The sequence below is a fragment of the Micromonospora sp. DT201 genome (assembly GCF_049841575.1).
GTDB lineage: Bacteria > Actinomycetota > Actinomycetes > Mycobacteriales > Micromonosporaceae > Micromonospora.
The window spans coordinates 1-57,523 of record NZ_JBNCKP010000024.1 but is presented as its reverse complement, the minus strand read 5'-3'; the positions used below and the strand labels follow the sequence as shown (position 1 = coordinate 57,523).

Annotated in this window: 52 protein-coding genes and 1 riboswitch (1 of these 53 cut by a window edge); of the genes, 28 read left to right on the top strand and 24 right to left on the bottom strand. The window is 70.9% G+C overall.

Going from position 1 to position 57,523, the window contains the following annotated elements; translation table 11 throughout:
• A protein-coding gene (locus ACLQ28_RS29450; RefSeq protein WP_425689514.1) for a TetR/AcrR family transcriptional regulator crosses the window boundary here: on the bottom strand, positions 1-105 show its start. The gene continues 501 nt to the left of window position 1, outside the view; the window shows 105 of its 606 coding nt (coding positions 1-105); it begins with the start codon at positions 103-105; its stop codon lies off the left edge, out of view.
• 97 nt (positions 106-202) lie between these two features.
• Here ACLQ28_RS29450 and ACLQ28_RS29445 point away from each other — a divergent pair, with 97 nt between their 5' ends.
• The gene (locus ACLQ28_RS29445) at positions 203-1,306 is read left to right on the top strand and encodes an FAD-dependent monooxygenase (RefSeq protein WP_425689513.1); all 1,104 of its coding nucleotides are present in this window, start codon (positions 203-205) and stop codon (positions 1,304-1,306) included.
• Between the two features lie 24 nt (positions 1,307-1,330).
• Here ACLQ28_RS29445 and ACLQ28_RS29440 read toward each other — a convergent pair whose 3' ends face one another.
• Positions 1,331-2,353, bottom strand: a complete 1,023-nt coding sequence (locus tag ACLQ28_RS29440; protein WP_425689512.1) for an inositol-3-phosphate synthase — start codon at positions 2,351-2,353, stop codon at positions 1,331-1,333.
• A gap of 18 nt (positions 2,354-2,371) precedes the next feature.
• Between ACLQ28_RS29440 and ACLQ28_RS29435 the strand changes: the two genes are divergently transcribed.
• The 3 genes from ACLQ28_RS29435 to ACLQ28_RS29425 all read left to right on the top strand — a co-directional run bounded on the left by ACLQ28_RS29435 (position 2,372) and on the right by ACLQ28_RS29425 (position 6,239).
• On the top strand, positions 2,372-3,622 hold the full coding sequence (locus ACLQ28_RS29435) for a DUF222 domain-containing protein (protein WP_425689511.1): 1,251 nt from the start codon (positions 2,372-2,374) through the stop codon (positions 3,620-3,622).
• Between the two features lie 112 nt (positions 3,623-3,734).
• Entirely contained in the window at positions 3,735-5,213 is a 1,479-nt protein-coding gene (locus ACLQ28_RS29430) for an NF041680 family putative transposase (RefSeq protein WP_425689510.1), read from the top strand.
• A 145-nt stretch (positions 5,214-5,358) separates the two neighbouring features.
• A protein-coding gene (locus tag ACLQ28_RS29425) for an IS5 family transposase (protein ID WP_425689509.1) occupies positions 5,359-6,239 on the top strand; the annotation gives its coding sequence in 2 pieces (ribosomal slippage) (positions 5,359-5,935 and positions 5,935-6,239; 882 coding nt in all).
• A gap of 32 nt (positions 6,240-6,271) precedes the next feature.
• Here ACLQ28_RS29425 and ACLQ28_RS29420 read toward each other — a convergent pair.
• Together ACLQ28_RS29420 and ACLQ28_RS29415 are read right to left on the bottom strand one after the other, a co-directional pair.
• A complete protein-coding gene (locus ACLQ28_RS29420) occupies positions 6,272-6,910 on the bottom strand; it encodes a hypothetical protein (protein ID WP_425689508.1) in 639 nt (212 codons plus the stop codon).
• A gap of 465 nt (positions 6,911-7,375) precedes the next feature.
• Positions 7,376-8,149 carry a hypothetical protein gene (locus ACLQ28_RS29415; RefSeq protein WP_425689507.1) on the bottom strand — a complete coding sequence of 258 codons (774 nt, stop codon included), beginning with the start codon at positions 8,147-8,149 and terminating at the stop codon, positions 7,376-7,378.
• 188 nt (positions 8,150-8,337) lie between these two features.
• Between ACLQ28_RS29415 and ACLQ28_RS29410 the strand changes: the two genes are divergently transcribed.
• From ACLQ28_RS29410 to ACLQ28_RS29395, 4 genes are read left to right on the top strand one after another with little or no spacing between them, the layout of a single operon-like run.
• Positions 8,338-9,165: an ABC transporter ATP-binding protein gene (locus ACLQ28_RS29410; RefSeq protein ID WP_425689506.1), complete on the top strand. Its 828-nt coding sequence runs from the start codon at positions 8,338-8,340 to the stop codon at positions 9,163-9,165.
• 2 nt (positions 9,166-9,167) lie between these two features.
• Entirely contained in the window at positions 9,168-9,959 is a 792-nt protein-coding gene (locus tag ACLQ28_RS29405) for an ABC transporter permease (protein ID WP_425689505.1), read from the top strand.
• Positions 9,956-11,077, top strand: coding sequence for a sensor histidine kinase (locus ACLQ28_RS29400; protein WP_425689504.1), 1,122 nt, complete (start codon positions 9,956-9,958; stop codon positions 11,075-11,077). Before ACLQ28_RS29405 ends, ACLQ28_RS29400 begins: the two co-directional genes overlap by 4 nt.
• A gap of 26 nt (positions 11,078-11,103) precedes the next feature.
• A complete protein-coding gene (locus ACLQ28_RS29395; protein ID WP_425689548.1) occupies positions 11,104-11,748 on the top strand; it encodes a response regulator in 645 nt (214 codons plus the stop codon).
• 399 nt (positions 11,749-12,147) lie between these two features.
• Here ACLQ28_RS29395 and ACLQ28_RS29390 read toward each other — a convergent pair whose 3' ends face one another.
• Positions 12,148-12,603 (bottom strand): type II toxin-antitoxin system VapC family toxin, encoded by a 456-nt coding sequence (locus ACLQ28_RS29390; RefSeq protein ID WP_425689503.1) that lies wholly within the window; start codon positions 12,601-12,603, stop codon positions 12,148-12,150.
• Entirely contained in the window at positions 12,593-12,832 is a 240-nt protein-coding gene (locus ACLQ28_RS29385) for an AbrB/MazE/SpoVT family DNA-binding domain-containing protein (RefSeq protein ID WP_425689502.1), read from the bottom strand. The genes ACLQ28_RS29390 and ACLQ28_RS29385 overlap by 11 nt, the downstream gene beginning before the upstream one ends.
• 246 nt (positions 12,833-13,078) lie before the next feature.
• On the opposite strand from ACLQ28_RS29385, the gene ACLQ28_RS29380 reads away from it, so the two are divergent.
• Positions 13,079-15,214: a maltotransferase domain-containing protein gene (locus ACLQ28_RS29380; RefSeq protein WP_425689501.1), complete on the top strand. Its 2,136-nt coding sequence runs from the start codon at positions 13,079-13,081 to the stop codon at positions 15,212-15,214.
• A complete protein-coding gene (glgB, locus tag ACLQ28_RS29375) occupies positions 15,202-17,304 on the top strand; it encodes a 1,4-alpha-glucan branching protein GlgB (protein WP_425689500.1) in 2,103 nt (700 codons plus the stop codon). Before ACLQ28_RS29380 ends, glgB begins: the two co-directional genes overlap by 13 nt.
• 13 nt (positions 17,305-17,317) lie before the next feature.
• On the opposite strand, the gene ACLQ28_RS29370 is transcribed toward glgB, so the two are convergent.
• Positions 17,318-18,358 (bottom strand): App1 family protein, encoded by a 1,041-nt coding sequence (locus tag ACLQ28_RS29370; protein ID WP_425689499.1) that lies wholly within the window; start codon positions 18,356-18,358, stop codon positions 17,318-17,320.
• 156 nt (positions 18,359-18,514) lie between these two features.
• Here ACLQ28_RS29370 and ACLQ28_RS29365 point away from each other — a divergent pair, with 156 nt between their 5' ends.
• From ACLQ28_RS29365 to ACLQ28_RS29350, 4 genes are all read left to right on the top strand, one after another.
• Entirely contained in the window at positions 18,515-20,134 is a 1,620-nt protein-coding gene (locus ACLQ28_RS29365; protein WP_425689498.1) for an ArnT family glycosyltransferase, read from the top strand.
• A 52-nt stretch (positions 20,135-20,186) separates the two neighbouring features.
• On the top strand, positions 20,187-20,984 hold the full coding sequence (yaaA, locus tag ACLQ28_RS29360; protein ID WP_425689497.1) for a peroxide stress protein YaaA: 798 nt from the start codon (positions 20,187-20,189) through the stop codon (positions 20,982-20,984).
• A gap of 106 nt (positions 20,985-21,090) precedes the next feature.
• The gene (locus ACLQ28_RS29355; RefSeq protein WP_425689496.1) at positions 21,091-21,804 is read left to right on the top strand and encodes a hypothetical protein; all 714 of its coding nucleotides are present in this window, start codon (positions 21,091-21,093) and stop codon (positions 21,802-21,804) included.
• Between the two features lie 73 nt (positions 21,805-21,877).
• On the top strand, positions 21,878-22,849 hold the full coding sequence (locus ACLQ28_RS29350; RefSeq protein WP_425689495.1) for a TAXI family TRAP transporter solute-binding subunit: 972 nt from the start codon (positions 21,878-21,880) through the stop codon (positions 22,847-22,849).
• A gap of 10 nt (positions 22,850-22,859) precedes the next feature.
• On the opposite strand, the gene ACLQ28_RS29345 is transcribed toward ACLQ28_RS29350, so the two are convergent.
• From ACLQ28_RS29345 to ACLQ28_RS29335, 3 genes are all read right to left on the bottom strand, one after another.
• Positions 22,860-24,296, bottom strand: a complete 1,437-nt coding sequence (locus ACLQ28_RS29345) for a sensor histidine kinase (protein WP_425689494.1) — start codon at positions 24,294-24,296, stop codon at positions 22,860-22,862.
• Between the two features lie 9 nt (positions 24,297-24,305).
• Positions 24,306-24,962, bottom strand: a complete 657-nt coding sequence (locus ACLQ28_RS29340) for a response regulator transcription factor (RefSeq protein WP_425689493.1) — start codon at positions 24,960-24,962, stop codon at positions 24,306-24,308.
• Positions 24,963-25,046: 84 nt separating this feature from the next.
• Positions 25,047-25,358, bottom strand: a complete 312-nt coding sequence (locus tag ACLQ28_RS29335) for a hypothetical protein (protein ID WP_425689492.1) — start codon at positions 25,356-25,358, stop codon at positions 25,047-25,049.
• A gap of 113 nt (positions 25,359-25,471) precedes the next feature.
• Here ACLQ28_RS29335 and ACLQ28_RS29330 point away from each other — a divergent pair, with 113 nt between their 5' ends.
• A complete protein-coding gene (locus ACLQ28_RS29330; protein ID WP_425689491.1) occupies positions 25,472-25,810 on the top strand; it encodes a DUF952 domain-containing protein in 339 nt (112 codons plus the stop codon).
• A 90-nt stretch (positions 25,811-25,900) separates the two neighbouring features.
• Here ACLQ28_RS29330 and ACLQ28_RS29325 read toward each other — a convergent pair whose 3' ends face one another.
• From ACLQ28_RS29325 to ACLQ28_RS29315, 3 genes are all read right to left on the bottom strand, one after another.
• Positions 25,901-27,658 (bottom strand): CDP-glycerol glycerophosphotransferase family protein, encoded by a 1,758-nt coding sequence (locus ACLQ28_RS29325; RefSeq protein ID WP_425689490.1) that lies wholly within the window; start codon positions 27,656-27,658, stop codon positions 25,901-25,903.
• A 225-nt stretch (positions 27,659-27,883) separates the two neighbouring features.
• Positions 27,884-30,004: a DUF6077 domain-containing protein gene (locus tag ACLQ28_RS29320; RefSeq protein ID WP_425689489.1), complete on the bottom strand. Its 2,121-nt coding sequence runs from the start codon at positions 30,002-30,004 to the stop codon at positions 27,884-27,886.
• Positions 30,005-30,128: 124 nt separating this feature from the next.
• Positions 30,129-30,728: a TetR/AcrR family transcriptional regulator gene (locus ACLQ28_RS29315; RefSeq protein ID WP_425689547.1), complete on the bottom strand. Its 600-nt coding sequence runs from the start codon at positions 30,726-30,728 to the stop codon at positions 30,129-30,131.
• A 217-nt stretch (positions 30,729-30,945) separates the two neighbouring features.
• Here ACLQ28_RS29315 and ACLQ28_RS29310 point away from each other — a divergent pair, with 217 nt between their 5' ends.
• The 4 genes from ACLQ28_RS29310 (at position 30,946) to ACLQ28_RS29295 (ending at position 36,036) form a co-directional block, all read left to right on the top strand.
• Positions 30,946-31,839 carry an ABC transporter permease gene (locus ACLQ28_RS29310; protein ID WP_425689488.1) on the top strand — a complete coding sequence of 298 codons (894 nt, stop codon included), beginning with the start codon at positions 30,946-30,948 and terminating at the stop codon, positions 31,837-31,839.
• A 34-nt stretch (positions 31,840-31,873) separates the two neighbouring features.
• Positions 31,874-32,650, top strand: a complete 777-nt coding sequence (locus ACLQ28_RS29305) for an ABC transporter ATP-binding protein (RefSeq protein WP_425689546.1) — start codon at positions 31,874-31,876, stop codon at positions 32,648-32,650.
• A 145-nt stretch (positions 32,651-32,795) separates the two neighbouring features.
• Positions 32,796-34,313 carry a D-ribitol-5-phosphate cytidylyltransferase gene (locus ACLQ28_RS29300; RefSeq protein WP_425689487.1) on the top strand — a complete coding sequence of 506 codons (1,518 nt, stop codon included), beginning with the start codon at positions 32,796-32,798 and terminating at the stop codon, positions 34,311-34,313.
• Positions 34,314-34,347: 34 nt separating this feature from the next.
• Positions 34,348-36,036 carry a CDP-glycerol glycerophosphotransferase family protein gene (locus ACLQ28_RS29295; protein ID WP_425689486.1) on the top strand — a complete coding sequence of 563 codons (1,689 nt, stop codon included), beginning with the start codon at positions 34,348-34,350 and terminating at the stop codon, positions 36,034-36,036.
• A gap of 32 nt (positions 36,037-36,068) precedes the next feature.
• Here ACLQ28_RS29295 and ACLQ28_RS29290 read toward each other — a convergent pair whose 3' ends face one another.
• The 6 genes from ACLQ28_RS29290 to ACLQ28_RS29265 form a co-directional block, all read right to left on the bottom strand.
• Positions 36,069-37,046: a hypothetical protein gene (locus tag ACLQ28_RS29290; RefSeq protein WP_425689485.1), complete on the bottom strand. Its 978-nt coding sequence runs from the start codon at positions 37,044-37,046 to the stop codon at positions 36,069-36,071.
• Positions 37,047-37,120: 74 nt separating this feature from the next.
• Positions 37,121-37,870, bottom strand: coding sequence for an alpha/beta fold hydrolase (locus tag ACLQ28_RS29285; RefSeq protein WP_425689484.1), 750 nt, complete (start codon positions 37,868-37,870; stop codon positions 37,121-37,123).
• Between the two features lie 134 nt (positions 37,871-38,004).
• On the bottom strand, positions 38,005-38,841 hold the full coding sequence (locus ACLQ28_RS29280) for a C39 family peptidase (RefSeq protein ID WP_425689483.1): 837 nt from the start codon (positions 38,839-38,841) through the stop codon (positions 38,005-38,007).
• A gap of 233 nt (positions 38,842-39,074) precedes the next feature.
• A riboswitch (cyclic di-AMP (ydaO/yuaA leader) is annotated at positions 39,075-39,216 on the bottom strand.
• A 284-nt stretch (positions 39,217-39,500) separates the two neighbouring features.
• Positions 39,501-40,271 (bottom strand): hypothetical protein, encoded by a 771-nt coding sequence (locus ACLQ28_RS29275; protein ID WP_425689482.1) that lies wholly within the window; start codon positions 40,269-40,271, stop codon positions 39,501-39,503.
• 133 nt (positions 40,272-40,404) lie between these two features.
• Positions 40,405-40,845, bottom strand: coding sequence for a hypothetical protein (locus tag ACLQ28_RS29270; RefSeq protein ID WP_425689481.1), 441 nt, complete (start codon positions 40,843-40,845; stop codon positions 40,405-40,407).
• Positions 40,846-40,937: 92 nt separating this feature from the next.
• The gene (locus ACLQ28_RS29265; protein WP_425689480.1) at positions 40,938-42,173 is read right to left on the bottom strand and encodes an acyltransferase family protein; all 1,236 of its coding nucleotides are present in this window, start codon (positions 42,171-42,173) and stop codon (positions 40,938-40,940) included.
• Positions 42,174-42,482: 309 nt separating this feature from the next.
• On the opposite strand from ACLQ28_RS29265, the gene ACLQ28_RS29260 reads away from it, so the two are divergent.
• Entirely contained in the window at positions 42,483-43,658 is a 1,176-nt protein-coding gene (locus ACLQ28_RS29260) for a glycosyltransferase family 2 protein (RefSeq protein WP_425689479.1), read from the top strand.
• 133 nt (positions 43,659-43,791) lie between these two features.
• On the top strand, positions 43,792-44,844 hold the full coding sequence (pseI, locus tag ACLQ28_RS29255; RefSeq protein WP_425689478.1) for a pseudaminic acid synthase: 1,053 nt from the start codon (positions 43,792-43,794) through the stop codon (positions 44,842-44,844).
• 132 nt (positions 44,845-44,976) lie between these two features.
• Here the strand turns inward: pseI and ACLQ28_RS29250 are convergent, their stop codons facing one another.
• From ACLQ28_RS29250 to ACLQ28_RS29235, 4 genes are read right to left on the bottom strand one after another with little or no spacing between them, the layout of a single operon-like run.
• A complete protein-coding gene (locus ACLQ28_RS29250) occupies positions 44,977-45,438 on the bottom strand; it encodes a hypothetical protein (RefSeq protein WP_425689477.1) in 462 nt (153 codons plus the stop codon).
• Positions 45,422-46,177 carry an SDR family NAD(P)-dependent oxidoreductase gene (locus ACLQ28_RS29245; protein ID WP_425689476.1) on the bottom strand — a complete coding sequence of 252 codons (756 nt, stop codon included), beginning with the start codon at positions 46,175-46,177 and terminating at the stop codon, positions 45,422-45,424. Before ACLQ28_RS29245 ends, ACLQ28_RS29250 begins: the two co-directional genes overlap by 17 nt.
• Positions 46,170-47,444, bottom strand: coding sequence for an AMP-binding protein (locus ACLQ28_RS29240; protein ID WP_425689475.1), 1,275 nt, complete (start codon positions 47,442-47,444; stop codon positions 46,170-46,172). Before ACLQ28_RS29240 ends, ACLQ28_RS29245 begins: the two co-directional genes overlap by 8 nt.
• A complete protein-coding gene (locus tag ACLQ28_RS29235; RefSeq protein WP_091401397.1) occupies positions 47,441-47,692 on the bottom strand; it encodes an acyl carrier protein in 252 nt (83 codons plus the stop codon). Before ACLQ28_RS29235 ends, ACLQ28_RS29240 begins: the two co-directional genes overlap by 4 nt.
• Positions 47,693-47,792: 100 nt before the next feature.
• On the opposite strand from ACLQ28_RS29235, the gene ACLQ28_RS29230 reads away from it, so the two are divergent.
• Positions 47,793-48,302: a GNAT family N-acetyltransferase gene (locus tag ACLQ28_RS29230; RefSeq protein WP_425689474.1), complete on the top strand. Its 510-nt coding sequence runs from the start codon at positions 47,793-47,795 to the stop codon at positions 48,300-48,302.
• Between the two features lie 103 nt (positions 48,303-48,405).
• Here ACLQ28_RS29230 and ACLQ28_RS29225 read toward each other — a convergent pair whose 3' ends face one another.
• Positions 48,406-50,142: a hypothetical protein gene (locus ACLQ28_RS29225; protein ID WP_425689473.1), complete on the bottom strand. Its 1,737-nt coding sequence runs from the start codon at positions 50,140-50,142 to the stop codon at positions 48,406-48,408.
• Between the two features lie 365 nt (positions 50,143-50,507).
• On the opposite strand from ACLQ28_RS29225, the gene pseB reads away from it, so the two are divergent.
• From pseB to ACLQ28_RS29195, 6 genes are all read left to right on the top strand, one after another.
• On the top strand, positions 50,508-51,491 hold the full coding sequence (gene pseB / locus ACLQ28_RS29220; protein WP_425689472.1) for a UDP-N-acetylglucosamine 4,6-dehydratase (inverting): 984 nt from the start codon (positions 50,508-50,510) through the stop codon (positions 51,489-51,491).
• Positions 51,488-52,645: a DegT/DnrJ/EryC1/StrS family aminotransferase gene (locus ACLQ28_RS29215; protein WP_425689471.1), complete on the top strand. Its 1,158-nt coding sequence runs from the start codon at positions 51,488-51,490 to the stop codon at positions 52,643-52,645. Before pseB ends, ACLQ28_RS29215 begins: the two co-directional genes overlap by 4 nt.
• Positions 52,646-52,655: 10 nt before the next feature.
• Positions 52,656-53,504: a hypothetical protein gene (locus ACLQ28_RS29210; protein ID WP_425689470.1), complete on the top strand. Its 849-nt coding sequence runs from the start codon at positions 52,656-52,658 to the stop codon at positions 53,502-53,504.
• A gap of 205 nt (positions 53,505-53,709) precedes the next feature.
• Positions 53,710-55,485, top strand: a complete 1,776-nt coding sequence (locus tag ACLQ28_RS29205) for a class I SAM-dependent methyltransferase (RefSeq protein ID WP_425689545.1) — start codon at positions 53,710-53,712, stop codon at positions 55,483-55,485.
• Positions 55,486-55,505: 20 nt separating this feature from the next.
• Positions 55,506-56,258 (top strand): cytidylyltransferase domain-containing protein, encoded by a 753-nt coding sequence (locus tag ACLQ28_RS29200; RefSeq protein ID WP_425689544.1) that lies wholly within the window; start codon positions 55,506-55,508, stop codon positions 56,256-56,258.
• The gene (locus ACLQ28_RS29195; RefSeq protein WP_425689543.1) at positions 56,255-57,394 is read left to right on the top strand and encodes a PseG/SpsG family protein; all 1,140 of its coding nucleotides are present in this window, start codon (positions 56,255-56,257) and stop codon (positions 57,392-57,394) included. Before ACLQ28_RS29200 ends, ACLQ28_RS29195 begins: the two co-directional genes overlap by 4 nt.
• Positions 57,395-57,523 lie beyond the last annotated feature (129 nt).

The following is a 57,523-nucleotide window of genomic DNA, read 5'->3' as shown; positions in this document are numbered from 1 at the left end:
GTCGGTGATCTTCGTGTTCAGGTAACCGCGCGCCGCGAACTGCTCCCGGGCCGCGTCCTTCAGGGCGGCTCGCGTCTCGGCCGCTCGTGTCTTGCGTACTCCCATAGGCGACATCATACTGAACCTGCATTCCATGAATTAGAATTCAGTGAACTGAGATTCAACATCAGTTCAATCGGTACGGCGACCAAGGAGACAGATCATGCGGGTGTCGATCATCGGGGCGGGCGTGGCCGGCAGTGCGAGCGCTATCGCGTTGCGGCGCATCGGTGCCGACGTCACGGTCCACGAGGCGTACCCGGACCCGGCCGGCCCGGTCGGGTCGTTCGTCAGCCTCGCGGTCAACGGGCTGCGCGCCCTCGAATCGCTGGGCTGCCTGCCGGCGGTGCGGGCGGCAGGCTTCCCGGTCGAGCGGCAGCGGATGTGGTCCGGTCGGGGCAAGCTCCTCGGGGACGTGGCGCGCGGCCGCCGACCCGAGGACCCGTGGCGCAGTGTCACGCTGCTGCGCGCGGACCTGGTCGGGGCCCTCCGTGACGCCGCGGCCGACGCCGGGGCGCGACTCGACATCGGCACCCGCGTGACACTCGCCGACGTGCTGGCCGACGAACGCCCCGACCTGGTCGTCGCGGCCGACGGCATCTGGTCGGCGACCCGGAGCGCGCTCGACCCGGACGCGCCGGCGCCGCGATACGCCGGAATCGTCACGATCTCCGGCGTCTCCCCGCGACCGGACGTCGCCGCCCGGGACGGCTTCAACTGGGTGTTCGGCCGCGACGGCGTGTTCATCTACCTGCCGACGCCGGACGGCCAGGTGTGGTGGTCGGCGCAGATTGCGAGCCGGCACGAGCCGGAGAAGCCGACCGTCGATGGGCACTTCCGCACCGAGCCGGTGCCGGCCGCGATCCTCGACGCCCGGACCGCTATCCGGTCCACCACGGTCACCCGCACGCTCAGGCCGGTGCGGCGCCGACACGACGGCCGCACAGTCCTGGTCGGCGACGCCGCCCATCCGGCCGGTGCCGGCCAGGGCGCGTCGATGGCGCTGGAGGACGCGGTGATCCTGGCGCGCTCGGTGGCCGCGCACGAGCGGGTCGACGCCGCGCTGGGCGAGTTCGACCGGCTCCGGCTCCCCCGCGCCGGCAAGCTTGCCAAGATGGAGGCGCGCAACCGCGACGCGAAGACGTCCGGCGCGCTCACCGCGCGCGTGCGCGAGATCGTGATGCCGATCGTGTTCGACCGGGTCTTCGAGAAGGCGACCGGCTGGCTCTACGCCACCCCGGACCTGACCTTGCCGGTACGCGCTTAGGCCCTGTCCCGGTTGACGGCGATCTCAGATCGCAGTTCCGGGTGGGGATTTGAGCATCGGCGTCGCCTCGGCAAGACTTCCGCCCTGCCCTTTTCGTAGCGCGCTGGCCGCCATGCGAATCAGGTCGATGTTGACCCCCGCGGCACCACTCGGGTCATGCACCTTCAGTTTTACGTCAAGACTCACGGCTGTCTCGCCCCAACCCTGCGCCTCAAGATTGAGGTGCGCCACCTTCTGCGATTTGAGCTGCGACAGGTAACCGAGCGGGGCCACCTGCACCTTGTCAGCCGCCGACAGAGCGTTGAGCTTCGACTGATGCTTGGAATTCGGGTTCTCGACCAGGTTACGGAAGTCTTCGGTGCCCCCGAGATTGACCTGATAGGAACTGACCAGGGTGAGGCCCCGATCCGCGAGCAACCGCAGCAGCGCGTCGTGCAGCACCGAGGTGCCAAACTGGCTCGCCAGGTCATCGCCGAGCAACGGCAGCCCGGCCGCTTCGAAATTTGCCATCAGCTCTGGATCGCGGGCTACCGGGTCGGAGGTGGTGTTGATGAAGGCGATACCTGCTCGATGGGCGGCCACGGCGTACGCCTTGGCGGTCTCCGGCCGGCCGCTCGGCGCCGAGTAGAGGAGCACCTCCGCCCCGGCCAGCGCCGCTGCCACCCGGTCGATTTCAGTCGCGTCGACAAGCCCCTTGATGACGGGGACACCTGCCTCGGGGAGTTCGCAGTTGAGCTTGGGGAAATTGTTGGGCGCCATGAAGATCGCCTCGGTGAGGTCCCTGCCGATCTTTTCGTCGGACCTGGCGAAAGCCGCAACGAAGTCGATGTCATCCACTGCGAGCCCGTCGATCACCGGCCGGCGGATGCCCACCAGGCTTCCGGTTTCGCGGTGGAGAGCAATTCCCTGCACCAGTGCTGAGGTGTTGTTACCGACACCGACAACCGCAACTCTCACCCGTTCGATCATGAACGAGAGGCTACCCACCTGAGGGTGAATGATCCACGAGGGCAAGATCATTGCTCCGGGAACGAAGGTGTCGTACATCTGTTCTAGTCTCTGGTGATGATCGATGCGTTGGAGCAGGCCGAAGCCGCGGTGGCGGGCTGCTTCGACACGGCCGCCTGGGCCGCGTCCGAGCCTGATCTCGTCGCGGCGTTGGATGCCACGCACCGCCTTGAGCAACGCCTGGCAGCGGTCAAGCTGACCCTCGTGCGGGAGTTGGACGGTCGAGGCACCGCCACCGCACAGGGCGCGTCCTGCACCGCGGTCTGGCTGCGCGACCGGTTGCGTCTCGGCGTCGGCGCGGCCCGCCGACTCGTCGAGCTCGCCGCGACACTCGACACCGCCCCACCCGAGGTGCGCGACGCCCTGACCAGCGGGTCGGTCGACGTGGAGCAGGTCCGGGTCATCGCCGAGACGGTCCAGACCGTCCACACCACCGCCGGGTCGGAGGCCGCCGACAAGGCCGTCAGCGTCCTCGTCAACTGGGCAGCGCAGTTTGACGCCACCGGGTTGCGCAAGCTCGGCACCCGCGTCCTCGACCACGTCGCACCGGAGATCGCCGATGCCGCCGCCGAGGCGGCGCTGCGGGCGCAGGAGTCGCGGGCTGCCCGAGACCGGCACGTCACCGTGAGCGAGCAGCCCGACGGTCGGCTGCGCCTCACCGGCATCCTCGACGTCGAGGCCGCCTGCCTGCTGCGCGCCGCCATCGACCCGCTGACCACGCCCACCGGCCCCGACGACACCCGCACAGCGGGCCAACGCCGCCACGATGCCGTCGCCGATGTCTGCCGACTCGCCCTGCGCCGCGGCGACCTGCCAGACAACGGTGGTGACCGCCCTCAACTCGTCGTCACCACCACCTACGACGGGTTGACGCGGCAGTTGGGCACCGGCGCTCTCGACATCGGTCTGCAGCTCACCCCCGAAGCCGTGCGTCGGCTCGCCTGCGACGCCGCCGTCCTGCCCGCCGTTCTCGGCAGTTCCGGCCAACCACTCGACATCGGCCGGCAACGCCGGCTCATCACCGGCCCGCTCCGACGCGCCCTGGTGCTGCGCGACCACGGCTGTGCCTTCCCCGGCTGCGACCGCCCACCCCGCTGGTGCGACGCCCACCACATTCGCCACTGGGCCGACGGCGGTGACACCAGCCTGGCCAACGCGGTGCTGCTCTGCGGCCACCACCACCGACACATCCACCACGGCGACTGGGTCGTGCAGCTCGACTCCGACGGCCACCCCGAATTCATCCCACCCGCCTGGCTCGACCCCGACCAGGTCCCCCGCCGCAACCACTACCACCGACGCATCTAACTTTATCTTTAACCTGGGGTTGGTTCGCATCGACCCCGGCTGATCATGGCCGCAGCCCTTGATTGATCATTCTTCTTGTCGAGGGAAGAAGATCGGGATCAAGGGCTGCGGGATGATCAGTGTGCATGACGCCACGCGTGAGAGCGCGGTTGGGGACCTCGCGACGTTCCGTACGGAACTGCATCGTTGTCTGAGCGCCCGAGCGGATGCGTTGTTCGAGTTGGCTGACGCGGTGTTGTGCGCGGACGGACCGGTGCGGTCGCTGCCGGCGTTGTCTCTGGTGGCGGAGCATCGCCGAGGTCACGGCGCGTTGTACGACGCTCTTGGCGCCGGTCGCATCGATGTGCAACGGTTGCGGACGGTGGTGGCCTCGACGCCGATCCCACGGGCCGCCGATGGGCGGATCGTCCTGGCCGTAGATGTCACCTGCTGGCTGCGGCCGGAGGCGCACACCGTGCCGGAACGGATCCTGTGCCATACCTACGGTCGTGGCAAAGACCAGCACATCGGAGTGCCGGGATGGCCGTACTCGTTCCTGGTCGCGCTGGAAACCGGGCGTAGTTCGTGGACCGCCCCGCTGGATGCCATCCGCCTCGTCCCGGGTGCGGACCTGGCCGCGGTCACCGCCGGGCAGGTGCGTGACGTCGTGGGTCGCCTCATCGCCGCCGGACACTGGCGGCCCGGTGACCTGGCGATCTGGGTGGTCATGGACGCCGGCTACGACGCGGCCCGTCTCGCCTGGCTGCTGCGAGACCTACCGGTGCGGATTCTGGCCCGGATGCGCTCGGACCGGGTCCTGCGTCGCGCCCCGCGACCGTGGGTGCCCGGGCCCAGGTGCGGCCGGCCACCACGACACGGCACCGAGTTCATCTTCGGTGACCCGGCCAGCTGGGACACCCCGGACGTCACCACCGTGACCGAGACCCGGCTCTACGGCACGGCGACCGCGCGCGCCTGGTACCGGTTGCACCCACGCCTCACCCGCCGCGCTGCCTGGGCCGACTGCCCCGAACTGCCCATCCTGGAAGGCACCGTCGTGCGTCTCGACGTGCAACGGCTCCCCTCCGGCGCAACCGCGAAACCTGTGTGGCTGTGGTGGTCCACCGGTGCCGACCCAGCCGCCGACCCGGACACCGCAATGGTGAACCTGTTGTGGCAGGCGTTCCTGCGTCGCTTCGACATCGAGCACACGTTCCGGCTGTTCAAGCAGACCCTCGGCTGGACCGTGCCGAAACTGCGCGACCCGCACGCCGCCGACAGATGGACCTGGCTGATCATCGCCGCCCACACCCAACTCCGGCTGGCCCGGCCCCTTGCCGCCGACCTACGCCACCCCTGGGAACGACCAGCCCAACCCGAACGACTCACCCCGGCCCGCATCCGCCGCGGATTTCGTCACCTCCGCCCGACGACTACCTGTCCCGCCGGTGCACCGAAACCCACCCGGCCAGGCCCTGGACGGCCACCCGGACGACCCAACCGCCAACCCACCCGCCGCCACGACGTCCACACCGTCACCAGCAGCGACACCACGAACCAGAAGCCCAACAACAAGAAGATGACGAATCCCCGACCACGCCGCACAGGTTAAAGATCAAGCTAAAGCGTGTTTTAGAAGTCGTGGTGGCCGGTGAAGGTCCCGGCGTGGCGGTGATCGACAACTGAAGAGGTCTCCGGCATCTGGTTCTGCGACCAAGCAAGAACTTCATACCGGAGACCTCGTGGCCACCTTAGCGGTGACGAGGCGGCACGACCTGACCGACGCTCAGTGGCAGCGGCTCGCCGCACTGCTGCCTGCCGCGTCGGTGAAGGGGCGTCCGCCGAAGTGGGAGAAACGGCAGCTCATCGACGGGATCAGGTGGCGGATCCGGATCGGGTCGCCCTGGCGTGACGTCCCGGCCGAGTACGGACCCTGGCAGACGCTCTACGGACTGTTCCGTCGCTGGCAGCGCGATGGAACCTGGGAGAAGATCTTGTCTGCGTCGCAGGCTGCCGGCGATGCGGAGGGCCGGATCATCTGGACAGTCAGCGTGGACTCGATGACCAGCCGCGCCCACCAACACGCCGCCGGCGCCCGCAGAGACGGCCACCTGCAGAAAGAGCCACCCGGCGGCGTGCACGAAGAACCCGCCGATCACGCCCTCGGACGATCTCGCGGCGGTCTGACCACGAAGACGCATCTGGCCTGCGAGCAGGGGCAGAAGGTCCTATCAATAATCGTGACCGCCGGACACCGTGGTGACAGCCCGCAGTTCATCCCGGTCCTGCGCCGTATCAGGGTGACCCGTCTCGGAGTAGGCCGGCCCCGCACCTGCCCGACCTCGTTCTGGCGGACAAGGCCTACGCCAGCCGCGGCAACCGCGCCTACCTGCGTAAGCGTGGCATCAAGGCGTGCATCCCGCGCAAGAAGGATCAGGACGCCCACCGCAGGCCAAGGGCAGCCGCGGCGGACGCCCGCCCGCCCACGTTCGAGCGAGACCTCTACCGGATGCGACATGCCGTCGACAACGGCATCAACAGGCTCAAGCGCCACCGCGGCGTAGCCACCCGCTACGACAAGTTGGCCGTCCGGTTCCAAGCCATCCTGACCATCACCATCATCTGCGAATGGCTCTGACCGGGCTTATGAAAAACGCCTTAGTTGCAGTATTAGGCGGCAGCTGGTTCGGACATGATTCGCAGCCAGCGAGACCGGTGGAAGATTGGGTCCTCGGCGAGGACCATACATTCCCAGCTACCGTCGCGTCGTCCGGAGCGGCGGTCCGGTCCGTTGAACTGGCTGAGCCCGGTGGGCCCCCCATATCGGTGAATGTCCTCGTTGGTGGCGACCTCGTTGCCGCACCACGTCAGCTCGTCACCGGCCTCGTGCAGGGCGGTGGAGGTGCCTGACATCACCAGCGTGTGGGCATGTTCGGCGACGAACAATGCCTGCAGCGCCGGGTTGTATGTCCGGCCGGCCGGCGCGCGCGGAGCCGGTGCCGACATTGTCGCGGGGGCTCCGGGGCCACGGCGTAGCGTCGCACGGATCGTCGGCCAGGCCGACGGTCGTAGCGGCACATCGCGGCGCACGATGAGGAGGTCGGCCAATCCCTGGCTGTCACGCCAGGACGCGGCGGTATCGCTGGGTTCGTTCATCCGCAACGGCAGAAACACCGCGCTGTGTGGGCTGACCGCCGCCAGCCGGAACAGCGCCCCGAGGCGAAGTAGATCCGCGCGGGAGCTGATAAGAGCGCCGGTGTGCTGCCACAGCACATTGGTGATGTGGGTGTTGCGAAGTGGAGCCGCCATCGTGATCACCCGCCGTAGCTGGGCGCTACGGGACACGTGGTGAACGCGTAAGCGGAGGCGCATGCGCGCCGCGTCCGGAGGGCTGGTCACCGAGGCACGGTAGACCGGCGCCTGTTCAGGCCAATCGTGAATTCCCACAACGTGGCCGGGGAATCCGCCTTCAGGTCCAGCGCGTCAATGCACCACGTGGCTCCGCCTCGGACACCACCACCATGACCACTCCGGATCACGGCCGGTTTGCTCTGGACCGTCAGCCAGGTCGTCGCTGATAGTTGCGGGCGTTATTCATCTCCAGGTAGGTGACAACCTTTGCCATCCCGGCAGGCTATCCATCCTTCCGCCGAATGGGCCCAACACGAGCACTTCTGAAGCACGGCCCAGTGCCGTGACCACCAACGTTCGCCGGGTTGTCTTTCCTGCTCACCCGACTGGCCGTGACACTGCCACCGACTCGTACCTGCCTGGCTAGTCCGGGTAGGAGTCGTCGATCACCATTTCCCGGATCTCGATGATGCCGGGCCAGCGCCGGGAGACCGGGTCGGTGCCGCGGCGCAGCCAGAGAGTCGTGCCGTCGGCGGCCGTCGCGGTCTCGATGACATGGTCGGCGTCCGCCTCGATGCGGCCGGTCTCGACCGGGCCCAGGCCGAGCCTCTCCGCCTCGGTCCGCAGGTCGGCGCGGGCGAGGAACAACAGGGCCGCGCGACCCGGGTCCACGCCGACCGCAGCGGGCTCGACGCGAGCCAGCCACGGCTCCAGCGACTCCACGGTCTCGGCGATCGTGGTCGCCGGAACGGTGACGAACAGCCGGGCGACGACGTCCCCGTCGGCCGGCTCGATCTCCATCGTCCGGTCGGGGGTGAGGCCGGTGCCGTGGGTCGCGCCCTCCCAGCCCAACTCCTGGTCGGCCCGGTCGATCACCAGGCGGGTGGCTGGCGGGCCGGACGGGGGTACATCGGTTTCGGCGTAGCGGACGTTCGGCGAGTAGCCGAAGTCCTGCTCGCGCCAGCCGAAACGGTGCAGCAGCCGGTGCGCCATGGCGTGCATGGCGCGTTCCTCGTTCACGGCGACGAGTGCGCCCGACAGCAGCAGGTCCGCGCGTTCAACGTCGACGTCCATGCCGTCGGCGTGGATCTCGTCGGCGAGCGGAGCGTATCGACGCAGAGTGTCGGTGGCGTTCGCGGTGCCGCGTTCCAGCCTGAGCATCGCCTTCATCGCAAACGGCGGCTTGTCCTTCGCCACAAGTGCTCCTCACCAATGGGGCCTGGCGAACCAGGCCCCATTGTCCACAACAGCGAACGTGTCAGCCTCGACGGCTCCGGTCACTCGCGATTGGGCTGCCGTCGGCTGGTGTCCGTCGTCCGGTTGACAGCCGGGGTCAGTCCTCCGGTCGTCCCGTGGTGGGTTGGGTGCGGGCTTTGATGATTCCCATGACACCGATTGAAGTTCACCGCCTCCGTAAGACGTACGGGGGTGCGGCCGCAATCGACGGAATCGACATGTCCGTCGACAGTGGCGAGGTATTTGCGCTACTGGGCCCCAACGGCGCCGGTAAGAGCACCGCCATCGAAATCCTCGAAGGGCACCGCCGCCGCGATGGGGGCGACGTGCGGGTCCTGGGGGAGGATCCCGGCACGGCCGGACGACGGTGGCGGTCCCGGATCGGCATCGTGCTGCAGACGGCTACCGATGCCGCCGACCTCACGGTCGCCGAGACCGTCCGGCATTTCGCCGGCTACTACCCCTCGCCCCGCGACCCGGATGAGGTCATCTCCGCCGTAGGGCTGACGGCTAAGGCTGACGCACGGATCAGGTCGTTGTCCGGCGGGCAGCGGCGCCGCGTCGACGTGGCGCTGGGCATCGTCGGCCGCCCGGAACTGGTGTTCCTCGACGAGCCGACCACTGGGTTCGACCCGGAGGCCCGCCGGCAGTTCTGGGCTCTGATCCGTTCCCTCGCCGCCGATGGAACCACGATCCTGCTCACCACCCACTATCTCGACGAAGCCGCCGCCCTGGCCGGACGGCTGGCCATCATGGTCGGCGGGCGGATCGTCGCCGCGGGTACACCGTCCACCGTCGGCGGCCTCGCCCATGCACAGGCGACCGTCACCTGGCGCGACGGCGCCGGCCTGCACGAGGTTCGCACCGACTCCCCCAACACCGTCATTGCGCAGCTCGGCCCGGATATGACCGACCTGCAAGTTCGCCGCCCCAACCTGGAAGACGTCTACCTCGACCTGATCGGAGCTCGGTCATGACCATGCCTTCCGTACTTTCGAACGGCCGCTCCCGGGGCTACATCGAGGTCCTCCAGCTGATCCGACAGAAGGACGCGGTCATTTTCACGTTCGCGTTCCCGGCGCTACTCACGATCCTGCTCGGCCTGATCTTCGACACGCCCGTCATGCCCGGCTCGCAGACCACCCACAGCCAGGTCTTCGCCGCCGGCATGATCGCCTACGGCATCCTGTCCACCGCTTTCATCAGCATGGGCATCGGCATCGCCGTCGACCGCGGGGACGGCACCCTCAAACGCCTGCGGGGTACGCCGGTCACCGCCGGCGCCTACTTCCTCGGCAAGATCGTCCTGGTCTTCTTCGCCGCCATCTTCGAAGTTGCGCTGCTGCTGCTCGTCGGCGTGCTGATGTTCGACCTGCCACTGCCCGTCGACGTCTCCCATTGGGTCACGTTCGCCTGGCTGATGATGTTGTCGGTGATTGCCTGTACCCTGCTGGGCATCGCCGCGAGTTCCCTGGCCAGTTCGGCCCGCAGCGCACCGGCGGTGCTCAACCTCCCCGTCCTCGTCCTGCAGTTCACGTCCGGCATCTTCGTGCACATCGCCGCGCTGCCCTCGGCGATGGTCAACGTCTCGGCGCTGTTCCCCGTCAAGTGGATGGGGCAGGGGTTCCGCTCGGTGTTCCTGCCCGACGCCCTCGCTTCGGAGGAGGTGGCAGGCTCATGGGAGCCCGGCAGGACCGCCCTGGTGCTGCTCGCGTGGTGCGCGATCGGCCTGGCACTGAGCCTGCTGACGTTCCGATGGTCGCGCCGGTGAAGCTCTCCCTCTGGGATCTGCTCTACGTCGTCGTGGTGGGCGCGGTCGTCGGCTTCATGCTCGTCGACCGGGCCCCCGGCGTCCTGAGCGCTCCGGCCGCCTCGATCCTGCTCGTGCTCTGCCTCGCCTGGTATGCGGCGCATCGCCGGTTGCTGCTCGCCGCATGGCTTTTCGCCACCGTCCTTGGCTTGCTGCACCTCACCGCCGTCTGGCTCGACCACACCGCATCGTTCGCCCTGTTCGCCTGGGGGGCGATGTTGTTCGCGGCGCTGCCGTTGCGGTCCGCGATCGCCGCCGTCGCGGCACTCGATCTGCTGCCGATACCGATCGCCCTGCTCCGCGACGGCAGTCTGGCCAAGGTCCACGGCTTGGTGCCCCTCACCGTGCTCGGCCTCGTGTTCGCCGTCGTAGCCGGCACCACCATCAGCCGCATCACCGCCCAGAACGACGAACGCGCAGTGATGATCGCCGAGTTGTCCGCCAGCCGCGCCGAGGTCGCCCGTCTCTCCCACGAGGCTGGCGTCGCCACCGAACGGGCCCGCCTCGCCGCTGAAATCCACGACACCCTTGCCCAGGGCTTCACCAGCATCATCACTCTCGCCCAAGCCGCCGAAACCACAACTGACCCGGCTGCCGTCCACCACCGCCTCACGCAGGTCGCCGACACCGCTCGCGAGAACCTCGCCGAGGCCCGTGCTCTCGTCGCCGCCCTCAGCCCCGCCGACCTGCACACGTCCGGCCTCGGCGACGCCGTGCGTCGGCAGCTCTCCCGGCTCGCGTCGCAGACCGGGATCCGCACCGCCTGTCACCTCGACCAGCGTCTTGCCGACCTGCCGACCGCGTCGCAGGTCGTGCTGCTGCGCTGTCTGCAGGAGGCACTCACCAACATCCGCAAACACGCGAACGCCACCACCGTCGACGTTCAGCTCACGACGACCGGCACCGGCGTCATGCTGAAGGTCGTCGACGACGGCGTCGGTTTCACCGCTCCTGCGCCGGACGCCGTCTCCGGATTTGGGCTCGCCGGCATGCGCCAACGGGTCGAACAAGCCGGCGGCGTCTGTAGCGTCGACAGCCGCCCCGGCACCGGCACCACCATCAAGGTCGAGCTCTCATGACCCACGCGACCCGCACCGGAGCTGCCATGATCCGCATTCTGCTGGTCGACGATCACCCCGTCGTCCGCGACGGCCTGCGCGGCATGCTCGTCGCCGAACCCGACCTGACCGTCGTCGGCGAGGCCGGCTCCGGCGACGAGGCCGTCACCGCCGCCCACACACACCACCCCGACGTCATCCTCATGGACCTGCGGATGCCCGGCCTCGATGGCCCCGGCGCCACCGACCGCATCCTTGCCGCGCTGCCACAGACCCGGGTCGTCGTCCTCACCACCTACGACACCGACGCCGACATCCTTCGCGCCGTCGAGGCGGGTGCCTGCGGGTACCTGCTCAAGGACGCCACTCGCACCGAGCTGACTGCCGCCATCCGCGCCGCCGCTCGCGGCGAAACCGTCCTCACCCCGTCCGTCGCCGGCCGCCTCGTCGAGCAGGTCCGCAACCCGGCCCGCCCCGCCACCACCCCGATCCTCTCGGCCCGCGAAGTGCAGGTCCTGTCTCTGGTCGCCACCGGCCGCACCAACGCCGACATCGGCCGCATCCTGCACATCACCGAGGCGACCGTGAAGACCCACCTGCTCCGCGCCTTCAACAAACTCGACGTCAGCGACCGCACCGCCGCGGTCACCACCGCAATGGCCCTCGGCGTCCTTCCCCCGGCACACCCCTGACCTGCTCCATCGCCCGTCTCATCTCGCTACCCAAGGCGGACGCATCAGGTCGCTTATCGATGAATCGCATTACAACGCGGTGACTGGGCGACCCGGCGACCCACCGGCAGTTCGTTCACCGCCGGCCCGTCGCGCTCATCGCAGGATCCCCACCACAAACAGCACGAGTACGACCACCGCGATCGCGATGCCGTAGGCGTACTGCCGCCGGGTGAGCGGTGCCCGCGTCGGCTGCGGCGGACCGGGCACCCGATCTCCGTCCGGTTGCGGAGGCCGCGCGTGCCAGCAATGGAGCACGCGGGCGGCAGCGGCCCATCCGGCAGACGCTCGTCCAACTGTGCCTTCTCGCGCGGCGGGACTGGCCTGGCAGCAGACCGGCCGACGACGGACCGGCGGCGGTCAGTTGTCTGGTGTGTTCAGCTTCAGGGTCGGGAAGTACGTGCGGTATCGCGACCCATCACGGGTCAGCAGGTGGTATCGACAAACGGCCGCATGCGCGCCGATGTAGAAGTCGGCCAGCGGCGACCGCTTCGCGCCACCCAGTTTCCGATACCGCGCATAGGCCTTACCCGCGAGGAATCCCGCCTGGTACGGAAGCTCCTCGCGCAGGAAGTCCCCCGCCGGCAACGCCTCGTCCAGCTCTTCGATGCGGTCGAAACGGACCGACACCTCGGCGTACACGATGGGGTTGATCACCAGGTTGCCCGCGTCGCGGGCCTCGGCCAGTGCGGTCCCGGACCAGTCCGCCCACTTGGGGTCATCGGTCAGGATGTCCAGCAGGACGTTGGTGTCGACCAGGGTCGTCGTCGCGTCCGGTGGGCGGGGAGGCAGGGCGCGGAGCCGGTCACTCGCCACGCAGCATCTCCATCAACTCCTCGGTGGACATGTGCTCGGTCTCCTTGGCACCGCCCCGGCCCCGCATGTGGCCGACGAGACGCTGGCCCCGGGTTTCGGCACCGTGGACTCGAACGATGCGGAGGGCGCCGCCCTCCTCAACCACATCAACCTCGTCGCCCTCATGCAGGTTGTATTGGGCCCGCAACGCCGCCGGAATGGTGACCTGGCCCTTGCTATTCAACCGCATACCCACCCCCCTGTCACGTGTCACATATGATACGCGACACTGATCCCGGCGCAGCACACATGGAGAGCCTGGCTCCGCACAACTTCGGGGAAGTTGCTGCGTCGACGACGTCTTGAAGCAGCAATTTCACCGAAAGTGCGCGGATCTTGACTCACTGCCCCGGTCTTGGCTCGCGGCGCCGGGGGCGAGGGACGGACCAGGGTGCTTGACCGCGCGCGAACGGATCTCGCGCAGTAGGTTGGCGGGGTGACTGGACGGTTCCCGATCGAAGACGTCTCCCCCGTCGTCTCGTGCGGGCGATACCCGGCAAAGGCGGTGGTCGACGAGCCGATTCCGGTGTCGGCGCGCGCCTACCGGGAGGGGCACGACGCACTGGGCTGCAACGTGGTGTGGGCCGGCCCGGATGGAGCGAAACGCCCCTTCACCCGGATGCGCCCCGGCGAACCCGGCCAGGACCGTTGGCACGCCACCATCCGGCCGGACGCCGTCGGCCCCTGGACCTTCTCCGTCGAGGCGTTCCAAGATCCATACTTGACCTGGCAGAACGCGGTGACCAAGAAGATCGCCGCCGGGCAGGGGCCGGCCGACCTGGCCAACGACATCGCCGAGGGCGCTCGGGTGCTCTCCGCCGCCCGGGACCTCGTCCCGACCGCCGACCGGCCCCGGGTCGCCGCGGCGCTCACCGCGCTGCTCGACACCGACCTGCCGCTGCCGCAGCGGGTCGAGGAGGCGCTGGCCCTGGCCGACCTGCTCTGGGAGCACCCGGTGCGGGAGATGATCACCGCGGCTGACACGTACTCCCTCTGGGTTGACCGCAAGCGGGCGCTCTACTCGGCCTGGTACGAGTTCTTCCCCCGCTCCGAAGGAGCGGTGGGGGACGTCTCCGGCACCTTCGCCACCGCCACCGAGCGGCTGCCCGGCGTGGCCGCGATGGGCTTCGACGTGCTCTACCTGCCGCCGATCCACCCGATCGGCCGGGTCAACCGCAAGGGCCGCAACAACGCGCTCACCGCCGGGCCGGACGACGTGGGCTCGCCGTGGGCGATCGGCGCCGCCGAGGGCGGCCACGACGCCATCCACCCCGATCTGGGTACGCCGGCAGACTTCAGGGCCTTCATCGGCGCGGCGGCGGCCCAGGGCCTGGAGGTGGCGATGGACCTGGCGTTGCAGTGCGCGCCGGACCACCCCTGGGTGACCGAGCACCCGGAGTGGTTCACCACCCGGGCCGACGGCAGCATCGCGTACGCGGAGAACCCGCCGAAGAAATACCAGGACATCTACCCGGTCAACTTCGACAACGACCCGGAGGGCATCCGGGCCGAGGTGCTGCGGGTGGTGCTGCACTGGATCGGCGAGGGCATCCGGATCTTCCGGGTGGACAACCCACACACCAAGCCGTTCGACTTCTGGCACTGGCTGATCGCCGAGGTGAAGAGTGTCGATCCGGACGTGTTGTTCCTGGCCGAGGCGTTCACCCGGCCGGCCATCATGCACGGGCTCGGCAAGATCGGCTTCACGCAGTCGTACACCTATTTCACCTGGCGCACGACGGCGGCCGAGATGCGGGCGTACTGCGAGGAGTTGATCGAGGCGGCCGACTACATGCGGCCGAACTTCTGGCCGAACACCCCGGACATCCTGCACGAGTCGTTGCAGCACGGCGGCCCGCCAATGTTCAAGATCCGGGCGGTGCTGGCCGCGCTGCTCTCCCCGTCCTGGGGCCTGTACGCCGGTTTCGAGCTGTTTGAGCACGTGGCCCGCCCGGGCGCCGAGGAATACCTGGACAACGAGAAGTACGAGCTGCGCCCGCGCGACTGGGCCGGCGCCGAGGCGCAGGGCCGCTCGCTGGCACCGTTCCTGGCCACCCTCAACCGGGTACGCCGCGACAACCCGGCCCTGCACCAGCTCCGCAACCTGCGCTTCCACGAGATCGACAACCCGGCACTGCTCTGCTGGTCGAAGCACGACGCGGAGACCGGCAACACCGTCATCGTGATCTGCTCGTTCGACCCGGGCGTGGTGCAGTGGGGCAACACCACCCTCGACATGCCGGCGCTCGGCTTCGACTGGCACGAGCGGTTCACCGTCCACGACGAGCTGACCGGCACCAGCTACGACTGGGGTCAACGCAACGCGGTCCGGCTCGACCCGTACCTGCAACCGGCGCACGTGCTGACGGTGCGCCGCCCGACCCCGCCCGCCGAGCCGCAGCCGGCGGGCTCCGAGCCGGCCGACCTCACCGTCGCCGAGGTGCCGGACGACCTCTCCGGCGGCACCGCGCCGACGACCCCGGCCACGGTGGCGTCCCGCCTGGCCGCTGCCCGCTCGTCCCGCTCCGCGCCGACCGCTCCCGCCCCGAAGGACGCCCGATGGACCAGCTGATCTCCGGCGCGACGCACGACCCGCACGCCCTGCTCGGCGCGCACCCCACCGGCTCCTCGACGACGATCCGCACGATGCGCAGGGGCGCCGGTGACGTGGTGCTGCTCGTCGGCGACGAGCGGCACCCGATGAAGCGCGTCCACGACGTCGGCGTCTTCGAGGCGCAGGTCGACGGCACCGTGCTCGACTACCGGGTGGAGGTCGACGGCACCGCCCACGACGACCCGTACCGCTACCCGCCGACCCTGGGCGAGCTGGACCTGCACCTGATCCGCGAGGGCCGCCACGAGCGTCTGTGGGAGGCCCTGGGGGCCCGCGTCTTCGACGAGGGCGTCGCGTTCAGCGTCTGGGCACCAAACGCCCGCGGAGTCCGGGTGATCGGCGACTTCACCGGCTGGGCGCCCGACGACGGCTGGCCGATGCGGTCGCTCGGCTCCAGCGGAGTGTGGGAGCTGTTCGTCCCCAACGCCCGGGTCGGGGCCCGCTACAAATACCGCGTCCTCGGTGCCGACGGGCAGTGGCGGGACAAGGCCGACCCCCTGGCCGCGTACGCCGAGGTGCCGCCGGCCACCGCGTCGGTGGTGCACCACTCGACCCACCGGTGGTCCGACGCGGACTGGCTGACCAGGCGGGCCGAACGGCAGCCGCACCAGGAGCCGATGAGCGTCTACGAGGTGCACCTCGGCTCGTGGCGGCCCGGCCTGGGCTACCGCGAGCTGGCCGAGCAGCTCACCGCGTACGTCACCGAGTTGGGCTTCACGCACGTGGAGTTCCTGCCCGTGATGGAGCACCCGTTCGGCGGTTCCTGGGGCTATCAGGTCACCGGCTATTTCGCGCCGACGTCCCGGTTCGGCAACCCGGACGACTTCCGCTACCTCGTCGACCAGCTGCACGCTGCCGGCGTCGGCGTGATCCTGGACTGGGTGCCCGCGCACTTCCCCAAGGACGAATGGGCTCTCGCCCGCTTCGACGGCACCCCGCTCTACGAGCACGCCGACCCGCGCCGCGGCGAACACCCCGACTGGGGCACCTACGTGTTCGACTTCGGTCGAAGCGAGGTGCGTAACTTCCTGGTCGCCAACGCGCTCTACTGGTGCGACCAGTTCCACGTCGACGGGCTGCGGGTCGACGCCGTCGCCTCGATGCTCTACCTGGACTACTCCCGCGAGCACGGGCAGTGGGCCCCCAACCAGTACGGGGGTCGGGAAAACCTGGAAGCCATCGCGTTCATGCAGGAGGTGAACGCGACCGTCTACAAGCACCACGCCGGCGTCGTGATGATCGCCGAGGAGTCCACCGCCTGGCCGGGCGTCACCCGCTCGACCGATGACGGTGGGCTGGGCTTCGGGTTCAAGTGGAACATGGGCTGGATGCACGACACCCTGCTCTACACCTCGAAGGACCCGATCTACCGCCAGCACCACCACCACCAGCTCACCTTCTCCCTGGCGTACGCCTGGAGCGAGAACTACGTGCTGCCGATCAGCCACGACGAGGTGGTGCACGGCAAGGGCTCACTGGCCGGCAAGATGCCCGGCGACACCTGGCAGCGGCTGGCGAACGTGCGGGCCCTGCTGGCGTACATGTGGGCGCACCCGGGCAAGCAGTTGCTCTTCATGGGCAGCGAAATGGCCGACGACCGGGAGTGGAGCGAGGAACGCGGCCTCGACTGGTACCTGCTGCACGACCCGGCCAGGGCCGGTGTGCAGCGACTCGTCGCTGACCTCAACCGGGTCTACCGGGACACTCCGGCGCTCTGGGCACAGGACACCGAACCAGCCGGCTTCCGCTGGATCGCCGGCGACGACGTCGCCAACAACACCGTGTCGTTCGTCCGGATCGCCCCGGACGGCTCCACGCTGGTCTGCGTGGCGAACTTCTCCGCCCAGCCGCTGCACGACTACCGGATCGGCCTACCGGCCGGAGGCACCTGGACCGAGGTGCTCAACACCGACGCGCAGCACTACGGCGGGTCCGGGGTGGGCAACATGGGCGCGGTGCACGCCGAGGACGTGCCCTGGCACGGCATGGTCGCCTCCGCCGCCCTCCAGGTCCCCCCGCTCGGCGCCGTCTGGCTCCGCCAGGGCTAGGTGCCGGGGAGCGTCAGACCAGGCCGGCGTCGCGCAGCAGTTGCCACAGGCCGGCGCCGTCCGGCGCGGAGAGCCACTTCTGCCCCACCGGCCCCGACGACGGCCGACCGGCCGGGGCGGGCAGGGTGCCGGCCAGCACCGACTGCGTCGGGGACAGCCGGCGGATCGCCACCCCGGCGACGTTCTCCGGGTGGGCGGCGGCGAACTCCCGGTAGATCTCCTGGTCGTGCTGGCCGTCGTCGCCGACCAGCAGCCAGCGCACCTCGGGGAACTCCCGGGCCAGCCGGGCCAGCGTGGACCGCTTGTGCTCCATCCCGCTGCGGAACCAACGGTCGGCGGTCGGGCCCCAGTCGGTGAGCAGCAGCGGCCCGGCCGGGTAGAGGTGTCGGGACAGGAACCGGGTCAGGGTGGGTGCCACGTTCCACGCGCCGGTGGAGAGGTAGAAGACCGGGGCGCCGGGGTGCGCGGTGACCAGCCGCTCGTAGAGCACCGCCATGCCGGGCACGGCGGCTCGGGCGTGCTCGTCGAGCACGAACGTGTTCCATGCGGCGAGCAGCGGCCGGGGCAGCGCGGTCACCATGACCGTGTCGTCGATGTCGGAGATGATGCCGAACTTGACCTCCGGGTCGAGGATGCGCACCGGCGCGTCGACCGGATCGGCGTCCGGGACGCTGAGCCGGACCGTGCCCCAACCGGGTGGCAGGTCGGCCTCGACCAGGGTGTCGACGAAGCCGCTGCGGTCGGCCTGCGTCTCGTGCCGCACCCCGCCGGCCTCGATGGTCACGGTGACGTGCTTGTTGGGCAGCGTGGTGAAGCTGCGCCAGCCGCGGACCTTGTCCAGCCGACCCCGCTGGCGGGTGTCCGGACGGCCCAGCAGCACCCGGCACATCACCCGCACCCAGCCCGGCGCGCCATAGCCGGTGTACGCGACGATGTTGACCCGCCAGCCGGTGCGCCGCAGCCGGCGCTGGACGAGTTGGTGGACGGCGTCCTCGATCCTTGCAGCTCGGTGCAGGTTCGGAACGGCCAACTGACCGGCGGGATTGGGTGGCACGCGCCAACCCTGCCACACGTCGACAGTCACGGCCACGCGAGCCGGCCCCGGCTGAGCCGGCCGGGGCCGGCCGGGCCGGGCCGGGCTGAGCCGATCGACCTCGGCGGCCCCGCCAGACGTGAAACACTCCGTCGGGACGACGACGGGGGCGTGGTCGTGTCACATCCTGAGCAGCACCGTGGGCGATGGCGTCCGCGACTCGACCGGCCGGCGCTCGTCGCGCTGCTGTTCGGGCTGGCCGGCATCGGGTACCGGCTGGTCCTGACGCTGTACACGGTGCCGGTGTCGAACAGCGACGAGGCGACCTTCGGCCTCGCCGCGCTGCACATCGGGCAGGGCCGGGAACGCCCGATCTTCCTGTACGGCCAGCACTACATGGGGATGTTGGAGTCGTACCTGGCCGCTCCCCTGGTGGCGGTGGCCGGGCCGAGCTGGCCGGTGCTGCGGCTGCCGATGCTCGCGTTGTACGCCGTCTTCCTCTATCTCATCTACCGGCTGACCCGCCGGCTCTGCACCTCCTGGTTCGCCGTCTTCGTCGTGGGCCTGCTCGCGCTCGGGGCAGAGCGAGTGGTGCGCGACCAACTCACCGTGGTCGGGGGCCGGCCCGAGGTGAAGCCGGCGGTGCTGCTGATGCTGCTGATCACCGTGGGGCTGGCCGCCGGCACGATCCGCCACCGACGGCTCGCGGTCGGCCTGTTCGGCCTGCTCGTCGGCTTTGCCGTCTGGTCGGACTGGCTGATCCTGCCGTACCTGGCGGTGGCCGGGCTCGCCCTGCTGTGGGCGGTGCGCAGGCAACTGCTCGGCTGGTCCGGCCTGCTGCTGGTGGCGGGCGCCGTCGTCGGGGTGGCGCCGATGATCGTCGACAACCTGCGAGCCGGGCCCGGTGCGGACTCGCTGTCGGTGTTCCGGGAGATCAGCACCAAGGCCGGGCCGCTCCCGCCCTGGTCCGAGCGGATCCGGGGCGGCCTGCTCGAAGGGGTGCCGCTGGCGCACGGGCTCTGCCAGGTGGACGGCTGCGGACGCTGGCAACAGTGGTTCGGCGTGCTGTACCCGGTGCTGCTGGTGGCCGGCGCAGTGCTCGCGGTGCTCGCGTACCGTCGCGCCGCCACGGGGCCGCGCGGGGAGCGGGCTGGGCCGGTGGTGCAACTCGCGCTGGTCGCCGGGGCGGCGTTGACCCTGCTGTCGTACGTGCGCAGCCCGCTCGCCGCGACCAGCCCACTGGACAACGCCCGCTACCTGTCGGTGCTGCAACTGTCCCTACCGGCAGTGCTCTGGCCGCTCTGGGTGGCAGCGATGGCCTGTTGGCGGGGCACGGTCGGCGCGCTCGGCCGGCTCACCGGCGCGCTGTCCGCCGTCGTGCTGGCCGCGCTGACCGCGACCACGCTGGTGATCACCGTGCTTTTCGCGACCACCGGCACCACTGCGTCGCGGATCGAGGAACGCCAGGCCCGGGAGTTGGCCACCGCGCTGCGCGCCGACGGTCCCCACGAGGTGTACGGGGACTACTGGACCTGCAATCGGTTGATCTTCAATACGGATGAGAAAGTGGTCTGCGGAGTGCTCGACGGCAACCTGTCCCCCGGGCAGAACCGCTACCGCCCGTACTGGCGGCAGGTCGGGCAGGCCCAACGGCCGGGCTACGTGGTGGAGGTCGACTCCCCGATGGATCGACGGCTGCGCAAACTACTCGCCGACCGGGCCGACTCCGCACCGGTACGAGAGGTCGGCGGCTATCGCGTGTACCACCCCGACACCCCGGTGCGGCCCTGGCGGTAACGGCGGGTCGTACGCTGGCCCGGCCGCCGTTCCGCCCGTCGAGGAGAACCAGATGCTCATCCTGCTGCCCCCCTCGGAGGGAAAAGCCGACGCCGGCACCGGGCGACGCTGGGCCCCGGACCGGCTCTCGCTGCCCGAGCTGAACCCGGCCCGCGAGCGGGTGTTGGACGCCCTGATTGCGCTGAGCGCCGAGCCCGACGAGGCGGCGGCACGGGCGGCGCTCGGCCTCAGCGAGGGGCAGCGGGGCGAGCTGCGCCGCAACGCCCGGCTGCGGGAGGCCGCCACCGCGCCAGCCGAGCGGCTCTACACCGGGGTGCTCTACGAGGCGCTGGAGTTGGCCTCGTTGCCCGCTGCGGCGCAACGGACGGCCCGCCGGTCGATCCTGATCAGCTCCGGGCTGTGGGGCGCGGTCCGACTGGCCGACCGGATCCCCCCGTACCGCTGCCCGATCGGCGCTCGCCTGCCGGGCGTCGGGGCGTTGTCGGCGTACTGGCGCAAGGAGCTGGTGCCGGCGTTGGACGCCGCTGCCGGCCGGGGCCCGGTGCTGGACCTGCGCTCCGGCGCGTACGCGGCCACCTGGACGCCGCGCGGGGAGCTGGCCGAGCGGACCGTCACGGTGCGGGTGCTGCACGAGCGGGAGGTCGACGGCGCCCCGGTCCGCTCGGTGGTCAGCCACTTCAACAAGGCGACCAAGGGGCGGCTGGTCCGTGACCTGCTCGTCGCCGGTGCTCGCCCGCGCACCGCCGCGGAGTTGGTCGGCACGCTGCGGGAGCTGAAGCACACCGTCGAGGAGCAGGCCACCGCGCCCGGGCGGGCACGGCAGGTGGACCTGGTGGTTACCGACCTGTAGCGGCGGGGCAGCCGCAAGATTTGCTCAAGGCTGGGCCGGACCAGTTCCGTAACGGCGACCCAGGGGCCACGGTAGGGAAACCCAGACCCCGACAAGGGAGTTTCCGTTGACCCGCCAAACCGCTCTGCTCGAGAGACCCGGCACTACGGTGCCGCCACCCCCGCTGGACTGGCTGACGCTGGGCGACGCGTTCGAGGCCGCCTGCCTGCGGCGCTGCACACCGCCGCCGACTGCCGCCCGGCCGAGCGCGGTACTCGCGGCGTACGCACCGGTGGAGTTCGACCGAGAGGACGCCGCGCAGCGGATGCAGCAGTTGCTTGCCCGGCTGGACATCCCGGTCACACACGAGGTGGCCATCGGCGGCCTGCGCCGCCGTTACGAGTTGCATCGCCTCTGGGTGCCCCAGGAGCACCAGGACGCGTACACCCGGATGTTGCACGCGGGCTGGTGGCAGGGGCGGCGAGAGCTGCTCAGCGGGCCGCATCCCGGTGCCTCGCCAGCGCGCCGACGGTCGGCGTCGCGCCTCGCGGCGGCAGCCTGGCGTTCGGCGCTGCTGGCCGCCGGGCGGCACGTCCGCCGGCACATCCTCGGCGTGCGGTTCACCGACCGGGAGTTGGCCGCGGTGCTGATCCGCAGCGCCGCCGTGCTCGACGTGCCGGCCCGGCTCCGCCCGGGCACCGGATGCTTCCTGGTCAGCGTGGCCGCCGGCCCGGACCGGGCGCGGATCCTGAGCAGCGCGGCGATGGAGCCGGCGCGCGGGGCAGCGCCGGAGCCGGCGTGGGGCCAGGCCGTGCCGCAGGCACGCCGCCCAGCCTGCTGATCGATGCGCGGGCCGGCACCCACCCGGCACACCACCGCCCAGGAGCTTGCGCCCGCCGGTCCGACAGCGCACAGTGCACCGCGTGAGTCGTATCTTGTCCAGCCGACCGGGCCGCCACCGCCCGGGGACGGCCGCCCTGTTGGCGATGCTGCTGACCGCGACCCTGAGCACCGCCGGCTGCCGGGACGCCCCGACCGAGCCGACGACGATCCGGATCGCCACCGGCGGCCCCACCGCCGTCTACTACGCGTTCGGACAGTCCCTCGCGGCCATCCTCAACCGGGAACTGCCCGATGTCCGGGCCAGCGTGGTGATCACCGCCGCCTCCGCGGAGAACGTCCGACTGATCGAGTCCGGTAGAGCAGAGCTGGGCTTCACCCAGGCCGACGTGCTGCCCACCACCACGGCGGAAAACCCGTCGGTCGAGGCCATCGCCCGGGTGTACGACGATCAGCTGCACCTGGTCACGACGGGCGGCGGTCCGATCCGGACGATCGCCGACCTACGGGGCCGCCGGGTCTCCGTCGGCGCAGCCGGATCGGGCACCGAGGTCACCGCGACTCGGCTGCTGGAGGTCGCCAACCTCGGCGGCGACGGGGTGCAACGCCTACGGCTCGGGCTGGACGCCTCGGTGTCCGCGCTGCGCTCCGGTGCAATCGACGCGTTCTTCTTCTCCGGTGGCCTGCCCGTGCGGGGCATCACGGAGTTGGCCTGGCGCAGCGCCACCCGGATCGTGGACCTCAGCGAATGGACCGAGCCGCTGCGCTCCCGCTACGGCCAGGTCTACGTCTCCCGGGACATCCCGCGCTCGGTGTACGGAGTGGACGCCGTGACCACAGTGGCCGATCCGAACTACCTGGTCGTCCGAGCCGACCTGCCGGAGCAGTTGGTCCGGGACGTGACCCGGCTGCTGATGGAGCGCCGAGCCGAGCTGGCCCTCGCGCATCCGGCGGCGGGGCGGATGAGCCCTCGCTCGGCGATCGTGACCGCGCCGCTGCCGCTGCACCCCGGGGCCGCCGCCTGGTACCGCGCGGCGAAACCCTGACGGCTGGGCGTTACCGCGCCGAGCTGGGCAGGAGGTCGGCCGGCCGCTCGTCGTCCACGGGCTCCACCGAGGGGTCGACCTCCGGCGCGGGAAACCACAGGGCGGCAATCAGCCCGCGCGGCTCCCCCAGGCGCATGGTGAGCCGCCCGTCGGACGCGTCCACCAGCACGGCGGCGATGGTCAGGCCGAGCCCCGCGCCGTCGACGTTCTGCGCGTCCGGCGCCCGCCAGAACCGTTCGGTCGCCTGACCGAGCTGACTCTCGGTCATGCCCGGGCCGGAGTCGCGCACCTCCAGAGCCACCCCGTTGTCCCGGCGGGCCACTGTCACAGTGACCGCACCACCGTCCCCACTGAACTTCACCGCGTTGTCGATCAACGCGTCCAGCGCCTGGTCGACGGCTGTCGGCACCGTCTGTGCGTACGCCGGGGTGTCGGTCGTGTCCAGCCGCAGCGCGACCGAACGGTGCCGGGCCAGCGGCGCCCACGCGGCCACCCGGGACGCGGCCACCGCTGTGGCGTCCACAGTGACCCGCTCGTTCTCCTCCCGTTCGGCACGGGCGAGGGTGAGCAGCGCGTCGAGCACCAACGCCAGCCGGTCCGTCTCCTCCAACGCCAGCCGGTGCTCGGATCGACCGTCCTCGTCGGTGAGGCTGGGGCCCAGCTCTTCCACCCGCAGCCGTAGCGCGGTGAGCGGATTACGCAACTGGTGGCTGGCGTGCGCGACGAAGGCACGCTGCCGGTCCATCACGTCGGACACCACGTCCGCCATGTGGTTGAAGCTGGCCGCGAGGCGACGGAGCTCCGGCGGACCCAGGCGGTAATGCACCCGGGCGCCCCGGTCGCCCTCGGCGATCTCGTGGGTGACCGCGTCCAGCTCGGTGACCGGCCGCAGCACCCAACCGGCCAACCCGAACGCGGTGAGCACGCAGGTCAGCACGGCGAGCAGACCGGCGAGGGCGAGCAGCAGCCACCACGCGGTGACCACCTGGCGGATCGGGCCGCCAGGGGTCACGATCACCACCGCGCCGAGCACCTCACCACCGTCGCTGATCGGCACCGCCACCACCACCGGGCCGCTCGTCCACGGCCAGATCGACTCGGGGGTGCTGGTCTGCTGCCCCGACAGCGCGATGTCAAGGACCGACGAGGTCACCGGGCCCGGCTGCCACCGCGGCGTCGCGACCGGGGTGCCCCGATCCCGGTCGACAACCGCGGCGCCAAGCCCATACAGGTCGTCGTAGCTGACCAGCTCCGACTCGATCGGGCCCGGCCCATCGTCGCGTAGCGCCGGCCCGGCCAGCGAGGCGAACCGGGTGGCGTCGGCGAGCCGATCCGCACGGACCTGTTCGGTTTCGCGGCTGGCAATGCTGGCCGCCAGCGGTGTCTCCAACGCGATGAGGACGAGCACCATCAGCAGTAGGTAGATGAACACCAGTCGCCGACGCATGTCAGCCCCTCACGCGTCACGCAGCCGGTAGCCGACGCCACGGACGGTCTCCACCAGGCGGGCGTCGCCAAGTTTGCCGCGCAGCGAACCGACGTGCACCTCGACCGTGTGCCGGTCGGCCCAGGTGGTGCCCCAGGCGTCGAGCAGGATGCGGTCGCGGGGCACCGCCACCCCGGGCTGGCGGGCCAGCGAAAGCAGCACGTCGAACTCCTTGCGGGTCAACGTGACAGCACGACCGTCCACTGTCACCGTCCGGGCGGGCACGTCGATGTGCACCGGCCCGGCCTCGATCCGGTGCCGCTCGGGTGCGGCGTTCGTGGCCCGGCGCAGCACCGCCTCGATCCGGGCCTGCAACTCCACCATCGAGAACGGCTTGACGACGTAGTCGTCCGCGCCGAGGCGCAGGCCCAGCACCCGATCACGTTCCTCGCCCCGCGCGGTCACCGCGATGATGCCGAGCTGAGTGCTACGCCGACGCAGCTCCCGGCACAGATCTGTGCCGTCCCCGTCGGGCAGGGTCAGGTCGAGCAGCACCAGGTCGCACGGGGCGGCGCTGAGCGCGGCGGCGACGGTGGCCGCATGCTCGACCTCGTACCCACGACGGGTAAGGGCGGAGCAGAGCGCAGCGGCCACTCGGCGGTCGTCCTCCACCAGCAGGATCCGCACCCGTGCCCCCGTCCGTCGCAGCCGTTCTGCGAATGGTGGCAGAAGCGTGCGCGAAGCGGGAGACCCCTACCCGCCTTGGGCCGGTTACAGGCCGAAGACGTCGTCGGCGGTGGCATCCCGGACACCGTCGGTGAAGCCGCGGAAACCCGGGTCCTCGTGGCTGGCCGGCACTCTGGTGACGGTGACCCCGCCAGCCTGGGTGACCGCGTCGACCAGGGGCGGAAAGTCGATCTCCGCGTCCTGGAAGGCGTCATCGTCCGCCTCGGCCAGGTTGATCACGTGTTGTACGTCATCGGACGGCGTGTCCGGGTCTTCGGCCCACTCGCCGCCCGCCCGGTAGCACTCGTCGTACAGCGCACGCTGGCTGTCGGTCCAGTCGTCGTCGTAGCTCTGCATCGCCCATCCCTCCGCGGCCCTTGACCTGAGCATGCCCGCCGGGGGGCGACGGGCGCGGCGGTACCGACGAAAACCGGGCGAGCGCGCCAGCAGCACCCCCGTAGGCTGCCGCTGTGATCTACAAACTGCTGTCGACCACAGAATGGGACGACGCCCTCGCCGCCGGTGCCTTCGCCGGCACACCGGTGGACCACGAGTCCGGGTTCATCCACCTCTCTGGCGGCGACCAGGTGGTGGAGACGGCCCGCCGGCACTTCGCCGGGGCGACCGGGTTGACCCTGCTCAGCGTGGCGGAGGAGCGGCTGGGCGACGCGCTGCGCTGGGAGCAGTCGCGGGGCGGGCAACTCTTCCCGCACGTGTACGGCCCGCTGCCGGTCGCGGCGGTGGCGGCGGCACAGGCGTTGCCGGCGGACACTCCGGCCGCCGACGCGGTGGCCGCCCTGCTGGGCTGACACGTTCGCGCCCGACCCGAGAGGTGTCGGGCCGGGCGCGATGCCGTTCGCGATGCTCAGCGGCAGAGCTGGTGATGCCGTTCGCGAGGCTCAGCGGCAGAGGCGGTCGATCTCCTCCTGGAACCGGTCCATCGGGTTCGCCTCGGCGGGGCCGAGCAGGTAGGTCTTCAACTCCCGGCGAGCCTCGGTCATCGGGTCGTCGCCGGCCCGGGTCACCGCCACGATCTTCTCCAGCTCGCCGCAGTCCTTGGAGAGCAGGTACGCGGCCCGAGCCGTCGGGTAGTCACGGCGGAAGTCGTCCTCGGACAGGCCGGCCGGGTTGGCCACCACGTACGGACGTTGGCTCTGCACGAAGTCGGAGACCACACTGGACACGTCGCTGATCAGCAGGTCCGTCTGGTTGAAGCAGTCGAACAGCGCTGGCGTACGGCCGGTGACGACCAGGTGTGCGGTGCCGTCCAAAGAGGACGCATTCGGGTTGCCGTCAGCGGCGCGGATGGCGGCGACGACCCGTTCGTGCACTGCCCTGGCCGCCTTGGACCGTGACCCGGTGAGCGGGTGCGGCTTGTAGATCAGACGCACTCGGGGACTCGCGGCGAGCATCCCCTTGACGATCCGCTCACCCATCAGCACCAGTGAGGTGTGGTACGGGTCGTCGTCGAGCCAGCCCTCCCAGGTGGGGGCGTAGAGCACCGTGAACGGCCGGTCCACCGACTCGGCGCCGAAGGTGTGCACCCCGGCGAGCTGCGGCCGACCGATCTCGACGATGTCCGAGTCGAGCACCCCCACACCGGCCCGGGCGTAGCGCTCCCGGCCGGCCAGGCCGGCGACCCAGACCTCGTCGTACACCTTGCTGTACGGGTTGACGCTTGCCTGCTTGTCGCTGTCGCCGTGCCCGACGAAGACGTGCTTGGTGGTCGGCTCGCGGAGCATGTGGATGTTCGCGCCGACATTCGCCGCGTAGAGCGCCGCACGGATGCCGCTGAGTTCGAGGTTCATGAAGTCGACCCCGGTCGGTACGCAGATCACCGGCAGCCGGGTGTCGGCCAACTCCAGGAACGCATCCCGGCTACGCAGCAGCACCACCGCGCGCTGCTGGAGCGCCTCGGTCGGGGCGAGCCACATGTTGGCCTGGTAGACATCCTTGGCCGGGCCGGCGAAGTAGAGCGCCACCTCGGGCCGGTAGGTGTCCAGCCAACGCTGGACGGCGGGCAGCAGCGGGCCCTGCCCCGCGCCCCGGCCCCGAAGCCAGGTCAGCGCGAGGATGGCGCCCACCACACCGGTCGCCGCGACCCCGACCGCGGCGGCGACGAAGAAGGGCGTCGGATGGTGCTGCACCGCGGCTGCCACGGCGGCCGGCACCAGCAGCAGGTTGAGCAGCGGCATCCGGTCGCCGGCGACCGCCGCCGCCCAGGCCGGCGGCTGGGGGACAGCGTGCAGCGGACCCAGGTCGATGTTGCGCACCATGGCGGAGAGCGGGTTACGACGCTCGATCATGATGGAGAACGCCCCGGCGAAAACCGACACGACCCACACCGCGGCCGGCAGCACCAACAGCAGCGTCAGCTCGCCGCCGCTGAGCCGAACCTCGGCGGCGACCAGCAACACGGCCGCGAGATCGCGGGTCAACTGCCGGTACGACCAGTGCAGGCCCACCTTCTCCAACAGCAGGTGTGACGGCTGCGACCAGCGGGCGACGGCGAACTCGCCGATGATGGCGGCCAGCCCGGCGACGGCGAACAGGCCGACCCAGCCGAATACGCCACCGACAAGCATGACCAGGTAGGCCAGCACCAGCAGCGCGGCGCTAGCGGCCACTCCGATGCGACCTGAGAACGTGCCGAACAAACGAGTTCGCTCCCTACGAGATTCGTTGCGGGCTGCGCCCGTGATGGACCGACGTCACTCCCCGTCCCGCAGCGGTCCCCCGCGGCCAACTGCGCGTGACTGCGACCTTAACGCGAAGGGACAGCTCGGTGCCGCTCGGGTATCCGGCATCATTTCGGTCAAAGTTCCGCAACTCTGTGCGCCGGGCACCGCCGCAGCGTCGGGCTGCTTGGCGGGGTAGAGCGCTCAGGCGACCCGCCGGAAGCAGACCATCGCCCCGGGCGCCGGGCGCGTGGCGAACTCCTGGTAGCCGAGCTGTGGCGCGGTGTCGCGGGCGTACTGGTTGCCCTTGTAGACGCAGATGGTGCCCACGTCCACGCGGTTCAGCGCTGGCGCCAGCTCGGCCGGCGCCGGGGCGGTGGCACCGTCGGCGAAACCGGCGAGGAGCAGCCGGTCCTTGCCGAACTGGGAGTTGAGGTCGTACTCGACGAGGTAGAAGTCACGGGGCAGGACGACTCGGACCTCACTGGTGACGATCGGCGAGGTCCGCATGATCGTCTTCGGGGCGAGCAGCATGCCCTGCGGGCGGTCCAGCCCCTTGATCCAGAACGCGATCGCCTGACGCTGCTGCGGAAGCTTCCAGGTGGGGTGGTCGTACACGTCAACCCAACTCTTTGCCGACCACATCGGCGTGGCGAACAGCGCGAACGAGGCGACCAGCAGCACCGCGATCCCGCCGGCTGCCGCGCGGCGCAGCGCCGGTGTCGGTGCCGGCACGCGGACGGTACAGAGCAGACCGATGAGCGTCGGTAGGGCGAGCAGCCACGGCACGCGCCAGAGCACCACCGAGATGCCGCTCAACGCGCTCATCACCTCCAGCACACCGGGCACGAACATCACGCTCAACGCCAGGGTGGCACCGGCGGCGAGCAGCGCAGGCGTACGCCGACGGGCAAGTAGTGGACCGCACCACAGCGCCAGGCCGCTGATCACCCCGACCACACCGAACAGCAGGGTCCGCTGGTAGGTGTAGGCAGCGTTGTAGAAGTCGTCGTCCGCGCCGGCCGCGGTCATCCCGCCGAGCACGAGGCGGGAGACCACCAGCGAGCCGATCGGGTACGCGAGGGCGGCGACGGCAGCCACGATGGCGGCCTTCCACCGGCCGACCAGCAGCATGGCGAAGCCTGCGGCGCCGACCAGCATCGGCAGGATGATCGCCGCAGTGTTGGTGAGACCGATCGCGGTGATCGAGAGCGCCACGATGAGGAACAGGCTGCGCCGCGACCGGGTGTCGAACCACTCGGTCAGGTAGAGCCACATCAGCGGGATGACCGCCGAGACGAACACGCCCTTGCCCTCGTGGAGCCGCAGGAGGTGGAACGTGCCCAGTGCGGCGTCACTGCCGGCAACGAGGTACAGGTACGCGATTGCCACGGTGAAGGCGAGCAGCGGGCGGCGCGGGGCCCACCGGTGCGTCAACCGCCAGAGCGCCAGCACCGCGAGCACCGCCATGATCGGCAGCAGCACGTACCAGAGGGCCGAGCTGGCGTGGATGCCGACGACGTTGGCGAACGCGCCGTCGAAAACCTCGATCGACGGGATCGGCGGCTGCGAACCCATCGCCGGAAGCACGTTCTCGGAGAACAGGAAGTCGTTGAGGGGGACCAGGTCCCGCTCGGCGATCCAGACCGACTTGCCGACGTAGTAGACGTCGTCCGGGGTGTTGCGCGCCATGAAGAGCGAGGAGATGCCGACGAGCACCGAGACGGCTAGCGCGTACGCCGACTGCCCCGCGGTGGGCGCCGGAGCGGCCGGGGTGGGCACCGGGCCGCTGAGCCAGAGCTGGCGCACCAGCCGGATGCCACCGATCGCCGCGAGCAGACCGCTCACCGCCGGGATCCACCAAGGGAGGCTGGCATCGGTCCCGGCTGCCACACCGGCGGTGATGGCGGCGACGGCGGCAGCGACCAGCACCCCGATCAGGAAGCGGCGGTCGACGGTGGGCTGCGGGCCCGTCGGTGCTACCCGCTCACCCTCGGCCGGTGCCGCCTCCTCGCTGGCGGCCGGCGTGCCGGCGGACCGGCGGCGGGCGCGCAGCAGGGCCACGACCGCGAGCACCGCACAGGCGACCAGCCAGATCTTGAAGGTCACCGACGGACGCAGATCCCCCAGAAAGGCCACGTGGTAGAGCACGGTGAAGAGCGCGAACGCGATCACAGCACCATCGGTGAGCACCGCGGGGAGGACGGCCACCAACGCGCGTACCCCGGACACCCCGGTGCGGCGGCTGGTGGGCCGCTGTGCCGGCTCGGACCGCCACGGATCCGAATCGGCGGGCGCTACGGCGATGCTGTCGACGTTGGCCACGGGCGTCCTTACTCGTCAGGCGGATGAGGGTTTCGGCGCGGTGACAGCCAGGTGTCAAGGGGGCAGCCTAGCGGAATTGGACTGCGGAACCGCTGCTGCGGGCGTCGGAGCGTCGGGTGCCTGATCAACCCGAGATCGGGGCGACCTGAGGGCGGAGCAGGGCGCTGTCGGCGCCGAGCCCGGCGGCCACGGATTCGACCAGGTTGTCCAGGTAGCTGTCGGTAAGCGGGAGGCGGGCGATGGCGAGCCGCCAGTAGAGCGGGCCCACGATGAGGTCGATCGCCGCGTCCAGGTCGGTGTCGGCGGGCAGCTCCCCGCGCTGCACGGCGCGGGTGACCAGGCGACCGCCGATCTCCTGTTGGCGGGCGTGCAGCACCTGCCGCAGGGTCGCGTCGATGGTGGGGTTGCGAGCTGCCTCAGCCAGCAGGTCCGGGATGATCTGCGACGCCAGCGGATGGCGCAGCGCGTGCGCCACCGCCTGGAACAGCAACGCCAGGTCGCCGCGCAGGGTGCCGGTATCGAGTGCCGGCAGCTTGCCGTGCGCCGCCGCGGCGACGATCTCCAGCACCAGGTCGAGCTTCGAGCCCCACCGCCGGTAGATTGCCGTCTTGCTGACGCCGGCACGGCGAGCCACCGCCTCGATGGAGAGCCGGCCGTAGCCGACCGCGGCGAGTTCCTGCATCAGCGCACGCCGGATGGCCGTGGTGATCTCGCCACGCAGCACTGCCGCACCGGCGGGGGCGCGCCTCTTCTCAGTCGTCACCAGGGACTCTTCTCGCAGGTCACGCAGCCCAGCGTAGCGCAACGACGATACGGTTGCGTCCCGACGTGTTTCGGACTACTGTCCTCGCAGCGACGAGGCGGCGCCCCGCGCACTTTTCCCACTAGGATTCCATCGTCGCGAGCCACCCGTCTGCACGAAAGATCGGAGTGCCATATCCATGGCCACCACCGCGCTGGTCGACCCTGACACGGGCCTGACCCAGGCGCAGCTGGCCGCTCGGCACGGGCTACGAGTCGCCGGTGAGCGACCGACCCTCGTCGAGTACAGCCGCCAATTGTGGGCCTACCGGCACTTCATCGCCGCGTACGCCAACGCCAAGCTGGTCGCCTCTTACAGCAATGCCAAGCTGGGCCAGCTCTGGCAGGTGCTGACCCCGCTGACCAACGCGGCGGTCTACTACCTGATCTTCGGGGTGGTGCTGGCGCAGCAGGAGATGCCGAACTTCATCGCCTACCTGACCACCGGGCTGTTCATCTTCAACTTCACGCAGAGCGCGGTCCTGGCCGGCACCCAGTCGATCAGCAGCAATCTGGGGCTGATCCGGGCGCTGCACTTCCCCCGGGCCAGCCTGCCGCTGTCCACGACGTTGACCCAGTTCCAGCAGCTGCTGGCCTCGATGGTGGTGCTGATCGGCATCGTGCTGGTCACCGGTGAGCCGATCACCTTGGAGTGGTTGCTGCTGGTGCCGGCCCTGGTCCTTCAGGCGATCTTCAACGCGGGCGTGGTGCTGCTGGTGGCCCGGCTGGGTTCCAAGGCGAGCGACCTCAAGCAGGTGATGCCGTTCGTCATGCGCACCTGGATGTACGGCTCCGGCGTCCTCTACAGCGTCAGCCTCTTCGAGCGGCTGCCCGGCTGGGCGACGACGCTGGTGCAGTTCAACCCGCTGCTGGTCTACATCGAGCTTGCGCGGTACACGCTGCTCGAGGAAGCGCCGCTGCTCAACGAGTCGCTGACCCAGCTCTGGCTGGTCGGCGCCGGGTGGGCGCTGGTCGCCGGGATCGGCGGTTTCATCTACTTCTGGCGCGGCGAACAGGAGTACGGCCGTGGTTGAGCAATTCGACGCCCACATCGAGGCGACCGCGACAATGACCTCGACCAAGGAGCGCATCCCGACCGTGGTGGTCGACGACGCGCACATCATCTACCGCGTGCACCAGGGGGCCGCCGGTGGCACCACGCCGGTGGCCGCGCTGCGCCGACTGGTAAAGCGCACCAACGCGCCGAACGTCCGGGAGGTGCACGCGGTCAAGGGCGTCTCCTTCACCGCGTACCGGGGCGAGGCGATCGGGCTGATCGGCAGCAACGGCTCCGGCAAGTCCACCCTGCTGCGGGCCATCGCCGGCCTGCTGCCGGTCAACCGGGGTGAGATCCACACCCAGGGGCAGCCGTCGCTGCTGGGCGTCAACGCCGCCCTGCTCAACGATCTGTCCGGCGAGCGCAACGTCACCCTGGGTTGCCTGGCCATGGGCATGCATCCCGATGAGGTGGCCAAACAGGCCGCGGGGATCATCGACTTCTCCGGGATCAACGAGCGGGGCGACTTCGCCAGTCTGCCGATGCGGACGTACTCCTCCGGCATGGCGGCCCGGCTGCGGTTCTCCATCGCCGCCGCCAAGAAGCACGACGTGCTGCTCATCGACGAGGCGTTGGCCACCGGCGACAAGGGCTTCCGCAAGCGCAGCGAGCAGCGGGTGCGGGAGCTGCGGGAGGGCGCGGGCACGGTGTTCCTCGTCAGCCACCAGCTCTCCTCCGTCCGGGACACCTGCGAACGAACGATCTGGCTGGAATCGGGCGTTCTGCGAATGGACGGGCCCACCGATGAGGTCATCGGTGCATACGAGGCGTACGCGAACAGTAAGTAGGGGTTCCGCGAACATTCGGCATCGACACGGCACCACGGACCACGTCGCCCCCGTTGGGGCGGCGTGGTCCGCGCGTTAAGGTTCATTCCGTCGCCGCTCGGGCGGAACTTTCCGTTAACGCATTCCTGAGAGTGAGGATCCGGCAATGACGCAGGACCAGACCACTGGCCCGGACGCCGCAGCGGACACCTCAGCGCCGTGGCGGCCCTCGCGGACAGTGGCGGTGGTTCTGGCCGGAGGCACCGGGACCCGGCTGGGCCTCGGGATCCCGAAGCAACTACTGAAGATCGCCGGCAAGCCGATCATCGAGCACACCCTGGCGGTCTTCGAGGCAGCGCCGGAGATCGACGAGATCATCGTGTTGATGGCGACCGGCCACGTCGACGACGCCCGGCAGATCGTCGAGAAGGCCGGCCTGCGCAAGGTCACCAAGGTGATCGAGGGCGGTGACACCCGCAACGCCACCACCCGGATCGCGCTGGACGCGGTCGGCCCGGCAGACTGCAACATCCTCTTCCACGACGCGGTGCGCCCGCTGCTCAGCGGCAGGATCGTGCGCGAGTGCGTCAACGCGCTCTGGACCTACGACGCCGTGGACGTGGCCATCCCGTCCGCGGACACGATCATCCAGGTGGACGACAACGACTGCATCACCGACATCCCGGTGCGCTCCCGGCTGCGCCGCGGGCAGACCCCGCAGGCGTTCCGCTCCCCCACGATCCGCGAGGCGTACCGGATCGCCGAGGACGACCCGGACTTCGCCGCCACCGACGACTGCGGCGTGGTGCTGCGCTACCTGCCCGGCACCCCGATCAAGGTGATCGACGGTTCGGACGAGAACATCAAGGTCACCCACCCGGTCGACGTGCACCTGGCGGACAAGCTCTTCCAGCTCGCCGCGGCACAGGCGCCCCGGCTGACCGACCACCACAGCTACAGCGAGGAGCTGACCGGCCGCACCATCGTGGTGTTCGGCGGCAGCTACGGCATCGGCCACGAGCTGACCGAGCTGGCCCGGCGCTACGGCGCCCAGGTCTTCCCGTTCAGCCGTTCCAGCACCGGCACCCACGTGGAGCGGGCCGAGGACGTCGAGGCCGCGCTCACGACCGCCTTCGAGGCCACCGGCCGGATCGACCACGTGGTCGTCACCGCCGGCATCCTGGAAAAGGGCGCCCTCGCCGAGATGGACGAGGAGACGATGGATCGGCTGCTGCAGGTCAACTTCGTCGGGCCGGTGACCATCGCCCGCCAGGCCCTCCCCTACCTGCAGCAGACCAAGGGCCAACTGCTGCTCTACACGTCCAGCTCCTACACCCGGGGCCGGGCCCGCTACGCGCTCTACTCGGCCACCAAGGCCGCTCTGGTCAACCTCACCCAGGCGCTCGCCGACGAGTGGGCCGACGTCGGCGTCCGCGTCAACTGCATCAACCCGGAGCGGACCGCCACGCCGATGCGGACGCGGGCGTTCGGTGAGGAGCCGGAGCACACCCTGCTCGCCGCGGAGGCCGTTGCCCAGTCGTCACTGGACGTGCTGATCTCCGACCTGACCGGCCAGGTGATCGACGTACGCCGGGCACCTGGTGACGGACCCACGCCGAGCGTGCCGGCACAGTCCGGGCCGAGTCAGGTCGAGGCGTCGGCCGGCGCGGCGTCCGCGAACTGACGCCGGCACCTGTCGGAACCACGAACGGAGCGACATGCGCGGCGACCTGGTCCGAAAGATGGCCGCCCGGTGCCTGAGCACTGGTCTGGCCGTGCTGGCCTTTGTCGTGCTGGCGCTCACCGACGCCACCGGCTGGGGGCTGGCGCTGGCTGTCGCCGCGTTGGCCGCCTCAGCCGCCGAGCAGCGGATCCGGCCCAACGCTGAGCTCGTCGCGGAGACGACGCTGATCGCCGCCGCGGTCCTGGTCGGTTACTCCCGGCAGCTGGCCGACGGGCTCAACCTCACACTGGTCGCCACCGCACTGGTCCTGCTGGGGCTGGTACTGCTGGTGGGGCCCCTGCGCACCGCCGGCAACCTGGAGATCCGGGCGGCCAACCTTCCGGTACGCGCCTGGATGCCACTGATCGCCGACCAACTCGGCACCACCGTTCGCTGGCTGCTCGCCGCGGTGGCGCTAGCTGCCGCGCTCACCCTGCCGGCTGGCGTGGCGTTGGCCGCCAGCCTGCTGGTCGGCGCGGGTGCCGGTGTGGTCGCACTGGACCTGGCCCGGCGGCGGTTCCGGCCGGAAGCCGGAGGTGGAGCGGTGACTCGAGCGCTGCGCCGGCACCAGCCGGAGTTCGTGCTCTACTTCTCCGCGCCTCCTGGCTCGGAATACCAGGTCACCATGTGGCTGCCGTACCTGGAAAGGATCGGCCGGCCGTTCCTGGTGGTGCTGCGCGAGCCGGAGTTCCTGGCCCCGATCGCCGCAGCCACCGACGCACCGGTGGTCTACTGCCCCACCCTGCGGGCGATGGACGAGGCCCTGGTTCCGAGCCTACGGACGGCGTTCTACGTCAATCACGGGGCGAAGAACAGCCACTGCGTCCGCTTCACGCAGCTCACCCACGTCCAGCTGCACCACGGCGACAGCGACAAGGCGCCCAGCGCCAACCCGGTGTCCGGGATCTTCGACCGGATCTTCGTGGCGGGGCCTGCGGCGATCGACAGGTACGCCCGGGCCGGGGTGCAGATCCCGGCGGAGAAGTTCGTGGTGGTGGGCCGCCCGCAGGTCGAGTCGATCGCGGTACGCCCGGAGCCGGCGCGGGGTTTGACGCAACCGACGGTGCTGTACACCCCGACGTGGACCGGGCATCACGCCGACGCCGACTACTGCTCGCTGCCGGTGGCCGAGGGACTGCTGCATCGGTTGCTGGAGCGCGGCGCGACCGTGATCCTGCGGGCGCACCCGTACACCGCGCAGAACCCGGCCTCGGCCCGCCAGTTGGGTCACCTGACCGAGCTGCTGGTCGCCGATCGTGCCCGCACCGGGCGGCAGCACGTGGTAGGTGCGGCGGCTCGGGAGCTGAGCCTGACCGAGTGCGTGAACCAGTCGGACGCGTTGATCTCCGACGTGTCCGGGGTGATCTCGGATTACCTCTACTCCAGCAAGCCGTACGCGGTCACCGACATGGGCGACGAGGGTGACCGGTTCCTGGAGCGTTTCCCGTTGGCCGGGTCGGGTTACGTGTTGCGTCGGGACCTGTCCAACGTGGACGAGGTGCTGACCGCACTGCTGGACACCGACCCGCTGGCCGCGGAGCGCTGGGCGACCCGCCGCCGTTACCTCGGTGACTTCCCCGCCGAGTCGTACGCCGAGGCGTTCCTGACCGCCGCGCGCCGGGAGTTGGCGGCGACGGAGGACCCCGCGGCCGAGCGTTCGCCGCAGCTCTCCCCCCTGGCCTGACCTCGACTGTCGGCCCAGGCAAGGGAGCTAGGTCAATCCGAGCGGTGCCCGGCGTCGCGCAACGACTCCTCGATCGCGCTGATCAACTCGGCCCCGTCCACACCGTCCTCGTCCAGGTCTGGGAGCACCATCTCCCGGGTCTCCACCGGATTGTCCACCGGGTGCGGGTCGAACGGGTCGGCACCCGTGCGCACGTACAGGGCCTGAACCGTCGGCGCTGCGGTGGGCGGCCGGGTCGCCTCCAACAGGCCCACCGACCACGAGGCAACCGGGTGGATGCGCAGATCGTCGGCGGGCAGCCCGAACTCCGCCGCCAGAGCGGCGACCGCCGGCCCGAAGGGCGCTCGCGGCGAAACACCGACCGGCGGCAGCACGAGGAGCATGGTCAGCTCCCAGACCCCGTCGATCTCGGTCGCCCACGGCTGGACAACGGCGGACCACACGTCCGTCCGCCCCAGCAGCGGAAGACAGCGGGCCAGGGCCTCGTCGAGATCCGAGGCCTCCAACCGGGCGCGTACCCGCACCACGACGTCGTCTTCGGCGGCCACCAGGGGCAGCCGCCGGACCGAGGCGGTGGCCTGCCCGGCGAGCTCCCCTGTGGGCAGATCCAGCGCGTCGTCCGCGTTGTCGCCCACGGTGAGCACGGACACGCAGATCGGGGTCACTCCGCCTCTGCTCCGCTCGTGGCCGGCGACGAAGAGCGTCGGGTGGCCGCGCGCCGACTCATCCACCTCCACATCGCCGCTGCTCCACCCGAAGCGGCTCAGCAGGGGCGCGGCCAACTGGCGCACCGCGTCCGCGCCCGACGACGCAGGCGGCGGGGGCGGCAGGAGCGTCAGGTCGACGTTCACCCCGCCGCGGGCGCCATCGGGATCGGTACGGGCCACCGTCAGGCCATCCGGGGTGAGCGCGGCGACGAGCGGTTGGCAGCGACGCACCGCGTCGTCGAGTCGGGTGTCGACGACGTTCAGGCTCACGCTGACGAGCAGTGTCGAATCGGTGATAGGCATCGATGCAGGATCGTATGCCTCGGCGTGGGCGTGGCACGACCGATATTCCTGCTCCCGAACACGCTCCGGAGAGTTCAGCGATACGGGTCGAGCAGCGCCAGCACGGCCGCCGGGTCCTCCACGTGCGCGTTGTGCCCGAGGCCGGGCAGCGTGGCGACCGGAACGCCGTACTCCCTGAGCTGTTCGTCGGTGACCATCGGGTCGTGTTCCCCGCGCGCCAGCACCACCGGCACGTCGGTCGCCGCCAGCAGCGCGGCCAGGTCGGGCTCGCCGACGGCGAAGGCCCCCGGGTCCATGGCGAGACGCCAGCGGCCGTCGACCTGGCGCAGCCCGGCGTCCACGACCGGGTGGTCCGGCGGAAGCAGGCCGGCCAGTCCGGAGACGCGCAGGTAGCGGCGGGCCGCCTCGGTGCGGCTGGCAAACCAGCTCACCGGGCGGGCGGCGATCTCGGCGGCGCGGGTCAGCTCCGCGGGCGACCAGAGGGCCTTGATGCCCAGCCCGACCACCGCGTCCACCGGCATCCCGGCGTCGCGGGCTGCCAGCACCAAGCCGACCACTCCACCCAGCGAGTGCCCGAGCACGACGAGCCGGTCGTCGGCGGCGAGGCCGCGGTGGGCGATCTGCCGGGCGAAACCCTCGAAGGAGTACGACGGCAGCGGCGCCGCCCAGCCGTGGCCGGCAAGGTCCGGTGCCAGCCACCGCCCGGGCCAGTGCTGCTCCAACAACGGCGCCCACGGCAGCCAGACGTCCCCGGTCGCGCCCATCCCGTGCAGCAGCAGAAGGAACGGCCTGCGGCCGGCGTGACCAACCGATTCATCCACCACGGCCGCAGTCTGCCACGGTTCACTGCCCCGGACGAGAGTCGCCGATCGTGGCGCACGCCGTACCGCTGGGGAAAGACACCGCGGGCGCCGGCCCCTCGTGAGGGACGGCGCCCGCGGCGGTCAGCGTGCCTGTGTCAGGCGGAGTAGCCCCGGCTGGCGATCCAGTTGGCCAGGTCGATCGTGGTGACCCAGTACGACGGGTCGGCCGGGTTCGCCGAGTCGGCGATCCGCACGGTCCGGCCGTTGTCCTTGTAACCCACGACAGCGATGTAGTGCCCGCCGCCGTAGGAGTGCCAGCCACCGTCGGTGTCGGTGGCGTCGCCGACGACGTTGGCCACCACGCCCCGGCCCTCGGTGATGGCCTTGACCACGTCGGCCTGGAGCTGGTCCATCTGCGCCGGGCTGGGCGCGCCGGCGAACATCCGGGTCTGGTACGGGGAGCCCTTCACCTCGGCGTTGAGGACCCGGGTGGTGTCCTCGGCCGAGTTGGTGCCCATCTCGGTGGTGCCCATCTCGGCACCGAGCTCTTCCTGGGTGCGGTCGATGCCGGTGGCGCTGAGCGCGTTGCGGGTGGCCGCCGGGCCGCAGTTGTAGTAGGTGTTCTGCGCCTCGTAGTCGTAGTCGAGCACCTTGGTCGCGGGTGGCTTCGGCCGCTCCGGCTTACGGGTCAGGTCCGGGTTGCTGCTGGCCTTGGCCGCGGGAGCCGCGGCGCTGGTAGCCGGTGCGGCGGTGCTCGGCGCGGCGCTGGCCAAGGGGGACGCGTCGCTGGAGACGGCGGTGTCGCTGCGCATCTCGGCGACCGTGGTCGCGGTGCGCTGGCTGGCCGGGGCGTCGTCGGCATCGGTGAGCAGGGCACCGGTGGTGGTGGCGATCACGAGGGCCGCGGCAGAAGCGGCGAGGATCTGGAACGGGCGCTCGGTGGCGAAACGGCGGAGCTGACGCTGCATGGTGTGCTTCACGGGGTCCTCCACGGATCGAGGGGAGAGCGGCACACCGGGGCCGGACCGGTATCCGGGCAGGCGCCAGCGCGCGGACCGTGGTCCGCGGATGGTGAACCGCTCAGGGAAACGCCCGGCGCGGCCGGGCGGGAGAGGCGATGACCCGGGGGGTCAGCTCACCGTCACTGGACGGATGAGCGGGGGCACCGCTGCGCCGTGGAGGCGAGGGAACAGCCGAGGGGTGGAGAGGTGCTGCACGAGTTTGGAACTCCTTCCGGCACCGCCTACCGGGTTAGCTGACGGATTCGGGCGGGAAGATCGCCCTACCGCAGGCCGTGGCTCGCGGATTCACCCCAGACTTACTGATGGGTCCCCGGTTCGTTGATCACGATTGAGCGGGTCGACACGGCGTCGCCTCTTGCGATCGGTTACCGCGCCAGACGGGACGACACTACTGGCCTGTTCGCGGCCTGCCAAGCAAGGTTCACCTGCGTAAACCTGATTTGGTGCAGCAATTTCTGCGCGTATTGCTGATGATGTGACTCGATGGGACAACCGGTTACGGTGACGCCTCCGGGCGACAACCGGACAGGCCGCCGATAATGCGGCCACAATTACGGGAAAAATCGAGCCGATCGTGCCGGACGCCCGAATTCCGGATAGCGTGGCCGGGCTCACACAACGGATCGGACTCAACCCGCACGGGCTGGGCGCCAACGCGCCACGAGGGCGGGACGGGACGCCCCGCTCGCCGCCCGTCGGGCGGGTGCCGGGCTCGGCCGCAGCCGGGCCGCTGCCGCGTACGCCTCATCGGCGAGGGCGCGCGCCGACTCGGCGGCCAGTTCCGCGCTCCGCCAGGCGGCCCGCTCCTCGGTGGCCGCGGCCTGGTAGTCGGCAAGCCTCGCGTCCCGGATCGCCCGGCTGAGCAGCACCTCCTGCTCGACCGGGTGCCGTCGGGGATCCCAGCCGTGCCGGTGGGCGAACACGTCTCCGAGCTGCGCCATGGTCAGATCGCCCCGCCAGTACGCCGCCGTCGCCGCACGGTGCAGGTAGCGCTCCCGAGCGACGTACTCGGCGGGGGTCCGGGGGGTGTGCGGGGTGGGCAGCGCCCCGGACCCCGCGAAGCGACGGGCGGCGGTGTCCGCCTCGTCGTACCCCGCCAAGGCCCGCTCCATCTGCTCCTGAGCGGAGAGCCAGGCATCGCGTCGCCGCCGTGCCGTCCTGGCCGCGCCGGCCGCGGCCACGGTCACCTCCTCGGCGTACCGGCGTAGGTCGACGGCCTCGGCCGCAGCCAACTCGCGGGCGGTCGGCGCGACGGGGAGCGGGTCGTCCGTGGGCCGGTCCCGCTCGGGGCGGGCGACCAGCACGGCGAGTACGCCAAGTGCCAGCAGGAACAGAGCCGACCAGATGGCAGCGGCCTGCGGCACCTCGGTCAGGAACTGGTAGAAGACGACGGTCTCCATGGTCGGCACCTCGGGGAGAGAACAAGCGATGGGAAGCCCCACCGGCCTCCTGGCCACGGCGGGCCACGGATCGGCGGGATGCAGAGCTGGTAGGTCGACGGGGCGCAGCGACGGGACGCTTGTCCCGGGTGGCTCAGCGCCGGGGTGGGCCCCGGGGAGCCCAGCGGTGTGGACCGTCGACGAGAGGCAGCCGGTCGGACCCGGCCGCGTGCACCGGCAGCACGCCTGCCGCGATGGTGCCCTGGCCTCCGGGCGGCGCCGGATGCGAGTCGACCGACCCGGCCGGGAAGGACTCTTCGCCGGCCCCCGCACGGACCGCCTGCGCCGGGTGCACGACACCCTCGCCCGAGGTGGGCCGGCTGAATGCCGCGAGCAGCCCGGGCGCGAACGCCGATGGCTCGGCACTCAGGCTGGGCGCGGCACTCAGGGTGGGCACGGCACTCAGGGTGGGCGCGGCGGCCGAGGCCGTGCCGGCGCCAAGCGCCAGGGCCGCGACCACGGCAAGGCTGGTCAGCACCCGCGTAGCCCAGCGCGCCACCCACCACAGCGGACAGGTGAGCGCGACCGGAAGCACGCCCCCACGCTACCGCCGTGCCGACCCGGGCGCACCGACCCCGGGCGTGTCGCCGCACGCCGCGCCGAACCCCCTGACCAGGGTGGACGGAGTCAGCGCGAGTCGACGTACGTTGACTGGCTCCCGGCCTGGTCAGCCCCGCCGGCCTCGGCTTGAGTCCCGTCGCCATCGGCGTTGCGGGCGTCGTTGCCGGCAGCCTGGGTTACCGGCGTGCGTTGTTGCGGCACGGGCGGCCGGGCCGGACGGCGCGGCCCGAGCCGGCGCATCATCGGGGTCTCGACGAAGCGATGCAGCAACCCGGCGAGGACCAGGTTCACCAGCAGGAAACCGAGCACCGCGACCGGGCCGCGCCAGCCCTCGAAGCCGGTCCCCCAGTCACCGGTGAAGCGCAGCACGCTCGTCATCACCAGCACATGGACCAGGTAGAAGGCGAACGAGACCTCGCCGAGCCAGACCAGGGGCCGGGACCGCCACGGCGAACGCTTACCCCGCACGTCCGCGTCCGCGGCGGCGGCGATCACCAGCAGGTACGCGACCGCGAGCAGAGTGGTCCACAGCTCGGCGCGAATCCACTCCGCGGCTGCCACCCAGGTGGCCACGAAGATCCCGCTGGCTACGGTCAGCCCCGGACCACGCCAGAGGCCACGGCGCATCAACTCGGCCGCCACCGCGCCCAGCCAGAACTCCAGCGACCGGACGGGCGGGAAGATCTGGGTGAACCACCACCGGCTCACCTCCGGCACCAACTGCTGGGCCGGCCAGAGCGCGAGGATCAGCAGCGGCAGCACGACGATCAGCGCCCAGAGCAGCTTCGGCCGAGCCCGGCGCAGCAGCGGCAACGCCAGCGGCAGACACAGGTAGAAGAAGAACTCGCAGGAGAGCGACCAGCTCACGGTGTTGATGCTGTAGAACCAGCCCGGCCGGGGATCCCAGGCCTGCAACAGCAGCACGTTCTCCAACGCGGCCGCTGGCAGGACCGGGTCGGCGAACCACCAGGCGACCAGCAGCGCCGCCCCCCACAGCACCAGGTGGTTCGGGTAGATCTTGGCAACCCGTCGCCGCCAGAAGGTGCGCCGGGAGTCGCCCGCGCGGGCCGACCAGACCAACACGAAACCGCTGAGGATGAAGAAGAACTGCACCCCGGACAGGCCGAGAGTGAACAACGCGTCGACCACGGCCTTGTAGTCCGGCTCGGCGATGATCCGCATGGTGCCCGCGTGGAAACCGAAGACCAGCAACGCGGCGATCCACCGCAGCCCGGTCAGCGAGGGCAGTCGGGCTGGTGCGGGGGCGGGCCGGGCAGTTGACACCGTTGCGGCGCTCGTCATGCCGGGACTCCGAACCTCGGCAGGGTCACCAGCACGTCCGTATCCTCCTCGCCGCGGCGTCGGACGGCGCGACGGCGACGCCCGCGACGGCCCGGCAGGGCCGCACCGGGGCACCCTACCGGGTCACTCCAGGGTGAACCGGACGCGTCCCACCGCCACCTGCCGGCCGGTCAGGCCACGGTCTCCCGGGTCAGGTGACCGCCCATCGGCGGGCGTTAACCTTCCGCTCGGCGGGAGTTCAGAGACTCCACCATCGCCGGCCACGTGAGGTTCCGGGGCTGGCCACCCGGGTCGTCGAAGGTGGCGGGCGTGGTCAATGAGCCGACGCACGCACCGCTGCTGAGCATCGTCGTGCCCGTGTACGGCGTCGAGGCGTACCTGTATCAGTGCCTTGAGTCGATCCGGGCCGACGTCCCCGTGGGCGAATCGGACGCAGTTGAGCTGATCGCCGTCGACGACGCCTCCCCGGACGGCTGCGGCGACATGCTCCGCTCGTACGCCGCCGGACGCGACGGTGTCCGCGTCGTGCACCTGAGCAGCAACGTTGGCCTGGGCCTGGCCCGCAACGCCGGGCTCGACGTGGCCACCGGCCGGTACGTCTGGTTCATCGACAGCGACGACTGGTTGCCGCCGGGCACGATCCCGGCGGTGCTGGACCGGCTTCGCCAGCACCAGCCCGACGTGCTGATGCTGGACCACCTCCGGGTGCACGAGGACGGCCGGCGGGAGGTCGACGCGAGCAGTCACCTGCTGCACGGAATCCCCGGCGTGACCCGACTGACCGACCAGCCGCAGCTGCTGCGGGTGCAGCACACCGCCTGGAACAAGGTGGTCCGTCGGGACTTCCTGGGCGAGTTGGAGCTGCGGTTCTTCCCGGGCTGGTACGAGGACATCCCGTTCAGCCACCCCCTCATCATCGGTGCGGAGAAGGTCTCCGTGCTGGACCGGGTCTGCTACCTGTACCGGCAGGGCCGGCAGGGCGCGATCACCTCCACCCGCAGCGGTCGGCACTTCGACGCATTCGCCCAGTACGAGCGGCTGATGGACTGGGTCGCCCGCAAGCACCCGGACGAGAAGTTGCAGGCCGAGCTGTTCCAGCTGATGATCAGCCACTATCTGGTGGTCGTGGGCAACGACGGTCGGCTGCACCCACACCTGCGGCGATCCTTCTTCCACCGGGCCACCGAGCACTACCGTCGATACCTGCCCACCGGCGGCTACCCGCTGCCCTCGGGCGTGAACGGGCTCAAGCACCGCCTCGTCGGGCGCGGGGACTGGGTGGCGTACTCGGCACTGCGCCAGGCACACCGGGTCGCTGGTCGCCTACGCCGGAGCGGTCCGGCGGGTGGCGTCGGTGCCGCAACCAGTTCGGTCAGCGCCGACGAGGACCCTGGCCGAGGGGCGGGCGCCACGACGACGCGGGACGGCGGGCTCGCCATGACGATGGAGCGGCGCGACGCGCTGGCCGGTGGCCGCCTGCCGTGACCGCCCCCACCGCACACCACGCCGGGAGCCGGGGCGGCTCCCGGCGCCCTGGTTTTCCAGGTCGTCCGCCCGCCGGGCGGACGACGACAGCACCACCGCACCCCGGTGCGGGCGTACCTGAGCAGAGGTCGGAATGACGGCGACAATCAAGATCGGACCGCACGCGGTCGGTGCCGGGGAGCGACCGTTCGTGGTCGCCGAGATGTCCGGCAACCACAACGGCGATCTGAACCGGGCGTTGGCCATCGTCGACGCGGTGGCCGAGAGCGGGGCGCACGCGCTGAAGCTCCAGACCTACCGGCCGGACACCATCACGATCGACGTCGACACCCCGGCGTTCCGGATCTCCAGCGGGCACGAGTTGTGGGGCGGGGAGAACCTGTACCGACTCTACGAGCGCGCGCACACCCCGTACGAGTGGCACGCCCCGATCTTCGAGCGGGCCCGCGAACGTGGTCTGACCGTTTTCTCGTCGCCGTTCGACGCGACCGCCGTGGAGCTGCTGGAGTCGCTGGACGCGCCCGCGTACAAGATCGCTTCTTCGGAGCTGGTCGACCTGCCGCTGATCCGGCTCGTGGCCAGCACCGGCAAGCCGATGGTGATCTCCACGGGCATGGCGACGGTGGCCGAGATCGACGCCGCGGTACGAACCGCCCGTGCCGGAGGCGCGGCGGGCATCGTCCTGCTGGCCTGCACCGCGTCCTACCCGGCACCGCCGGCCGACAGCAACCTGCGCCGGTTGCCGGTGCTGGCCGGTGCGTTCGACGTGCCGGTCGGGCTCTCCGACCACACGCCCGGCATCGGGGTGGCGGTCGCCTCGGTGGCGCTCGGTGCCTGCTTCATCGAGAAGCACGTCACCCTGGACCGGGCCGACGGCGGTGTCGACTCGGACTTCTCACTGAACCCGGCCGAGCTGACGGCCCTGGTCGCCGAGTCCGGCCGCGCGTACGCCGCCCTGGGTGGCACCGCGATCGGCCCAACCCCGGCCGAGCAGGAAGGGTTGCGGTTCCGCCGTTCCCTCTTCGTGGTCGAGGACGTCCGAGCCGGTGACCCGGTCACCGCACAGAACGTGCGATCGATCCGGCCAGCTGGCGGCCTGGCCCCCGTGGAGATCGACCGGGTGCTGGGCCGCACCTTCGCCACCGACGTCCCGCGCGGCACTCCCCTGAGCTGGGACCTGATCTGACCGGCAGCCGGGGTGCGTAAAGGCACCCCCTGCCCGCGCCTTGATCAAGAGATGGAAAGTAGGTGCCAGGACCGTTCCTGACCTACTTTTCATCTCTTGATCACCGTGCCACTGCCGGTGCGCTGCCGCCCATCACATGTTCGAAGGACCGGTGGCCTGGTCGCGGGGAGCCGACTCGGGGGCGAAGCCGACGGTGACCACCAGGTCAGCCGTGCGCAGGGTGCGCCAGAGCGCGGTACCGTCCGCCGGGGTGCCCAGCCCGTGCCAGCGCCACCAGGTCGCAATCGGCACGTCGGCCAGCTTGCAGCAGCACTCGGCGCGGGTCCACCGCGCCCAGAAGTCAGTCAAGCCGAACCGGCGGGCCAGCGCCGGCGGCACCGGGGCGTCCGCGCGTTCCGCGTCGATGGCCACCCGCCACCCGGGCGTCTGCGGGCCGTACCACCCAACGCAGCGGCCGTCGTCGAGGTGACTGCGGGTCACCGCGTCGGTCAGGTCGGCGGGGACGCCGATGCGCAGATGCTGTTCGGCGACGGCGAGCAGACCCGGCACCGGACGGGGCCGGACCAGCCGGTCCAGGTCAGATGGAGGCGGCACCGTCCACCACGATGACCTGGCCGTTGATGTTGGTGTGCTCCCGCAGCAGCATCCGCACCACCGGCGTGACCTCCACCGGCTCGGTCAGGTGACCGGTCGGGGTGCGGCGCACGATCTGGTCGAGCTGGGTCGGGCCGAGCACGGCGGACATCTCCGAGGCGAAGAAGCCGGGCGCGACCGAGTTGACAAGCATCCGGCCACCCAACTCCCGGGCGAGCGAACGCGTGGCGGCGTCCATGCCGCCCTTGGTGGCCGAGTACGCGACCAGACCCGGGAAACCGCGCTGCCCGCAGATCGACGTGATGTTGACGATCCGCCCGCGCAGCCCCTTGGCGAGCATCCGGCGGATCACCAGCCGGGTCAGCTGCAGCGGGGCGGTCAGGTTGGTCTCGATGATCCGGGCGATGTCGTCGGCTGCGGTGTGCGCGTGCAGGGAGTCCTGCCCCATGGCGGCGTTGTTGACGATGCCGTCGATCGGGCCGAGGCGCTGCTCCACCTCGCGGATGAAGCTCTGCGCGGCGCGCAGGTCGGTGACGTCCACCGAGCCGACGTGCACCCGGTCCGGGTGCTCGGCGGCGAGCTTCTCCAGCTCCGGAGTGACGGTACGGGCGAACGCCGCCACCCGTACGCCCGCGTCGAGCAGGTCGGTGACGATGGCCAGGCCCAGCCCCCGGGAGCCGCCGGAGACGAGGACCACGGAGCTGGGCGGAACGAGCTGGGTGTCGGTGGGGTCAGACATCGCTCTTCAGGGTCTCCTTGACGGGGATCTCGGTCAGCACGCGGATCCGGCGCGGCACCGCGTGTTCAGGAAGTTGGTCGGCACACCAGCGGACCAACGCGCCCTCGTCGGGCACGCTGGCGTCGGCGGGACCGGCGGGGGTGAGGACCACCTCGGCGACCACCATCCGGCCGAGCACCGGGGCCCGGCGGCCAGTGACCCGGGCCCAGGCCACCGCGGGATGCCCGGTCAGCACGCCGCGGACGACACCGGCGGAGACCTTGCTGCCGCCGACGTTGATCTCGTCGGAGTCCAGTCGGCCCGTGATCAGGACGCGGTCGTCGAGCACCTGCACCCGGTCCCCGGTGTGGATCGGGCCGGCCAACCCGGCGCCGTGGTACGGGGAGGTCACCACCAGCTCGTCGTCGCGAACGGACAGCGTCGGCCGACCAGGGGTTTCCCGGTCCAGCCAGTCGACGGGGAAACCAGCCCGCCCGTCGTGCACCACGATGGACGCCCCCACCTCGGATGAGGCGTAGATCCAGGAGATCCGGGCCGTGGGGAAGACCTCCCGCAGCTGGTCCAGGATCGCCTGGTCCACCGGCTCCCCGCCGAGGGTGATCTGGCGCAACGGCACCCGGGCCAGCGCGGCGGCATCCCGGTAGAGGGTGCGGCGCCAGAAGGTCGGGGTGCCGGAGGCGGCGTCGACGCCGTTCGCGGCGGCGACCGTGGGCCAGTCGTCCAGCTCGTCCGGCTCGACCACCACCAGGTGTTGGCCGGGCTGGGTCAGCGACAGGGTGACCACCTGCCACCAGGCGTACGTGCCGGGGGCGTACGGGCAGAGCCAGGTCCGGTCGGGCTGCTCGGCCCGCACGGTGGTCAACGTGTCGAGGGTGTGCCCGACCCGCTTGGGACGCCCCGTCGAACCCGAGGTCAGCAGCCAGAGCCGGCCAGGCTCGGCGGCTCGCGGCCGGGCCGGGACGCTCAGGTGCACACCGGCGTCGTCGAGGACGCCAACGGTGAACCCGGCCTCCAGCAGCTCCGTACGCATCGTCTCGTCGACCCGACTCGCGGTGCTGAGCAGCAGCTCAGTGCCGTGTACGGCGTGCTGCCGAGCGGCGGTGAGCGCGTGCACGGCGGCGTGGGCGAGCACCGCCGCGGGGTCGGGCAGCGTCAGCGTCGGCAGCGAACGCCAGGTCAGCGCGACACCACCGACGACGAGCCGGTTGTCGACACCCGCCGGCTCCGGGTGCGCGGGTGCGGTGTCACTCGCCGGCGCGACGGTCACTGGTGCTGAAGCTCGACGAGGAAATCGAGGACGTCTCCGACGGTGGCGATGCGGCGCAGGCCGGGGGCGTCGAAGTTGAGCTCCTCCCCCGTCTCGTCCTCCACCCGCAGGGCCAACTCGGAGAAGTCGAGCGATCGGAAGCCGATCTCCCGCAGCTGCGCCGCGTCGTCCGCGGGCAGCTCCTTGTCCTGGTTCTTCAGCACCTGAGCCATGAGGTCGCGGATCTGCGCGCGACTCAATTCGTTCATGCGCCGCAGTCTACAACCCAACGAATGCATATCTGATTTCCCGGTAGGCCCGGGTAAGGTGCCGGGACCCGACGTGAACAGATAAGAAAGCGAGACGCACGTGCTGCGCGAAGCGACGGCGGACGACGTTCACCTGATGTTGTCCTGGCGTAATCAGGAAGCCAACCGCCAGGTCAGCAAGACCAGTCACGAGATCACCGTCGAGGAGCACGCCCGGTGGTGGTCGGCGGTCCGTGACGACCCGTCCCGGCGGGTGCTGATGTACGTCCGCGACGACCTGCCCTGCGGCGTGGTCACCTTCTTCGACCTGCGACTGGACGGCCCTCGCACCGGCGCGTGGGGCTTCTATCTCGACGCCGAGGGGCTGGACGGGCGGAGTGAGACGCTGCCCGCCTGGCTGGGGGTCATGCGGGAGGCCGTCGAGTACGCCTTCGACGGGCTGCACCTGGACCGACTCGACGGCGAGGTGCTCGGTCACAATACCGTCGTACGACAGATGAACCGGCGTTTCCGATTCGTCGAGGGAACGCCCCGGCAGGAGCTGTCCGACGGCCGGGAAATCACTGTCATCCCGATTTCCCTGGCCCGCGCCGACCGCCGTCAGCGCTGATTGTCGCAACGCTCTGCGCAATGGACCGAAATCATTAACCGCCGGTGCTCCCGGTGGACATCCGCCGTTCACGAATAGCGGTGTCCACCGGGGGTGCGGTCACTCAGGCCCGACGCCAGGCCGCCCAGTGCTGCACCGGGTTGCCGCCGAGTCGGACGAAACCGTACTTCGTGCCGTCCCAGTCGTCGGCCGCGCCGGGTGCCCAGCGGGCGAACACCACCTGCGCCGCGGCCGGTGGCTGCCCGAGGCCGAACCACCGAACGTCGGTCCAGGTCACCTGGTGGCTGAGGTTGAACCGGATGACGTAGTGCACACCGGTCGAGGCCCACACCCGCTCGCCGGGGTGTACGCCGACGTCGGCCACCTGGGGTGTCGCCTCGGTGCTCGCGATGGCCGGCTGCACGACGTGTCGGTCGATCACCTGCATGGTGACGAGGTTGGCCACGACGAGTACGCCGAGCATCGGCAACCGCAGTCGGGGCACCAGAACGGTCGCGACGAGCAGCAGACAGCCGGCGATGCCGACCAGCGACCCGACCACCGGCTGCATCTCCCGCCAGCCCGCGGTCAACGCCACCAGGTCCGGCGCGCTGAAACCGCCGTAGCGCAACCGGTGACCCTGGCTGGCCACGTACGCGAGCCGGACGGCGATGAGCGCACCGCCGCCGACCAGCAGGGCCACCGCGACGGCCACCCGGCGCAGCACCTCCCGGCGGCTGGCGGTCAGCAGCACCCCGAGCCCGACCAGCAGCCAGAACGGCGCGAGCATCTGCACGTAGCGGCCGTAGATCGCGTCCAGCGGCTTGCCGGTGATGCCGGCCAGGATCACCGACGACCCGCCGGCCACGCCGACGGTCACCACCAGCGCCACGCCCATCGTCCAGCGGGCGGCGTCGCCGTGCCGTGGGCGCCACAGCTCGCGGACAGCGGCGGCCCAGGCCACACCCGCCATCCCGAAGGTGATCACCACGAGGTACCAGAGTTGCGTGGTGACGCCCGCGCTGACACGGACCACACCCTGGACGGAGGCGACCGCCTCCACCGTGCCGCCGCCGGGGGTGCTGCCGAGGAGGTAGACCTTGTTGCCGAGGTGATGGATGGCGGCCTCGTTGACGAGCGCCATGGCGAGCACCGGCAGCACCGCCGCGAGCACCGCGAGCGGGCTGATCCGGCGGCGGACGAACAGCAGCAGGACCAACCCGGCGTGCACCGCCACGATCACCAGGCCGCGGGAGTGCAGCAGGTGGAACCCGCCGACCAGCAGACCGACCGTGGCGGCGGCGAGCGGGCCGGGCCGCCCGATCCAGCGGTGCACGGCGAGCAGCCAGGCGACCACCAGCGGCGCCATCACCGTGTCGATCATGGCGATGCCCGCGTAGAAGGCGGTGGCCGGAAGCGTCGCCGCCGCCACCGCACCGAGCAGCGCGTACGACCGGCGCAGCTGGAGCAGGCGGCGGCCGAGCAGGTACGCCAGCGGCAACAGCGTCGAGTTCACCATCGCGTTGATCAGCTGGACGATCCGGTAGCTGTCGGTGAAATCCCGGTCCCCGAGGAACGCTGGCGAGATCAGCATCGGGTAGCCGACCCGGCGCAGCAGGTCGTTCTCGCTGCTGAAGCCGCCCGGCCCGCCGGCCAGCGCGCGGGCGGTGTTCAGGTAGCTGTCCTCGTCGGTGTGCGCGATCGGCAGGACGATGTGCCGGGACAGCCACATCCGCCAGGCGACGCTGAGCACCCAACCGACGACCAGCAGCAGCGGCACCAACCAGCGCCGCGTGGGTGCGGAGTCCTTCGTCTCCGCCGCAACCGCCGGCCGTTCGATCACGTCGCTACCGGATGCCATCAACGCCTCCAGAATTGCCGGCCGGACCGGGCCCGCGCGGACCCGGCGGGCACGTCGGCCCGCGCCGGTGACGCTCGGGGTGACCCGCTCGCACCGAGCTGGTGTGAATGTCGGGTGAACTCGGGAACCGGCGGAAAACAGGGCCGCCGGGTCACTCGCGCGGTCACTGTAACGGCCCGATCCGACCTGGTCAGGCCCGTTACGGGTTGGTCGGAAGTGTTTGCCTACGCGGTGCTCGCCATTCACGGGAGCAGTGGTCGCGGTTAACCCGCGAGCGTCGGGAAGTTAACCCGCCATGGCTAGCGTCTCACCCCGGTCGGCCGGCCGAGGGCCGCCCGTTCATCCACGATCACGGGAGCACCAAATTGAGTGAGTTGAATGGATCGTCCATTCTGATCACCGGGGGAACGGGTTCCTTCGGCAGGACCTTCCTCCGGCACATCCTCACCGAGGCCGACCCGGCCCGCGTGGTCGTGTTCTCCCGCGACGAGCTCAAGCAGTACGAGTTGCGCCAGCAGCTCGGCGACGACCCACGACTGCGCTGGTTCATCGGCGACATCCGGGACCGGCACCGCCTCACCCGCGCCATGCACGGGGTGGACCACGTGGTGCACGCCGCCGCGCTGAAGCAGGTGGACACCGCGGAGTACAACCCCTCCGAATACATCGCCACCAACATCACCGGCTCACAGCACGTCGTCGACGCTGCGATCGAGGCCGGCGTCAAGAAGGTCATCGCGCTCTCCACCGACAAGGCGTCCAGCCCGATCAACCTGTACGGCGCGACGAAGCTGGTCGGCGACAAGCTGTTCGTCTCGGCCAACCACTACGCCGCCCAGCACCCCACCCGGTTCGCCGTCGTGCGCTACGGCAACGTGGTGGGCAGCCGCGGCTCGGTCGTCCCGCTGTTCCGCCGGCTGGCCGCCGAGGGCAAGAGCCTGCCGATCACCGACAAGCGGATGACCCGCTTCTGGATCACGCTCGACCAGGCCGTGCAGTTCGTCATGGACTCGTTCGACCAGATGCAGGGCGGCGAGTTGTTCGTGCCGCGCATCCCGAGCATGCGCATCCTCGACCTGGTCGAGGCCGTGGCCCCGGACGCCACCACCCACGAGATCGGGATCCGGCCGGGCGAGAAGCTGCACGAGGAGATGATCGCGCCCGACGACAGCCGGCGGACGCTGCGCGCTGACGGCCGGTTCATCGTCCAGCCGACCATCGCCACCTGGGGCTACCAGCCGCCGGTCGACTGCGAGCCGGTCCCGGACGGCTTCGCCTACCAGTCGGACACCAACGACGAGTGGCTCACCGTCGAGCAACTGCGCGACATGCTCGGCCTCAACGCATGACGGGAATGCTCCCGTACGGCCGGCAGTCGATCACCGAGGACGACATCGCCGCCGTCGCCGACGTGCTGCGCGGCGACTGGCTCACCACCGGTCCGCAGGTCGACGCGTTCGAGGCCGACCTCGCTGGCTGGACCGGTGGGGTCGGCGTCACCGCCGTCTCCAACGGCACCGCGGCGCTGCACGTGGCGTACGCGGCTGCCGGGGTTGGCCCGGGTGACGAGGTGGTCGTCCCGCCGATGACGTTCGTGGCGACGGCCAGCAGCGCGGTCGCCCTCGGGGCGAAGATCGTTTTCGCCGACGTCGAGGACGAGACCTTCTGCCTCGACCCGGCGGCGGCCGCCGCCGCGGTCACCTCGCGGACGAAGGTCGTCTCCGCGGTCGACTACGCCGGCCACCCGGCCGACTACGACGCGCTCCGCAAGTCGGTGGTGGGCAGCGACGCGTTGCTCCTCGCCGACGCGGCGCACTCGATCGGCGGGACCTACCACGGCCGGCCGGTGGGTTCGCTTGCCGACCTGACCACGTTCTCGTTCTTTCCCACCAAGAACCTGACCACCGCCGAGGGCGGCGCGGTCGCCGCACTGGACCCGCAGGTCTTGGAACGGGCCCGCCGGTTCCGCGGCGTCGGCATGGTTCGGGAACGCGACGAGCTGCGCTTCCCGGACGAGGGCGGCTGGCACCAGGAGGTGCACGAGTTCGGGCTGAACTACCGTCTGCCGGATGTGCTCTGCGCCCTGGGCCGCAGCCAGCTACGCCGGCTAGGCGAGTTCAAGGCGCGACGGACCGCCCTGGTCGCCCGCTACGACGAGGCGCTGGCCGATCTGGACGGCGTGCTGCTGCCCACCCGCAAGTCGTGGGCCGACCCGGCCTGGCACCTCTACCCGATCCGGGTGCTCGACGGGCGTCGCCGCGAGGTGTATGACCGGATGCGGGCCGCCGGCATCGGCGTCCAGGTCAACTACATCCCGGTGCACTGGCACCCGGCCTTCGCCGATCTTGGTTACCGGCGCGGGTCCTGCCCGGTGGCCGAGTCGTTCTACTCCCAGCAGCTGTCACTGCCGCTCTACCCGGGACTCAGCGACGCCGACCAGGATCGCGTCATCGACGCGCTGACCGCGGCCCTGCGGGTCGGCTCGGTGCGTTCCGCCGCCTGATGGGAACCTGATGCACCACGCCAACCACTTCTACGGCCACGCGCACGTGCTGGCCCGCTACGCCGGTCTCGGCGACGGGCACCCACCGCGGATCAACGGGTACGTGCAGCACGGCTGGAACATCGGCGACGGCCTGGCCCCCGGTCACCCGTACGCCGACCGCACCCCCAGCCTGCTCTGGTCGGAACAGACCCGCCGGCGGGCCTGGTCGGTGGGGCGGCGCAACGTGGTCGTCATCGGAGCCCCGTTCATCTACCTGCTGGCCATGCGCCCCGAAGAACCGCCGGCCGAGGAGCGGGAGGGCACCATCTGGTACCCGTTCCATGGCTGGGAGGGTCAGCACGTCAAAGGCGACCACCGCAAGTTGATCGCCCTCATCAAGGAGACCGAGCCCGGCCCGGTCACCGTCTGCCTCTACTGGCACGAGTACCGGATGCGCAGCGTCCGCCGGCTCTACGAACGCGCCGGTTTCCGGGTGATCTGCCACGGCTACCGGGGGCACTGGTGGAAGGACACCGACCCGGAGTTCCTCGACAGGCAGCTGACCGAGTTGCGCCGCCACCGCCGGGTAGCATCCAACCGGCTGACCAGCGCGATCTTCTACGGCATCGCGGCGGGATGCGAACCGGCGGTCTACGGCGACCCGATGATCTTGTCCAATGAGGACCCGACCTTCGGCGGGACCGCCCGGATCCGGCGGCAGTGGCCGGAGCTGCACGGCACCAAGGTCGACCTGCCCACCGCGGTCGAGATCGCCCGCGCCGAGCTGGGCACCGACCACCGCTGCACGCCGGCAGAGCTGCGCGAGCTGCTCGGTTGGGCAAACCTCCAGGAGGAAGAGGACCACCGTGACGACTGAGAGGCTGTCGGGGAACCCCGGGGCGAGCGAGGCGGAGTCCATCCGGCGATCCGGCAAGGCGGAGTGTGGTCCGAATACAACACCGGTATCCGGACCGCACTCCAACGCCGCCGGTCGTCAACTGGGCCCGTCGCAGCCGCTGCGGGGTTCCCTGACAGCCTCCGCGACGGCACCCGCAGGCCGGATCACCCTGCCGGGCGGCGAGATGCTGGCCTGGTCCGACCTGCCGCAGGAGCGGTTGGCCGACGGTGGGCCCGTCGCCGCGCTGGCCGCCCGGCTCGTGCCGCCCGGCGCCCGGGTCCTGGTGGCCGGGCCGCACGACCCGGCCCTGCTCGACCAGCTCGGCCACGCCGAGGTGACCTGCCTGCTGCGCAGCCACGCGGACGCGGTCGCGCTGGCCCAGCGGGCCGCCCACGTGGTGGTGGGTGGCCCGGCCGGGTTGCCCGACGACGAGACGTACGACGTGGTGATCGCCGCCGCCGGGCTGGACCCGGTGGAGTCGGTGGAGGGCACCCGGCTCGGCTGGGACGGCTTGCTGGCGCGACTGGTCGCCGCGGTGCGACCGGGCGGCGCGCTGCTGCTGCGCCTGGACAACCCGCTCGGCCTGCACCGACTGGTCTCCACCACCCCCTGGTACGCCAGCCGGGACGATTCCGCGTGGACGATCAGCGGGGTGCTGGATCGCACCCACCCGACAAACCGGGACCAGCTGCGCGAGCGGCTCATCGGAGCGGAGCTGCAGCCGGCCGAGTGCTGGGCCGCGTACCCCGACGCCGGCACCCCGACGGCGCTGCTCGACGCCGACCACCTCGACCGGGACAACGGCTCCGGCCTCTTCGACGCGGTGCTGCACGGCGCGTGCGCCGGAGGTTTCACAAGCGACACCGTGCTCCAGGACCCGGCCCGGCTGGCGGTGGACGCGCTGCACGCCGGACGCGCCGCCGACCTGGCGCCGGGCTGGCTGATGCTCGCCCACCGACCCTCCGGCTCCGCGGCCCCGACCACCCCGTCAGCCGGCCGGGACCTGCCGGTGGCGCTGGTGCAGACCGGGCGGCCGGGGATCGGCGTCATGGAGGTGCTGCACGGCCCGTCCGGATGGCGTTGGGGGCTCACCGCGGCCACCGACACGAACGTGCCGGCCGCCGCGCCGTTCGCCAGCCGCGAGGCCGCGTACCGGGACGCGGACGCGCTGTCCGGGCCGGTGCCGTCCGGCCGGCTGCTGCGTACCCTGCTGCTCGACGCGGCCCTGCGCCGCGACCTGGCGACCCTGCGCACGCTGCTGCACGGGTACGCGGGCTGGCTCGACGAGCAGGCCGACACCGACGGCCGGATCACCGGCGCCGCGGCGCTGGCCGGCACCGACAACGTGGTCGTCGACGGCGAGCGTTACGCGGTGCTCGACCCGAGCTGGCGGGCCACCGACGCGCTGCCCGCCAACGTGGTGCTGGCCCGCGGACTGTGGCGCTTCGCGGCGGGCCTGCTCACCGGCGGATACGCCCACCCGTGGTCGTCCACCCTCGACGTTGCCGGTCTGACCGTGGTGCTCGGCGGACTCACCGGCCATGATCTGGACCGCACGACCGTCGTCGAGGCGGTGGAGGCCGAGGCGGCCATCGCCGCCGCACTGCACGGGCTGGACCACGACGGCAGGGTCAACCTCGCCACCGAGCTGCACGCCGTCGCACCGACCGACCCGCCGGTCGGTGCGGACAGCTACCAGCAACTGCGCGAGGCGTGGCTGCGTCAGCGCGAGGAGCTCTCCCGGCTGGCCGCACTGACCGCGTGGACCGAGGAACTGCTCACCTCGCGGGAACGGGCGCTGCGTCGGGCCGAGACGACGATCAGCCTGCTCAGCGGCTCGCTCAGCTACCGGGTGGGCCGGCTCGCCATCACCCCAGCCCGGCTGGCCAAGCGAGGTGCCCGCGCCGCCAAGCGCCGAGCCACCGCGGTACTCGCCCCGAAGCAGGAGGAGCAGCAGTGACCGGCGTACCGGTGCACGGGGTGACCCCGCCGGACGGCGCAGCGCCACGGATCGTCGGCATCGTGCAGGCCCGGATGGGCTCCTCCCGGCTGCCCGGCAAGGTGCTCCGCCCGCTCGCCGGGCGTTCCGTGCTGGGCCGGGTGGTACGCGCCGCCCGCGACAGCGGCGTCCTGGCCGACCTCGTGGTCGCCACCAGCACGGACGCGGCCGACGACGCAGTGGTCGCCGAGTGCGAACGGCTGAGTGTGCCGTGCCACCGCGGGCCGGTCGACGACGTACTGGATCGATTCGTGGGTGCTCTCGCAGCGCACCCCGGGGACGCGGTCATGCGGTTCACCGCCGACTGCCCACTGCTCGACCCGGAGATCATCACCCTGGTCGCGTCGGTGTACCGGGCCGTCCCCGGGCTGGACTACGCAAGCACGTCGATCGCCCGCACTCTGCCCCGCGGGCTGGACGTCGAGATCATCCGAGCGGAGACACTGCGCACCCTGGGCCGGCTCGCCACCGACCACCACCGGGTGCATGTGACCTCGTACGCGTACACCCACCCGGAGCTGTTCCGGGTGCTCGGCGTGACCCTCACCCCGGACCGCTCCGCGCTGCGGCTGACCCTCGACACCGAGCAGGACTGGGCGCTGGTCAGCGCGATCATCGACCACTTCGGGGACGTCAGCGTACCGCTGGCCAAACTCGCCGACTGGCTCCACGGGCAGCCCCAACTGCGCGCGCTGAACGCCGACGTACGTCAGAAGCAACTGGAGGAGTCCTGAGCACCCTCCGAGTCGGGTTGCGCTGCGACGCCGGACCGCAGCGCGGCGTCGGCCATCTCGTCCGCTGCCTGGCGCTCGCCGAGGAGTTCCTCGCCCGGGGCGCCCACGTCGCCGTGTTCGGCACCGTCGAACGGCTCCCCTGGGCCACCGCGGAACTCGCCTCGCGGGGCATCCCCCTGCACCCCGGCCCGGATTCGCCGGCCGAGCTGGTCGAGGCAGCGCACCGACACGAACTGGACGTGGTGGTCCTCGACTCCTACGAGCTGGACCCGGCCGGGGCGGGCGCCCTACGCGCCGCCGGTGTGTTCACCCTCGCCGTGATCGACGGGGACAGCCGGGGCCAGGTCGCCGACCTCTACCTCGACCAGAACTTCGGCGCGGAGCTGCCAGAGCTGCCTTCCGCAGCGGAGCTGCCAGAGCTGCCTTCCGCAGCGGAGCTGCCAGAGCTGCCTTCCGCAGCGGAGCTGCCAGAGCTGCCCGGACGGCTGCTCGCCGGCAGCGGGTACGCCCTGCTGCGTGACTCCGTGATCACCGCCCGGCCAGCCGTTCCCCCGCCCGCCACGACGGTCAGCCGACCCCGGGTGCTGGCGTTCTTCGGCGGTACCGACGCGGTCGGCGCGGCGCCGGTCCTGACCCGGGTGCTGGTGGCCACCGGCCACCCGATGGACCTCACGGTCATCGTCGGCCGACCCGAGATCGAGGCGGAGGTCGAGGACGTCACCCCCGGCCGCGGGCAGATCATCCGGCCGATCCCGCCCACCAGCGCACTGCCGAAACTGATCACCGAAGCCGACCTGGTGGTCAGCGCCGCCGGCACGTCCACCTGGGAACTCTGCTGCCTCGGCGCACCCGCCGCGCTGGTCTGCGTGGTCGACAACCAACGTGAGTCGTACGGCCGGGTGGTGCAGCACGGCCTGGCCGCAGGCCTCGGCGAGTTGCCCGAGCTGACCGCCGCCGGGGTCGCCGGACGTGCCACCCGCGCGGCGGCGGCGCGGACCCTGCACGGGCTGCTCAGCTCACCGCAGCGCCGCGCAACGCTCGCCGCGCAGGCCTGGTCCACCGTTGACGGACAGGGCCGGGCACGGGTCGTGGACGCGGTGTTCGAGGCCGTCCGCGCCGCCGCTGTCACCGACTGACCGCGGAAGGTCAAGGTCACGCCCGATCCTGGAAACAGTCCGCTCGAACCGTGCTTGGGCTCAAGTGGTTGTTGCAACGGGGTGGATTCTCGTCAGGATGAGGGGTCATGCCGGGGCAGAGGTTGTCGT

Coding starts and splice junctions, on each gene's coding strand:
- ACLQ28_RS29225 (WP_425689473.1), bottom strand. CDS start 50,142: ATGGCATCCGGTAGCGACGTGATCGAACGGCCGGCGGTTGCGGCGGAG.
- ACLQ28_RS29310 (WP_425689488.1), top strand. CDS start 30,946: ATGGCCACCACCGCGCTGGTCGACCCTGACACGGGCCTGACCCAGGCG.
- ACLQ28_RS29335 (WP_425689492.1), bottom strand. CDS start 25,358: ATGCAGAGCTACGACGACGACTGGACCGACAGCCAGCGTGCGCTGTAC.
- yaaA (WP_425689497.1), top strand. CDS start 20,187: ATGCTCATCCTGCTGCCCCCCTCGGAGGGAAAAGCCGACGCCGGCACC.
- ACLQ28_RS29205 (WP_425689545.1), top strand. CDS start 53,710: ATGCTGGCCTGGTCCGACCTGCCGCAGGAGCGGTTGGCCGACGGTGGG.
- ACLQ28_RS29445 (WP_425689513.1), top strand. CDS start 203: ATGCGGGTGTCGATCATCGGGGCGGGCGTGGCCGGCAGTGCGAGCGCT.
- ACLQ28_RS29245 (WP_425689476.1), bottom strand. CDS start 46,177: ATGTCTGACCCCACCGACACCCAGCTCGTTCCGCCCAGCTCCGTGGTC.
- ACLQ28_RS29395 (WP_425689548.1), top strand. CDS start 11,104: ATGATCCGCATTCTGCTGGTCGACGATCACCCCGTCGTCCGCGACGGC.
- ACLQ28_RS29345 (WP_425689494.1), bottom strand. CDS start 24,296: ATGCGTCGGCGACTGGTGTTCATCTACCTACTGCTGATGGTGCTCGTC.
- ACLQ28_RS29385 (WP_425689502.1), bottom strand. CDS start 12,832: ATGCGGTTGAATAGCAAGGGCCAGGTCACCATTCCGGCGGCGTTGCGG.
- ACLQ28_RS29295 (WP_425689486.1), top strand. CDS start 34,348: ATGCGCGGCGACCTGGTCCGAAAGATGGCCGCCCGGTGCCTGAGCACT.
- ACLQ28_RS29275 (WP_425689482.1), bottom strand. CDS start 40,271: ATGGAGACCGTCGTCTTCTACCAGTTCCTGACCGAGGTGCCGCAGGCC.
- ACLQ28_RS29440 (WP_425689512.1), bottom strand. CDS start 2,353: ATGTACGACACCTTCGTTCCCGGAGCAATGATCTTGCCCTCGTGGATC.
- ACLQ28_RS29410 (WP_425689506.1), top strand. CDS start 8,338: ATGACACCGATTGAAGTTCACCGCCTCCGTAAGACGTACGGGGGTGCG.
- ACLQ28_RS29405 (WP_425689505.1), top strand. CDS start 9,168: ATGCCTTCCGTACTTTCGAACGGCCGCTCCCGGGGCTACATCGAGGTC.
- pseI (WP_425689478.1), top strand. CDS start 43,792: ATGACGGCGACAATCAAGATCGGACCGCACGCGGTCGGTGCCGGGGAG.
- ACLQ28_RS29435 (WP_425689511.1), top strand. CDS start 2,372: ATGATCGATGCGTTGGAGCAGGCCGAAGCCGCGGTGGCGGGCTGCTTC.
- ACLQ28_RS29300 (WP_425689487.1), top strand. CDS start 32,796: ATGACGCAGGACCAGACCACTGGCCCGGACGCCGCAGCGGACACCTCA.
- ACLQ28_RS29430 (WP_425689510.1), top strand. CDS start 3,735: ATGATCAGTGTGCATGACGCCACGCGTGAGAGCGCGGTTGGGGACCTC.
- ACLQ28_RS29265 (WP_425689480.1), bottom strand. CDS start 42,173: ATGACGAGCGCCGCAACGGTGTCAACTGCCCGGCCCGCCCCCGCACCA.
- ACLQ28_RS29420 (WP_425689508.1), bottom strand. CDS start 6,910: ATGGCGGCTCCACTTCGCAACACCCACATCACCAATGTGCTGTGGCAG.
- ACLQ28_RS29210 (WP_425689470.1), top strand. CDS start 52,656: ATGCACCACGCCAACCACTTCTACGGCCACGCGCACGTGCTGGCCCGC.
- ACLQ28_RS29305 (WP_425689546.1), top strand. CDS start 31,874: ATGACCTCGACCAAGGAGCGCATCCCGACCGTGGTGGTCGACGACGCG.
- ACLQ28_RS29290 (WP_425689485.1), bottom strand. CDS start 37,046: ATGCCTATCACCGATTCGACACTGCTCGTCAGCGTGAGCCTGAACGTC.
- glgB (WP_425689500.1), top strand. CDS start 15,202: ATGGACCAGCTGATCTCCGGCGCGACGCACGACCCGCACGCCCTGCTC.
- ACLQ28_RS29215 (WP_425689471.1), top strand. CDS start 51,488: ATGACGGGAATGCTCCCGTACGGCCGGCAGTCGATCACCGAGGACGAC.
- ACLQ28_RS29235 (WP_091401397.1), bottom strand. CDS start 47,692: ATGAACGAATTGAGTCGCGCGCAGATCCGCGACCTCATGGCTCAGGTG.